This is a genomic window from Promicromonospora citrea, assembly GCF_013004695.1.
Classification (GTDB): domain Bacteria; phylum Actinomycetota; class Actinomycetes; order Actinomycetales; family Cellulomonadaceae; genus Promicromonospora; species Promicromonospora citrea.
This window is the reverse complement of sequence record NZ_JABEMG010000015.1, coordinates 1-52,371: the sequence shown is the minus strand read 5'-3', so window position 1 is coordinate 52,371 and position 52,371 is coordinate 1. Positions and strand designations below refer to the sequence as shown.

Sequence of the window (52,371 nt, the reverse complement as noted above, 5' to 3'; positions counted from 1 at the left end):
CGAAGCTCCTGGTGTGTGAACGACTCGTCTTTGGCGGACAAGTCCTCACCTACCAGGAGCTTCACTACTCCCACCAGCACAAACACAACCTTGACAGCCACACCCAACAACTAACCGAACGGCGTTGAGCCTAGGCCCGGGCCGTAGGCCGCGGGGCTAGGCTGCGGGCGGTCAGGTCCGGCCGGCGGCCGCCTCGAGGGCGTCCAGCACGCGGTCCAGCCCGAACCTCCACGCGTGTGCGGGGCTCGACGGCGCGTTCATGGCCTCGCCCGCGGCCGCGCCGACCCGCTGCGCGACCGGGTGCGCGTCGCCCAGGTACCGCGCGAGCGGTGCGGACCAGCGCGCCCACAGCTCCGGCATCTCGTCGGCGTGCGGGGCGCGGCGGCGGGCACGGGCCGCGCCGCGGACGAAGTCGAGCACGAACGTCAGCGCCGCGTCGCGGGCGACGTCGTCCAGGTCGAGCCCGTCGAGCGCGCGCAGCTCGTGGTCGTACTTCGCGATCGTGCCGGGCCCGAACGCCGTGCGGTCGTCGTCGATCTCCAGCAGCCACGGGTGCTCGACGAGGAGAGCCAGGTTCGCCTCCGCGACGCGCCGTACGCAGGCCCGCCAGCCCCCCGTGTGGTCGGGCAGCGGCATGGCGGCCCAGGCGGCGTCGGCCATCAGGACGAGCAGGTCGTCGCGGCTGTTGACGTGCGTGTAGACCGACATCGTCGAGATGCCCAGCGTCTCGCCGAGGCGCCGGACCGTCACCGCGGGGAGCCCCTCGGCGTCGGCCAGGGCGCTCGCGGCCTCGACGACGGCGCCGGTCGTGACGCGTGAGCGCGGGCCGCGCGTGCCCCCGCGCGGGGCGGCCGGGTGGTCGCGCCAGAGCAGGTCGACGAGCTCGCGGGGCATGGATCTCCAGTTCTGCGGGGGCGGGAACATTCTGCAACCATCTTACGTTGTACGCTGTACAGAGTTCATTCGACGTGAGGAGTCCGATTGAAGATCACCGGTACCGCCCTGTCGCTCAACGTGCCCGACGTCGCCGCCTCGGCCGACTTCGCCACTCGGCACCTCGGGTTCAGCGAGGCCATGTCCGCCGACGGCTTCGTGTCGCTCAGTCACCCCACCGCCGGCGTGAACATCGTGTTCCTCGCGGTGGGCCTGAGCACGTTCAAGCCCGAACGCATCGCGGGGCCCGCGGGTCAGGGCCTGCTGATCGCGTTCGAGGTGGAGGACCTCGACGCCGAGTTCGCCCGGATCTCCGCGGCGGGCGCCGAGGTCGTCACGCCCCCGGAGACCGAGCCGTGGGGTGAGCGCTACTGCCAGTTCACCGACCCGAACGGCATCGTCTGGCAGCTCGTCCAGTGGGTCTGACCTGACCGGCTGACGCGCGCGGCCCTGCTCTCCCGTCGTGGGAGGGCGGGGCCGTCCGCCATGCTGAGGGCATGACGGACGCGCAGGAACCCCGCAGGGCCCGCGAGCTGGGGATCGTCGTCGGCTCGCTGCCCACCGGGCCGCACAACGCCCTCACCGACGTGCCGGGGGTGCGGGTCGGGCACACGACCGTCGCCGACCCGCCGCGCCTGCACACCGGCGTCACCGCGATCGTCCCCGACGCCCTCGGGCCGGGGCGGCGCAGCCTGCCGTGCGGCCTCTTCGTCGGCAACGGGTTCGGCAAGCTGGTCGGCGCCACGCAGCTCGCCGAGCTCGGCGCGATCGAGACGCCCGTGCTGCTCACCGCGACCCTCAGCGCGTTCCGGGCGGCGGACGCCCTGGTCACGCACGTGCTGGCCGGGCCGGGGCACGAGGCGACGCGCACCCTCAACCCGGTCGTCGGCGAGACGAACGACGGCCTGCTCAGCGACGTGCGCGCACGGCCCGTGACCGAGGCGCACGTGTTCGCCGCGCTCGACGGAGCCACGGGCGGGCCCGTGGCCGAGGGATGCGTGGGCGCGGGGACGGGGACGACGGCGCTCGGGTTCAAGGGCGGGATCGGCACCGCGTCGCGGCTCGTCGAGGGCTGGACGGTCGGCGTCCTCGTGCAGTCGAACTTCTCGGGCACGCTGACCGTGCGCGGGGTGCCGATCCCCGCCGACGACGCCGCACCCGTGCCGGAGGGCAACTCGTGCATGATCGTGCTCGCCACCGACGCGCCCCTGGACGCCCGGCAGCTCGGACGGGTCGCGCGGCGTGCGGTGTTCGCGATGGCGCGGGTCGGTTCCGACTTCGCGGGCGGCAGCGGCGACTACGCCCTGGCGTTCGGGGTACCCGGTGGGGCGGGCGACACGCCTCCGCCCGACGACGCCGCTCTCGACCCGGTCTTCCGCGCGACCATGGACGCCGTCGAGGAGGCCCTGCTCAACTCGCTGTTCACGGCGACGACGACGGTGGGCCACCGGGGCACCGCCGTCGCCGTGCCGCACGAGCGGGTGCTGCGTCGCCTGCGCGAGGCGGGCGCGATTCCCCGCTGAGCCGGGCCGTCAGCCCTCGGCGGGGGTACCGGCCTCGTAGTCGGCCGAGAGCGTCACCGACACCTCGATGTCCTGCGGCTGCAGTTCGACCTGCGCCCCGCCCGACTCGGCCATGGCACCGGCGCGCATCGCGTACATCGGCGCGTTGCCCCCGCCGCCCCCGCCGTTGCGCAGGCCGGCCTCGTAGATCGCGACGGGGGCGACCGGGCCGAGACCCAGGGCGTCCGCGTACGACTGCGCGCGGACCGCGGTCTCCTCCGCGGCCTCCACGCGGGCCTCGGCGAGCAGCGCCTTGCGGGTCTCGGACGTGAGGGTCCACGTGAGGCGGTCGATCTCCACGCCGTCGACGTCCATGATCTCCGCGAGCCAGGTCGAGAGCGCCTCGAAGTCGCTGAAGGTGACCGTCAGCCGGGCCGACGCGCGGAACCGCCGGACACGCTGCTTGCCGCCGGACTGCGAGCTGCGGACCCGGTCGTCGTACACGTAGGAGTGGACCGATGCCGACTCCCAGCGCTCCGCCACGCCCGCCTCGACGTGCGCCTTGGCCTGGTCGACGAGGATCGTGTGCGTGCGCGCCACCTGGTCCACCACGTCGTTGCGGAGGGTGCCCGAGAACGTGACGTGCAGGTGGACGGTGCCCCGCTCCGCAGGGTGCGTGCGCGTGGCCTGGCCTTCGACGGCGATGCGAGTCATACCTGGAGTCTGCCGAACGGTCGGTACCGGATGCCACCCGGTCGGGGTGTCGTGCCGGTCAGCCGATCGTGGCCTTGCCGAGCCGGCCTCGGACGACGGTCGGTTCGCGCCCCACGAACCGTCCGTAGCGGGCCGCCTCCTCCTCGAGGGCCGACCACACCGCACGGCTCGGCTCGTCGCGCAGCTCGACGGTGATCTCCACCGTGGCTGATCGCAGGGTGCGCGACCAGCCTCCCGCGATCAGCCCGTCGACGGTCACCAGGCCCGTGAACAGCCAGCGACTCGGCTTGCCGCCGCCCGGGTCGTCCGCTGGTCCGCCGGCCGGCCCGACCGTCAGGGGCGGCCAGCCCGCGAAGTCGTGGCAGAAGAGCTCGTCGTAGACCGACAGCAGGCGCACGGTGCCCGGGGGAGCCGGATCGGGCAGGTCGCCGTCGGTCCACAGGGTCATGCCGTCCACCTCGTGCCGGGTGAGCCCGGCGTCGGCCACCGCCGCGCGGGCGGCGGTCCTGGTCAGCGTGCCCCACCACGCGACGTCCTCGGCGCGGCACGGGCCGTGGCCGCGCACGTAGGCGCGGGCGAGGTGCACGCGAGCCTCGTCCTCGTCCCAGCTCGGCAGGTCCGGCAGCAGCCGGTAGGTGGCCTGCTTGCCGCGCATCGGGCCGCTCGCCACGAGCAGCTCGAGCTCCGCGTGGGCCATCACCTGGCCCAGGTCCCAGGCGTCGACCGGCGCGCCCTCCGCCTCGGCGAGCGTCGCGCCGAGCTCCTTGCGGGTGAGCGGGCCGCCGGCCAGCGCCTGCGCGATCACCTCGTACCGGCGGGGCAGGAGGGCGTGGTCGAACCCGCGTGCCTTCTCCTCCGAGCGCATGGCCTGGCGGATCCGCGGTGCGGTCGCGGCCATGAAGGGGGCCAGATCCTCGGGGACCACGTAGTGCCACGTCGGCCGCAGCACGTGGGTGCGCAGGATCGAGCCGTCGGCCAGCGCCGCCTGCACCTGGGCGTGCGTCGCCGGTCCGGGCAGCCGCTGCGCGACGCCCCACGCGGACGAGTGGAGCTCCTGCGCCTGCACGGCCCCCAGGCGGGCCACCACCCCGGGCACGCCCCCGTCGTCTGCCAGGGCGCCGAGGCCGACCGAGGTGAGCCGGGCGCGCTGGAGAGCCCGGACCTCAGACGTAGTAGCCATCGTCGCCCCCGTGCCCCGCCGCGCGGGCGCGCCGATGCTTGACCAGGCTCCTGACCAGCAGGACCACTCCGATCACGAACAGGATGACGACGGGGATGATCGCGAGCGGGGCCAGCACGGACAGGAAGCCCAGGCCGATGCTCGTCACGTCCTCGGCGGCGCTCACCGCCGGTGCGGCGGTGCCGCCCGAGACGGTGTTGGCCACCACGCGCCCGCCGGCCTTCGCGGCGTGCGTGCCGAGCGCGAGCACGATGCCCGCGACGATCGGGATCCACTGGCCGGACTGCACGAACGCGCCGGGGTCGGTGACCGTCGTGGTCTCCGACATCGAGCCCGCACCGAACGCGATGCCGCCCGCCGTGGGGCGGATGACCGTCTGCACGACGTCGTTGATCGAGTCGAGCACCGGGATCTTGTCCGCCGCGAACTCGAGCACCAGCAGCACCGAGAGGATGGCCAGGACCCAGCCGTTCTCCAACCACGCCCACGTCGCGGGCAGCTCCACGAGATCGGTGAAGCGGGAGAGGGCCCCGAGGAAGATGAGCGGGATCCAGGCGTTGAGGCCCGCCGACAGGGCGAGTCCGGTTCCGGTGGCAAGTTCGAGCATGCCCCGAAGTGTTCCACGGCACACCGACACTGCGGGTGACGAACGAGTCCGGTGTGCCCGATCTGTTACCCGCGGTGCGGGCGTTCTGCCTGGAACATGCAGGTCCGGTCTGCGAGAGTGGCAGACGTTCGCCCGACCTGCTTCTTTCACCCCGGAGGCCCTGATGCTCTGGACCGTCCTCGCCGTCGCCTCCGTGGTGCTGCTGGGGCTCTCGGCCGGCGTGTTCTACGGCTTCTCCTCGTTCGTGGTCCCTGGCCTCGCCCGGGTCGCCGACGACGCGGCGGGCACCGCGATGAACGGCATCAACGAGAGCGCGGTACGGCCCCCGTTCATGGTCGTGTTCTTCGGTGCGCTGCTCGTGCCCGCGGTGACCGGCATCTGGGGCCTCGTCTCGGGCCGGGCGGGCGGCGCGTGGGTGCTGGCGGCGGCGGCCGTCTATCTCGTGGGCACGTTCGTCGTGACCATGGCGGGCAACGTGCCGCTGAACAACAAGCTGCTCGCCGCCCCGGAGAAGGCACCCGTGTGGCGCGCCACATGGCAGCCGTGGGCGCGGTGGAACCACGTGCGGACCGTCGCGGGCGTCGTCGCGACGGTGCTGGCGGCCGTCGGGCTGCGCTGAGCGTTCGGCCCCGCCCGTCCGGGTCGGGGACAATCGACCCCGTGCCCGCCCTCGACTTCCACCGCACCCTGCCCGGATACGCCCCGACCCCCCTGCGCGACGTGGCGGAGCTGGCGGACGAGCTCGGCGTCGGGCGCGTCCTCGTCAAGGAGGAGGCCGGGCGCCTCGGGCTGCAGTCGTTCAAGGTGCTCGGGGCGTCCTACGCGGCCGCCCGCGCCCTCGCGCGCCGGTTCGGCGCGGCGGACCTCACCCTCGACGCGGTCCGCGCCGCCGTCCGCGGGCACGACGTGCGCCTCTACGCCGCGACGGACGGCAACCACGGCCGCGCCGTCGCGCACGTGGCGGGGCTGGTCGGCGCCGCGGCGACGGTGTATCTGCCCCGGGGCGTCACGGCGCAGGCGGTGGCCGCCGTCGCGGGGGAGGGTGCGGCCACGGTCGACGTCGACGGGGACTACGACACCGCGGTGGCCCGCGCGGCGCAGGACGCCGCCGCCGACCCCGCGGCGGTGCTGGTCCAGGACACGGCCTGGCCCGGGTACACCGAGATCCCGCGGTGGGTCGTCGAAGGGTACGGGACGCTCTGCGCCGAGGCCGACGACCAGCTCGCCGCTCTCGGCGTCGCCGCGCCGGACCTCGTGGTCGTGCCGGTCGGCGTCGGCTCGTTCGCCCAGGCCGTGGTCACGCACTACCGCGGCGCGGGACGGGACGCCCCCGCGCTGCTCGCCGTCGAGCCCGACCGGGCCGCGCCGCTGGTGGCCTCCCTGCGCGCCGGCGAACCCGTGGGCGTGACCCCGGGCGAGACGATCATGACCGGTCTGACCTGCGGGACCGTCTCGACGCTCGCCTGGCCGGTGCTGCGGGACGGCCTCGCCGGCGCCGTCACGGTGTCCGACGACCAGGCGGCGGCCGCGGTCGAGGACCTGGCGCGGCTCGGCGTCGACGCGGGTCCGTGCGGGGCCGCGACCCTGGCGGCCGCCCGGCTCGTGCTGGGGCAGGCCGGGTGGCGCCGCGCCATCGGCCTGCCGCGCGACGCCGTCGTGCTGCTCCTGTCGACCGAGGGGCGGGCGGCCAACCCGGTGCCCGACGACCGGGTCTGACCCTCCACACCGTCCTCGCGTCAGGAGACCTCCTCGTGCCCACCTCGTTGCCCGCCGCCCTCGACCTCGTCCTGCCGCTGCTGCGCTGCCCGGCCTGCGCCGCGCCGCTGTCCGCGGCCGACAGGGCCCTGCGCTGCCCGGAGCGGCACAGCTTCGACGTCGCGCGGCACGGCTACGCCGGGCTGCTCACCGGTGCGCGTGCCACGAGCGGCGACGACGGCCCGATGGCGCGAGCACGGCGCGACTTCCTGGCCGCGGGCCGATATGCGCCGGTCCGCGACGCGGTGGCCGAGCTCGCGGTCGAGGCTGTCGGCGGCACCGCTCGGCACGACGGGCGGGACCGCGTCGTCGTGGACGTCGGGTGCGGTACGGGCTACTACCTCGCCGGGGTGCTGGACGCGCTCGCGGCGGACGCGGCCGCTGAGGTGGTCGGCCTCGGCCTGGACACGTCGGCGCACGCGCTGCGCGTCGCGGCGAAGGCACACCCGCGCGCCGCGGCCGCGACGTGGGACGTCTTCCGTCCGTTCCCGGTCGTCTCCGAGGGTGCCGACGTGCTGCTCGACGTCTTCGCGCCGCGCAACCCCGCCGAGTTCCACCGGGTGCTGCGCCCGGGCGGCGCGCTCGTGGTCGTGCGGCCGTTCGGCGGCCACCTCGCCGAGCTGCGCCGCCAGGTCGCCCGTATGGTGGCCGTCGACCCGGACAAGGAACGGCGGCTGCACGCGGCGCTCGACCCGTATCTCGTGGCGGGCCCCACGCGGGAGGTCCGGTACACGACGCCGCTCACGCGGCAGGAGGCGACGGACCTCGTGCTCATGACGCCGAGCGCGCGCCACGTCAGCGCGGCGGAGCTGTCCGCGGACGACCTGCCGGACGAGGTGACCGTGTCGGTGCTGGCCACGGTGTACCGCCGGCGCTGACCGCCGGCCCTCGCTCAGACGAGACCCGCGTCGTGCGCCAGGATCGCGAGCTGGGTGCGGTTCTCGAGGCCGAGCTTGGCCAGGATGTTCGACACGTGCGACTTCACCGTCGTGACGCTCATCGTGAGATCGGCGGCGATGTCGGCGTTGGAGCGTCCGGAGGCCACGGCGAGCGTGACGTCGTGCTCGCGCGGGGTCAGCGCCGCGAGGCTCGCGCGGGCCGTGGCCCAGGTGTCCGTCTGACGCAGCGTGCGGTCCATGAGCGTCCGGAGCACCGCGGGAGACAGGATCGGCTCGCCGGCCGCCGCCCGCGTCACGGCGTCGGCGATCGCGGCCGGCGGCGTGTCCTTGAGCAGGAAGCCGCTGGCGCCCGCGCGCAGAGCCCCGACGATGTTCTCGTCGGTGTCGAACGTGGTCAGCACGACGACCTTCGGCGGTCCGGGCCGGCCGACGAGGCGGCGGGTCGCGGTGATGCCGTCGACGCGCGGCATCCGCAGGTCCATGAGCACGACGTCCGGACGGTGCGCGTCGGCAGCGCTCACCGCCTCGCCGCCGTCGGCCGCCTCGGCGACGACCGTGATGCCGGCGGAGCCGTCGAGCATCATCGTGAGGCCCGCGCGCACGAGGGCGTCGTCGTCGACGACCAGGACGCGGGTCATGGCGGCCATGGTAGCCACGCGCGCAGGCCGAACCGGCCCGCGGCGGCGCCGTGGTCGAGGCGCCCACCGACGAGGCGCACGCGCTCGGTCAGGCCGACGAGCCCCAGGCCCCCGCCGGGCGGCGGTGTCCTCGAGGCCGTCTCCGCCAGGTCGTTGGTGACCGCGATCTCGAGGCCCTCGCCGGGTGTGCCGCGCAGCGAGAGCTCGACCGCCGCGCCGGGGGCGTGCCTGCGCGCGTTCGTCAGGCCTTCCTGCACCACCCGGTAGGCGGCCCGGCCCACCGCGACGGGCGGGGGTGTGTCCGACAGGTCCTCGCGGACCGTCACGCGCTGGTCCGCGCGGCGGGCGTCGTCGAGCAGCGCGGGCACGTCCTCCAGGCCGGGTGGCGCCGTGTCCGCCGGCCCGTCCTCCCGGAGCAGGCCGATCACCTGGCGAAGCTCGTCGAGGGCCTGATGGACCCCCTCCCGGACCACGCCGGCGGCCTGCGCAAGGCGCTCCGGCGGGGCGTCCGGCCGGTACTCCAGGGCCCCGGCGTGCGTGGCGACCAGGGTCAGCCGGTGGGCGAGCACGTCGTGCATCTCGCGGGCGAGCTCGCGCCGCTCGGACGCCCGGGCCTCCGCGACACGCCTGCCCTGCTCGGCCTCGGCCCGGACCGCCCGCTGGTGCAGGGAGACGAGCAGCGCCCTGCGGGACTGGCCGAACGCACCCCAGGCCAGCAGGGCGCCGTAGACCGCGCCGACGAGCAGGGCCCACCAGCGGAACGGGATCGGCGGCGAGGACGCCACGAACCACTGCGCCAGGTGCCCGGCCGCACCCACGCCGGCCACCACGGCGGCCGTGCCGAACCGCTCTCGCCACGCGATCTGCAGGGTGCTGATCGTCGAGGCCGGCGTCGCCACCGAGGAGACGCCGGCCAGCACCCCGGCGGCGATCCCGCCCGGGAGCGGCCACCACAGCTGAGCGATGCCCGCCGACGCCGCGGCGACGGCCACCACGACCGCGAGCGGACCAGGCAGGTCCCGCAGCACGAGGCTCACCGCCGTCATCGCGCACACGACCGTGGCGGTGATGGCGACCTCTGCGGCGTCCGGGCGGGCTGTCACGGAGGCAGGCTATCCAGGACCGGCCGCCGAGGAGCACCTACCAAAGGAGGAGGCGCCACCTCCCCGAGCACGGGTCGACGAGTCCGTCCGGCCGATGTGCGGGTCCGACGCGCCGCCAAGACTGGGCCGCATGAACACACACCTGCGCCGCATCCTCGTCGTTCTCGCCGCCACGGCCGTAGCCGTCGCACTGTGGGTCGCCGCCGTGCCCGTCGCCGGGGTCGACCTGACCGTGGGGGCCACTGCCGTCGGCGTCGTCCCCGTCGTCCTCGCATGCCTCGTGGCGGGGCTCGCCGGGTGGGGCCTGCGCGCGGTGCTCGAGCGCGTCACGGCCCGCGGTGGTCGTGCCTGGGTGGTGATCGCGTGCGTCGTGCTCGCCGTGTCCTGCGCGGGACCGCTGGGCGCCGGTTCCGCCGCTGCGGTGCTGGTCCTGCTCGGCATGCACGTGCTCGTGGGCGGGATCCTCCTGGCCGGGCTGGCGCGCCGATGAGCACCCCGGTCGGCTACCTCGTCGGCCTCGCGGTGCTGGCGCTGCCCGCGCTACGCCCGCCCCGGCTGCCCAGGCCGCTCGGCGCCGCGCTGTTCCTCACGACGCTGGCGATCGGCGAGCTGCCCGTCCTGGCGGCGCTCGCGTTCGGGGCCAGCACGGCCCTGGCGGTGGTCCAGGGTGACCTCGGCTCGCCGGTCGCGGCCGCCGCGGCGGTCCTCGCAGCCGGGTGCCTGGTCCTGACGGCCTGGCGCGGGGCCCGTGCCGGGGCGGTGCTGCGGGGTGCCGTGGCCCCGACCCCGGTGCCGTCCGGCCCGTGGTGGCGCGTGCTCCTCCTGCCGTTCGCCGTGCGTCCTCGCACCGTCGAGCGGGTCTCCGACCTCGTCTACGGCCCTGCGGGCCGGCGACACCGGTTCGACCTGTACCGGCGCAGGGCCGGTGGCACCGGCGCACCCGTGCTGATCCACCTCCACGGCGGCTACTACACCACCGGGCACAAGAGCTCACAGTCCCTGCCGCTGCTGCACCGGCTGGCCGAGCGCGGCTGGGTCTGCCTGAGCGCGAACTACCGGCTGCGGCCCGCCGCGTCGGTCGAGGAGCACGTCGAGGACGTCCGGCGGTTGGTCGCCTGGGTCCGGCGGCACGGCGAGGCCTGGGGCGCCGACCCGGGTCGGATCGTCCTGAGCGGCTCCTCGGCCGGTGCGCACATGTCGGCGCTGGCAGCCTGCGCACCGGAGGGCGAGCGGACGTTCGAGGGCGTGGACACGTCGGTGAGCGCGGTCGTCGGGCTGGGCGGGTACTGGGGTCGGTACTTCGGTCGTGGTCCGGAGACGTCGCCGACGGAGACGGTCGGCGCCGACGCGCCCCCGGTGATGGTCGTGCACGGCGACCACGACTCGGTCGTCCCGGTCGAGAACGCCCGGCTGTTCGCCGGTCGGCTGCGCTCCGTGTCGCATGCCCCGGTGGTGTACGCGGAGCTGCCGGGTGGGCAGCACGGCTTCGACCTCTTCTGGTCGCCGCGGTTTACCGCCGTGGTGAATGCGGTGGAGGCGTTCGCGAACAGGGTGGTGGGGAGGTGAGGGGGCGCGTGGTGCCCTCAGCCCTTCTTCGCCGCAGCCTTCTGCGCCTTCTTGAACGCGCGGACCTCCTGCAGGGCCTCAGCGCTCGTCACGTCGGCGATCGAGCGCCGCGACCCCTCCTCGCCGAACTCGCCCGCCGCCTCGCGCCAGCCCTCGGGCCGGACACCGCGCTGCTTGCCGAGCAGCGCGAGGAAGATCTTGGCCTTGCGCTCGCCGTACCCGGGCAGGGCGTTGAGCCGCCGGAGCACCTCGCGGCCGGTCGGCGCACCGCCGTCGGCGCCGGGCGCCGTCCAGATGCGCGCCGCGTCGCCGTCGTACTCGTCGACGACCGTGCGGGCGAGCTCCAGCACCCGCCCCGCCATGGACCGGCCGTACCGGTGGATCGCCGGGGGAGTGGTCGCCATCGCCACGAACTCCTCGGGATCGGCCTCCGCGATGGCGCGGACGTCGAACGAGCCCATGCGCTCCCGGATCTTGCCCGGTCCGGCGAAGGCGTGCTCCATCGGGAACTGCTGGTCGAGCAGCATGCCCACGAGGAGGGCGAACGGGTCGTCGCTCAGCAGCGCGTCCGTGTCGGGGTCGCCGGTGATCCAGAGCCTGGAGGTCATGCCTCCATCCTGACGGGCTCGGGCCCGCCTGGCCAGCGGCCCGGGCCGACGCCCGCCCGGCCGGCGCCCCGCGGCCGCCGACCGGGACGCGCCCTCGCTGCTCTGAGCAGAACCGCGCGCCGTCGCCGGTGCCCCGCCCTACGCTCGGGCGCATGGCCGAGACAGCACCCGCACCGGTCCGCACCCCGGCGAGCGACGGACGTCCCCGTGACGGCGACGCCCCGCGCCCGGCGGCGCGCGAGCCGCTGTGGCGGCACCTGGTCGGCGAGCGCCTGCGCGACGTGCGTCATCAGCGCGAGGAGACGCTGGACCAGACGGCCCGCCGTGCCGGCATCTCGCCGCAGTACCTGTCGGAGATCGAGCGCGGGGTCAAGGAGCCCTCGAGCGAGATGATCGCCGCGGTCACGGGTGCGCTGGGCATCACGTTGGTCGACCTGGTCAGCGCCGTCGCCGACCGCCTGGGTGCCGTGCGAGGGGCTGCCCGACAGCCGACGTGCCGGGCAGCCTTCGCGCTGGCGGCGTAGCCGCGCGGCTCACCGCTCCTCGATCACCTGGTCCAGCAGGCCGTACTCCTGCGCGGCGCGTGCGGTGAAGATGCGGTCCCTGTCGGTGTCGGCGCGCAGGGTCTCCACGCTCTGGCCGGTGTGCCGGGCCAGGACGGACTCCATGTCGGCCCGGACGCGGACCACCTCGTCGGCCTGCAGGATCAGGTCGGGGATGGGCCCGCGACCCTGCGCGGCCGGCTGGTGCAGCACCACGCGGGCGTGCGGCAGGGCCGACCGCCGGCCCTCGGCCCCCGCGGCCAGGAGCACCGCCCCGATCGCGACGGCCTGTCCGACGCACGTCGTCGCGACGGGCGAACGGATGTACCGCATCGTGTCGTAGACGGCCATGCCGGCGCCCGGGTCCCCGCCCTCGCAGTTGATGTAGAGCTGGATGTCGCTGTCCGGGCTTGCCGACTCCAGGTGGATCAGCTGGGCGATGAGGGCGTTCGCGACGCCCGCGTCGATGCCCGTGCCGAGATAGATGATCCGCTCGCTGAGCAGCTGCGAGTAGACGTCCATGATGCGTTCGCCGCGCGGGTGCGCCGCGATGACGTTCGGGATGGTGTAGGTGCTCATCGGGCGCCTCCCTCGGCGGCGGCGAAGCCGGTGCGGGCGCGCTCGCGCGGCCGGATGTCCCCGAAGCCCTCCACGATCGCGTCGATGAACCCGAACTCGCGCGCCTCCTGCGCGGTGTACCAGTGATCGTGCAGCGACTCCTCGAACACGCGGTCCACCGGCTGCCCGGTGTCCTCCGCGACGAGGCGCAGCACGGTGTCGCGCGTGTGGCGCAGGTCGTCGGCCTGCAGCTCGATGTCCACGGCGGTCCCGGCGATGCCCGCGGAGCCCTGGTGCATGAGCACCCGGGAGCTCGGCAGCGCTCGGCGCTTGCCGTGCGTGCCCGCGGAGAGCAGGAACTGCCCGGCGCTGTAGGCGATGCCCAGGACGAGCGTCGAGACGTCGTTGGGGATGGTGCGCATGAGGTCGCGGATGGCCAGCATCGCGGGCACGGAGCCGCCCGGCGAGTGGATCCACAGGTCGATGTCCGCGGCCGGGTCCTCCGTGGCCAGCGAGATGAGCTGCGTCATGAGCAGCGTGCCGTTGTCGTCGTCGAGGGGTCCGTCGAGGACCAGGACGCGGCGCTCGTACAGGGTGCGCCGCGTCCGGTCGTCGAACTGCGGTGGGGTGGGTGCATCGGTCATGCGTCCACCGTGCCCCCGCCGTGGGGTGCGAGGCAGCCGGATCTGCCCTCGGCAGCACTGCTCAGAGCAGGGACGCCTGCGTGGTCAGGGGATCAGCCGGTCCGCGATCTCGATCGTGTCGGTGAGGAAGTGCCCGTCGTCGCGCACGACGAGCGTCCCGCCCAGGCGGTCGAACATCGCACGGCCCTGCTCGACGTCGCAGCCCGCCTCGTCGGTCACGGAGTTGAGGAACACGATGTCGCGCACGTGCGACCGGATCTTCTCCCAGTCGTAGGAGTCCTGCAGCACCGGCTCGGGCCCGGGGTTGGGGTTGGTCGAGTACCCGCCCACGAGCACCGCCTGCGCCACGGTCACGTCGAGGTGCTCGAGGATCGCGAGCAGCAGCGCCGCGCCGCCGGAGTGCCCCACGAGCACCGTGTCCTCGTCGAACGTGTGCGCGTCGAGCACGCCCGGCAGGAACGTCTCGATCGGCTCCACGTTGAGGCCCGGGTGGTGCGGCGTCTCGACGTCGTACCCGCGCGCCCGCAGGCGGTCGGCGAGCCAGGGGTACCAGATCCACCCGGGCTGCGCGCGCGTCCCGTGGAAGATGATCGCCCTGCGTCCCATCAGCGTGTCCCCCGTGTCGTGGTGTCGGTCGAGCGCACGATACCCAGCGTGACCTGGTCCAGCACCGGCTCGAACCCGATCGCGGCATACGTGCGGTGGGACACCGGGTTGTCCCGGTCGGTGTAGAGGCAGACGCGGTGCCCGGCGTCGAGCACCCGGCCGGCCAGGTGGGCCACCAGAGCGCGGGCGTAGCCGTGCCCGCGGTGCTCGGGCGGGGTGTAGACCGGCCCGATCCGGACCACGCCGAAGGACGGCGGACGCGCGGCCGTGAGCTGGACCGCCTCGCCGTCGACCTCCCACAGCCACACGTCGCCGTCCGCGACGGAGCGGTGAGCGCCCTGGACGCGCACCGGCTCGACGGCGGGCGGGCGCCCGGCCTGCGCGTCGGCGTCGGCGTGGAAGACGTCGAACCACGTCTCGACCAGGGGCAGGTCGCTCGCGACCGCGCGCCGCGCGCGCCCCGCCGGGGCGGGGTCGGGCGGCACCACCCGGCGTGCCTCCCAGAGGCGTTCGGGCCGGTCCTCGCGCACGGTCCCGCCGGAGGCACGCACCACCTCGTCGGCGAACGCCGTGACGGCGGACCGCGGTCCGTTCGCGGAGACGAGGGGCGGCTCGTCCGCCCGCGCGGTGTGCTCCAGCGCGGCACGGGCCAGCAGCCGCGCCGCGTCGTCGGGCAGGGCGGGTACCCACACGGTGTGCGGGGCGCGCGGCATGGTGCGCATCGCCACGCCGACGACGGCGCCGCGCGCCTCCCGCACCACGGCCCACCACGTCGGGTGGGGCGGCCGGGGCGCTCCGGGCGTGAACGTGCGTGCGCTGTGGTGCGTCACGGACGCGACGACGCTCCAGACGACGGGGTCGGCGGCCAGCAGGTCGCCCGCAGCGGCGAGCACCGCGGCGGGATCGGTGTGCAGCTCGATCGCGTACGCCTCGCTCATGGCACGATCCTGGCACGTCGAGCACGGCCGACGGACCCGCCTGCCCAGGTCAGCGCACCAGGCGGACCTCGAGCACCCCCGTGTCCGGGTCGGTCTCCGTCACACCGTCGGGCAGGAAGCCCGCGCGCTGGAAGAACTTGCGGGCGCGCGGGTTGGACGCGTAGGTCCACAGCTGCGCGGCGGTGCCGGGCGGCAGGATGTTCTCCAGCAGGGCGTGGCCGACGTTGGTCCCGTGGTAGGCCGGGTCGACGTAGAGCTCGTGCAGCTCGACCGCCCGCGCGGGCGGGTGGCCCAGGTGCGGCCCGGAGGGGTTCTTCATCGCGAAGCCGACGATCTTGTCGCCCATCTCGGCGACCAGTGCCTTGTTCCCCGCGGCCAGGATGCGCATCCAGCCCTCGGTCCGGGTGCCGAGCGTCTCGGTCTCCCAGTGCGCGGGCGGCAGGAGCTCGCCGAACGCCGCCCGTCGCGTGGTCCAGTGCACCGCGGCGATGCCGACGGCGTCGTCGGGGGTCGAGGCGCGGACGTGGAAATCAGACATGGCGGAACCGTAACCCGACTACCGGACCATTCGAATCTCGGCCAGGTCGGCCATGGTCGTGTCGACCACGCGGGCACCTTCGACCACGAAGCCGTTGCGCTCGTAGAACCGGCGGGCGCGCGGGTTGTCCTCGGCGACCCAGAGCTGGGCGGGCGTGCCGGGCGGCAGCGTGGCGTCCAGCAGGGCCTGCCCGACGCCGGTCCCGTGCTGCTCCGCGAGGACGTACAGGAGGTAGAGCTGTGCGTCGCGCACCGGCGGGATGTCCTCCTGCTCGACGGCCTCGCCGGCCATCGCGACGCCGACCACGACGCCGTCGACCTCGGCGACGAGCGGGGCGGCACCGTTGGCGAGCCAGCGCCGCCACGTCGCGACACGGCGCTCGAGCGTGGCGGTGGCCCAGAACTCGGGCGGGAGGATCGCCCCGTACGTCGTGACCCAGGTGGTGTGGTGCACCTGGGCGACCGCGGCGGCGTCGGGCAGCGAGGCTGTGCGCACGTTCACGGCGCGCAACATACCCCTGTGCCGGTGCCCGGGGCGACGCCCCGGTCGCCGGGCGGTGTCAGGCGCGGTGCAGCGTCCCGACCAGGCACTCCTCGACACCGACCGCCGACATGAGCTTCGCGGGGACGGGGGCCAGCCAGCCGACCGCCTCGTGCGCGGGGACCAGCCGTACGTCCCGCACCTCGAACTCGTGGCCACCGCGCGTCACCCGCACGGTGCCGGAGCTCATGGTGTTGCGCGCCCAGTCGGTCCCGGAGCCCCACGGCAGCGGCAGCACGGCCACGACGTGCTCCCCGGGCCGGGCGGCGAACGCGACCAGCGGCGTCGTGTACTCCTTGCCGGAGCGGCGGCCGACGTGGTGCAGCGCCACCCACGGCGGCACGTGCCCCGCGACGCGGAGCATCCACGGGTTGAGGACCTTGCCTGCCTGGACGACGAACTCGGGTGCGGCCATGACCTCCATCATGGTTCAGGAGGGCGGATCCGTCAGGTCGAAGGACAGCACGGGGCGGCCTGTGCGCGGGTGCGTGAGCACGTCGACCCGCACGCCGTAGATCGGCTCGAGGACCTCGGGCACCAGCACGTCGGCGACGGGCCCGGCGGCCACGACGCGGCCGCTCGCCAGCAGCACGACGTGGTCGCAGGTCGCCGCGGCCAGGTTGAGGTCGTGCAGGGCGGTGACGACGGTGACGCCGTCGGCCGCGAGCTCCCGCAGCACGCGCATCGCGCCGAGCTGTGCGGCGACGTCGAGGTGGTTGGTCGGCTCGTCGAGCAGCAGCAGACGCGGCTCCTGGGCGAGCGCCCTGGCGAGGTGCACCCGCTGACGCTCGCCGCCCGACAGCGTGCCGACCTCACGGTCGGCGAGCTCGTGCGCCCCTGCGGTGGCCAGCGCCGTGCGCGCGACGGCGCGGTCCGCGTCGGAGTCGCCTGCGAGCAGGGCACGGTGCGGGATGCGTCCGAGCAGGACGGCGTCGAGGACGGTCAGCGGCAGGTCCGTGGTCGCGTCCTGCTCGACGAGCGCCAGCACCCGGGCGCGCTGCCTGCGCGGGAGGGCTGCGAGGTCGGCTCCGCCGAAGGTCGTCCGGGCGGCGTCGCCGGCGGCCCCGCCCGCCTGCTGCACCCCGGCGAGCACGCGCAGCAGCGTCGACTTGCCGGAGCCGTTCGGGCCGAGCAGCCCCGTGACGCCGGCGGCCGGGGCGAGCAGCCCGACGCCGTCGAGCACCAGGCGGCCGTCGATGCCCCACGAGACGCCCGTCGCCGTCAACCCCGGCCCCGCGTCCTGCGGGTGGGTCCGGTACCCGGTCGGCACCGTCTGCACCGTCGAGGATCCCGCACTCATCGGTTGCCCTTCCACAGGAGGAACGCGAAGACGGGGGCGCCGATGGCCGCCGTCACGATGCCGACGGGCAGCTCGCGTGGCTCGAACACCGTCCGTGCCAGAGTGTCCGCCCAGACGAGGAACGACGCGCCCGTCAGCGCCGACAGCGGCAGCAGCAGCCGGTGCCGCGCACCCGTCAGCAGACGCACCGCGTGCGGCAGCACGAGGCCGACGAACCCGATCGACCCGCTCTGCGAGACGAGCGCGCCGGTCAGCAGCGCGACCCCGACGAGCAGCACCCAGCGGGTCCGGTTCACGGGCATGCCCAGGGCGCCCGCCGCGGTGTCGCCGAACGTGAAGGCGTCGAGCACCGAGCCGCTCAGGGCGAGCGGCACGCCCAGCAGCACGACGGCGCCCGCTGCGATCACGACCGACGTCCAGGTCGCCGATGCCACCGAGCCCATGAGCCAGGACAGGACCTCGCGGAACGCGTCGCCCGTGGCCGACCAGAAGATGACGAACGACACGGCCGCCGCGCAGAGCTGGCTGATCGCCAGCCCCGCCAGGACGGTGCGGGTGGGCGTGACGACGCCGAGCGCGCCGGCGAGCGTGAGGGCCAGCGCCAGTGCCCCCACGGCGCCCGCGAACGCCGCGACGGGCAGCAGCAGCGGCACCCCGGCCAGCAGCACCAGCACGGCGCCGAGCGACGCGCCGGACGACAGGCCCAGCAGGTACGGGTCGGCGAGCGGGTTGCGCGTCAGCGACTGCATGACGGCACCGCACAGGGCGAGCCCCGCGCCGACGGCGGCCGCCGTGAGGATCCTCGGCATGCGCAGCTGCCACACCATGCCGTCGCGCAGGGCGCTCAGCGGCTCGGTCCCGAGCAGCCCGCCGACCCCCAGGTGCGTCGCGAGCGAGCGGGCCACCTCGGTCAGGGCGAGGTCGGCGGGGCCGATCGTCACCGCGACGCCGACGCTCAGCACGAGCACGGCGGCCGCGACCGGCAGGGCGAGCCAGGGGCGCGGACCGGGCCGGGCGGCCGGTCGCGGCCTCGGGCGGCCCCCCGCGCGGACGGCGACGGGCCCGGTGCGGGTGCTCACCGGTGCGCTCACAGGTCCAGGTCCGCCAGCTGGTCGACGACGGAGGCCACGGCGTCGACGTTGCGTACCCCCGCCTCGGTGGCGGGGAACGGGACGACGACGTAGCGGTCGTGCCGCACGGCCGACATCTCCCGCGTGGCAGGGTCGGACTCGAGGGTGTCGATCTTGGCGTCGGCGGGGTTCCACGCGGCGTCGACCAGCACGACGACGTCGGGGTCCGCCTCGACGACGCTCTCCCAGCCGAGCGAGGTCCATGTGTCGTGGACGTCGGCCGCGACGTTGGTCAGGCCCGCCGCCTCCATGATCATCTGCGGCGCCCCGATGCCGGCCCCCACGTACGGGGTGTCGTCCCCGGACGACCACCACAGGGCCGTCAGCCCGCGGTCGTCGGGCTCGATCGCCTCGAGCGCGGCGCGCTGCTCCTCGACGAGCGCCGCGGCCGCGTCCTGCGCGCCGAACAGCGACCCGACCTCGGTGATCTCGTCGAAGACCGTGTCGAACGTGAGCGGGTCGGGCATGTACCCCTCGGCCTTGCAGGCGGCGGGCGAGACGTAGGTGGCGACACCGAGCGACGCCAGGGTCGCGCGGTCGCCCGCCGTCTCGGCGGTGAGGTTGGACTCCCAGCCCGCGTAGACGAGGTCGGGCTCGAGCGCGAGGGTCGCCTCCGAGCCGGGCGCCTGGTCGGCGAACGGCTCCTCCACCGCCGGCACGGTCGCCAGGTCGTCGGGCACGGGGCCGTCCAGGAACGCCGAGCCGACGATGCGGTCGCCCAGCCCGAGCGCGAGCAGCATCTCCGTCGTGGACGACTTGACGGTCACCACTCGCTCGGGCGGGGCGTCGATCGTGGTCTCGAACCCGCAGTTGTCGAGGGTCACGGGGAAGCCGGCCGACGGCGCGGCCGACGTGGCCGGGTCACCGGACGCAGGCGCCGAGCAGGCGGCGAGGACGGCGACGAGGCCGGCCGACAGCACAACGGGCAGGACGACGGGCAGCGCGGCTCGGCGCGCACGGCGGGAGGACGGGTGCGTGGGGACGCGGGTCACGGAGGACTCCAGGGGTCGGCGAGCAGCCCCCGGCGTACGAGCCGGGGGATGAGCAGCGACGCGCCATCTCGCGTCCGGGCGGGAGAGCGGCCCACAGGACGAGCCGCGTTCCGCGGGCCAGATGAGGACCCACGACCCTCCGTCACGATACACCTGCGCAGATGCCGGATCGAGGCCCTGCCCGTCACCCGGTCGCAGCCCCGTGCCCCGTCCCCGCGCGACCGGGGAGCGTCCGTGCCTACGGTGGTCGCAACCGCCGAACGGGAGGCCACCATGACCTACGACCCGGACCACCCCGCACCCCACCCCGACCCCGAGCCCGACGGCCGGACGATGCCGACCAGCGGCAACCTGCAGCCGGGGGAGACACCGCCCGAGTCCGCCCAGACGGCCGGCCCGCAGGGACACGAGGAGCACGGACCGCCGGCCTGGGTGCCGCGCGTCTGGCTCATCGCCATCCTGGTGGTGGCAGGCCTCGTGGTCGCGCTGTTCGCCGGGTACGCCGCCGGGCTGCTCCGCTGACCGTCCGCCCCTGAGCGCGGCCCCGGCCGGGACTACAGTGCGCCCATGACCGACAGCACCGCACCCGCCCCGACCACCCCCGAGCCCACGCCGACCGGTCGGCCGGCCCGCCGCGCCCTGGTGACCGGGGCGTCGTCGGGCATCGGCGCCGCGACGGTGCGCAGACTGCGCGCCGACGGCTGGGACGTGGTGGCGGTCGCGCGGCGCGCCGACCGTCTGGAGGCGCTCGCGGCCGAGACCGGCTGTGAGCCGTACCCCGCCGACCTCACCGACGACGCGGGGGTCGCTGCCCTCGCCGAGCACCTCGCCGCGACCGGCGGGCTGGACGCCGTCGTCAACAACGCGGGCGGCGCCCTCGGCCTGGACCGCGTGGAGGACGCGGACGTCGACGGCTGGCGGCGGATGTACGAGGTCAACGTGCTCGGCACGCTGCGCGTGACCAAGGCCGTGCTGCCCCTGCTGCGGGCCGCCGGCGCGGCCAGGGGCGTCGCCGACGTCGTGAACGTCACGTCGACCGCGGCACAGGGCGCGTACGAGGGCGGCGCCGGCTACACCGGCGCCAAGCACGCCGAGCACATGCTCTCCCAGACGCTGCGCTGGGAGATCGCGGGCGAGCCCGTCCGCGTCATCGAGATCGCGCCCGGCGCCGTCGCCACGGAGGAGTTCTCGCTGGTGCGCTTCGACGGCGACGCCGAGCGGGCCGCCGCGGTCTACGAGGGCTACACGCCGCTGGTCGCCGACGACGTCGCCGACACCATCGCCTGGACCCTCAGCCGTCCTGACCACGTCAACATCGACCTGGTGACGATCAGGCCGCGCGCGCAGGCGCACAACTCCAAGATCGTGCGCGGCGCGGGGGTATGACGGCACGCTGCCTTACGGCAGCATGACGGTCCGCCCCGGACGCTGCCCGTGCGACCCCGGGCGTGTCACGCTGGGAGCATGACCCAGCTCTCCGAGAGGCCCGCGGCGGCGCAGGCCGAGCGCACGCCGAACGACGCCGCCCTCGCCGCGATCGCGGGTGTCGTCGCGGGTGCCTTCGGTCTGGCGGTGGCCGAGCTCGTCGCGGCCCTCGTCGCACCCGGATCGAGCACGTTGTTCGCGGGCGGCGCCGCTGTCGTCGACGCGGTGCCGGGCTGGTTGAAGGACCTCGCGGTCGCCTGGTTCGGCACCGCCGACAAGGCCGTGCTCCTCGGCACGATGGGCGTGGTGCTCGCAGCGGGCGCGGCGCTCGCGGGGTGGGCCGAGCTGCGCCGCCCGCCGCTGGGCTCGCAGCTCGTGGGGGGCGTCGGCGTGATCGGCGCCATCGTCGCGGTCCTCCGCCCGGAGGCGACGCCCCTGTGGGCGCTGCCGAGCCTGGTCGGCATCGCGGGCGGGGTGGTCGCGCTGCGGGCCGCCGTGGCACGGCTGCGGCCCGAGCCCGACCTGCGGACGGCGTCGGGCACCGTCGTGGACCGCCGCAGGTTCCTGGTGGCGACGGGCGTCACGGCGGGGCTCGCGGTGCTGGCCCTGGCGGGTTCACGCGTCGTGTCGGCGGGGTCCGCGGCGGTGAGCGCCGTCCGCGAGAAGCTCCGCCTGCCCACCCCGCAGCACGCGGCCGACCCCGTGCCGGCCGGTGCCGACCTCGGTCTCGAGGACCTGACGCCGTACGTCACGCCCAACCGCGACTTCTACCGCATCGACACGGCCCTGCGGGTGCCGCAGATCGACCCGTCGAGCTGGTCGCTCGAGGTGCGTGGTCTCGTGGACGAGCCGTTCACGATCACCTGGGAGGAGCTGCTCGCGCTGCCGCTCGAGGAGCACCACGTGACGCTCGCGTGCGTGAGCAACACGGTGGGCGGCGACCTCATCGGCAACGCGCTCTGGCTCGGGTACCCGATCCGTGCCCTGCTCGAGCGGGCGAAGCCGCAGGCGGGTGCCGACATGGTGCTCTCGCGCAGCGACGACGGGTTCACGGCGGGCACCCCGCTCGAGGTGCTGCTCGACCCCGACCGCGACAGCCTCCTCGCGGTCGGCATGAACGGCGAGCCGCTGCCGGTGGAGCACGGGTTCCCCGCTCGCCTCGTCGTGCCCGGCCTCTACGGGTATGTCTCGGCCACCAAGTGGGTCACCTCGCTCGAGGTGACGACGTTCGCCGCGGACCAGGGCTACTGGACACCTCGCGGCTGGTCGGCGCTGGGGCCGGTGAAGGTGCAGTCACGCATCGACGTGCCGCGCGGCTCCGCCGCCCCCGGCCCGGTCACGGTCGCGGGCGTCGCCTGGGCGCAGCACACGGGCGTCGGCGCGGTCGAGGTCCGGGCCGACGACGGCGAATGGGTCCAGGCCGAGCTGGCCGACACGGTCGGGCCCGACACCTGGCGCCAGTGGCACGTCACCATCGACCTGGCCGCCGGCGACCACACGCTGTCGGTGCGCGCCACGGACGCCGACGGGTTGGTGCAGACGGACGCGGAGGCCCCGCCCGCGCCCGACGGGGCAACCGGCTGGCACACGGTCGGCGTCTCGGTCGGCTGACCGGCTCGCGGCCGGGCGCCGCCGCATCGCTGAGATCTGGTGTTCGCGTCGAGATCTGGTGGTGCACGGCCAGATCTCGACTCGAGGACCAGATCTCACGGGGGCAGCATCGCACCGGGGCACCTCACCGGGCAGCCGCCGGGCCGGTCAGCAGATCCGCGCCGAGGCGGCCGCCGTGGCCGCCGTGAGCAGCTCGTGCAGCTGCTCGCGCTGCGCGGGGTCGAGCGCGGCGAACACCTCGTCCTCCACGGCGGCGAGCGCCGACTCCGCGCGGCACAGCAGCGCGACGCCGTCGTCGGTGAGGGAGACGACGTGCCTGCGGCGGTCCTCGGCCGACCTGCGCCGCTCGGCGAGGCCGCGGCTCTCCAGCTCGTTCAGGAGGCCGACGACGTTGGTCCCGTCCAGGACGAGCTCCCGGGCGAGGTCCTGCTGCGTGATCGCGCCCCGCTCGCGCAGGACGGTGAGGGCGACGAGGTGCCGGGATCGCAGGCCGAGAGGGCCCAGGGCGGACTCGGAGCGGCGGCGCAGGTGACGGGCGAGGTAGTCGACGAGCGCGCCCGACCGGCGTACGGACCGCTCCACGACCTGCTCCTCCACGGCATCTCCCTCGTCGTCGCGCCCCCGCGTCACCACTCTACGGCGGCACGGGGGCGTGACGTGGGCATTTACGCGGTGAGCGTGCTCAGGCTCCCGCGAGCGCGGGGGCCCAGAGGCTGTCGATCTCGGCCTCGGCCTGCCGGCGGCTCTCCTCGGCCAGCGGCACGAGGTCGGACATGCCCGGGTCGACGGTGGCGAGGGTGAGCTCGGCCGTGATGAACCGGGGCTCGATGCCGACGAGCGAGAGGCCGTGCGGGAGCCAGGCGGACGCGTGGTCCCAGCCGTGCCGCGGCGTGCCCTCCGCGTACCCGCCGCCGCGCGAGACCAGGACGATGAACTCGCAGGTGCCGAGGAGGCCCTGCCGGTTCGCCGGGTCGAAGCCGAGGCCGGGCGCGACGAGGTGGTCCAGCCAGGCCTTGACGGTGCTCGGTGCACCGAAGTTGTAGATGGGCAGGCCGAGCAGCACGGTGTCGGCGGCGGCGATCTCGCTGGTGAGCTCTTCCATGCGGGCCCAGGACCGGGCCTGCTCGGGCGTGTGCTGGTCCTGCGGCACTCCGCGGCTGAGGTGGGCGGCGGCGTCGAAGTGCGGCAGCGGGTCGGCGGCCAGGTCGCGGTAGACGACCGTCCCGCCCGGGTGGGCGGCGCGCCAGGCGGCGGCGGCCCGCGCCGTCAGCTGCCTGCTGACCGAGCTGTCGCCCTGGATGCTCGCGTCGAGGTGCAGCAGTGTTGCCATGGTGGGAGTCCTCCTGGGATGGGAGTCGAGGTGTGTCCGCGGATGAAAAAACGGACTCCCACGTCAATCATTGGTCCAGCACAAACCATCCCGCCCCGTGCTGTGAGGTGGATCACCCTCGTGCCCGGCGACCTGGGCGGTCGCCGGGCACGGGGCCAGGTCACTCCACCACGAACGTCTCCCGGATCTCGTCGGCCAGGTCCTCGTCGTCCGTGTTGATCGACAGGTACCAGGCGCCGGGGCCGTCGTCGGGCTCGATGGCGAAGATCGTCGCGCCCTTCGGTGCGTCCGGGACCTCGGTCCCCTGCGGCAGCCCCATGACGAGCGCGGACGAGTCGATGGCGATGGCGCGCTTCGCGCCGGGCAGGTCGAACTCCTCGCCGTCCAGGTCGGCGACCCCGGGCAGCTCGCCGTCGGCGTGGTACGCCATGTACAGGAACGGCGGGGCGTCGGGGTCGGTGCGGCTGTGCCACATCTGCGAGGTCACGCCCGGCTCGTCCGACACGGGCCCGCTGGTGACGATGTCCGGCGGGAGCGCGTACGACAGGCCCTCCAGGTCGTGGGCGTGCCAGCCGTCCGGGAGGTCGGTGACGAGGCCCCGCGCCGGGTCGGTGCCATCGGCAGGCGCCGAGGCGGCGACCGGGGCCGCACCGGGCAGCAGCGTCCCCATGGCCGGGGTGCTCAGCGCGAACGCCGTCGCGGCGACCGCCGCGACCGTCGCGAGGCCCCCGCCCGTGGCAAGAGCCGTGCGCCGCAGCCGGGTGCGCCGTACGGCGACGCGGGAGAGCGCGTGCGGGTCGACGGCCGTCGGCGGCACGACGCCGTCCGACACCTCGCGCAGGTGCGCGAGCCAGCGCTCGTCCTGGGGCGCCTCGTGGGGTGCGTGTCCTGTCGTCATGCGTCCTGTCCTTCCGAGAGCAGCGAGCGCAGGCGGGCGAGTCCCCGCGCGCCCTGGGACTTCACGTTGCCGATGCTGGTGCCCAGCTCGGCGGCGACCTCGGCCTCCGAGCGGTCGAGCAGGTGCCGCAGCACCACGACGCGGCGCTGGCCCGGGCCGAGCCGGCGCAGTGCCCGCACGAGGCGTTCGCGTTCGACCACGGTCGCGACGTCGTCGCCCACCGCTGGGCCGGCCTCCTGCGCCACGGCGACGTCCTCGGGTGACCGCAGCACCTCGCGCCGCGTGCGCCGCCACCCGTCGATGCGCGAGGTGGCCAGCACGCGGCGGGCGTAGGCGAACGGGTTGCCGTCCTTGACGCGGGACCAGCGCCGGTAGGTCTTCTCCAGCGCGATCTGGGTGAGGTCGTGGGCCCGGTGGTCGTCGCCGCACAGCAGGTAGGCGATGCGGTGCAGGGCGGCGGTGCTCTCGACGGCGAAGAGCCGGAACTGCTCCTCGGCCGAGATGCCCGTGCGGACGACGGCGAACGGGGCCGCGGGAGCGGCCGAGGGCTCGGAGGCCCGCGGGGAGACCGGTGGTGCGACCGGTGGGCCGGTCGCTTCGCTGAGTGCGCTCATACCCCCAGGACGCGCCGGGCGTGCCGCGAGGTTGCACGGTGCTGTTTCCGGTTGCCCGCGCCCGGTAGGATCGACCCACAGGCATCGACCCGGCCATCACCGGTGAGCCTCCGGAAGAACAGGCCGCCGCGGCGGCCCCAGTAGAACCGGACGGGTAGGCCCGTCACAGCCGTCAACGAGCGGGCGTTCGCCGCAGGCGGGCGTCAAGCGGGGTGGTACCGCGGCGCACCCAGGTGCGGCGTCCTCGCAGCAGAGCACGACCGACCTTCCCTGCTGCCGAACCGCTGAACCCGCCAGGAGCCACCGTCATGGCCTATCCGCTGCACCGCCCCGCCGACGCGGAGGGCGCCGTCCCCGCCTCGCCGAACCTGCCCGACCTCGAGCGCGACGTGCTCGCCTACTGGGACGAGGACGACACGTTCCGTGCGTCCGTCGAGGCTCGCCCGGCCGGGGAGAACGGCAGCAACGAGTTCGTCTTCTACGACGGCCCGCCGTTCGCCAACGGCCTGCCCCACTACGGCCACCTGCTGACCGGGTACGCCAAGGACGTCGTGCCGCGCTACCGCACGATGAAGGGGCAGCGCGTCGAGCGGCGCTTCGGCTGGGACACGCACGGCCTGCCCGCCGAGCTCGAGGCGATGAGCCAGCTCGGCATCAAGACCAAGGACGAGATCGTCGAGCTGGGCATCGACCGGTTCAACGAGGCCTGCCGCTCCAGCGTGCTCAAGTACACCGACGAGTGGCGCACGTACGTGACGCGCCAGGCGCGCTGGGTGGACTTCGAGAACGACTACAAGACCCTGAACCCGACGTTCATGGAGAGCGTCCTCTGGGCGTTCAAGTCGCTGTTCGACAAGGGCCTGATCTACGAGGGCTTCCGCGTGCTGCCCTACTGCTGGAACGACCAGACGCCGCTGAGCAACCACGAGCTGCGCATGGACGACGACGTGTACCAGCAGCGCCAGGACCCGGCCGTGACGGTCGGCTTCGCGGTGACGGACGTCCCGGCCGCGGCCGGCGACCTCGCCGTGGGTGACCACCTGCTCATCTGGACGACGACGCCCTGGACCCTGCCGTCCAACCTGCTCGTCATGGTCGGGCCGGACGTCGACTACGTCGTCGTCGAGTCGTCGTTCACGGGTGCTCCGGAGCGCTACGTGCTGGCCGAGGCCCGCCTGGACGCCTACGCCCGCGAGCTCACCGACGAGGGGGCCGAGGCGCCGACCGTCGTCGGCCGCCTGAAGGGCAGCGACCTCGTGGGCGCCGCCTACGAGCCGCCGTTCTCGTACTACGCGGGCCACGAGGGTGCGCACCGGGTGGTCGAGGCCGACTTCGTCACCACCACCGACGGCACCGGCCTCGTGCACAACGCCGGCGCGTTCGGTGAGGAGGACAAGCAGGTCAGCGACCGCGAGGGCGTCGCGCCCGTCATCCCGGTGGGGGCCGACGGCCGGTTCACCTTCCCGGTCGAGGAGTACGCGGGCCTGCAGGTCTTCGACGCGAACGCGTCGATCATCGACCACCTCAAGGCGCGCACGCGTGGTGCGGCCGACGACGAGGCCGGGCGGACGACGTCGGGCACCGTGCTGCTGCGCCGCGAGCAGTACGCCCACTCCTACCCGCACTGCTGGCGCTGCCGTCAGCCGCTGATCTACATGGGCGTGTCCTCGTGGTTCGTCGAGGTGACGAAGTTCAAGGACCGCATGGTCGAGCTCAACGAGCAGATCACCTGGGTGCCGGACCACATCAAGCAGGGGCAGTTCGGCAAGTGGCTCGAGAACGCACGCGACTGGTCGATCACGCGCAACCGCTTCTGGGGCTCGCCCGTGCCCGTGTGGAAGAGCGACGACCCGGCCTACCCGCGGATCGACGTCTACGGGTCGTTCGAGGAGCTCGAGCGCGACTTCGGGCGGCTCCCGCGTGACAAGGACGGCAACCCGGACCTGCACCGGCCGTTCGTCGACGAGCTGACCCGGCCCAACCCGGACGACCCGACCGGGCGGTCCACGATGCGCCGCGTCGAGGACGTCCTGGACGTCTGGTTCGACTCGGGCTCGATGCCGTACGCCCAGGTGCACTACCCGTTCGAGAACGCCGACTGGTTCGAGCACCACTACCCGGGCGACTTCATCGTCGAGTACATCGGGCAGACGCGCGGCTGGTTCTACACGCTGCACGTGCTGGCCACGGCTCTGCTGGATCGTCCGGCGTTCCGGACGGCGCTGTCGCACGGCATCGTGCTGGGCTCCGACGGCCGCAAGATGTCGAAGTCGCTGCGCAACTACCCGGACGTCAACGAGGTCTTCGACCGCGACGGGTCCGACGCCATGCGGTGGTTCCTCATGGCCTCGCCGATCCTGCGCGGCGGCAACCTCGTCGTCACCGAGGAGGGCATCCGCGACGCCGTCCGCCAGGTGCTGCTGCCGCTGTGGAGCACGTACTACTTCTTCACGCTCTACGCCAACGCCGCCTCGGACGGCGCGGGCTACACGGCGCAGCCGCTGACGGCGGAGCGCGCGGCCGGCCTGCCCGTGATGGACCGCTACCTGCTGGCCCGCACCCGCCGGCTGGTCACGGACGTGACCGAGCAGCTCGACGGCTACGACATCGCCGGTGCGTGCGAGTCGGTGCGCCAGTACCTCGACGCGCTGACCAACTGGTACGTGCGCACGCAGCGCGACCGCTTCTGGGCCGAGGACGCCGACGCGTTCGACACCCTGCACACCGCCCTGGAGACCCTCACCCGCGTGATGGCGCCGCTCGCGCCGCTGCTCACGGAGGAGGTCTGGCGCGGTCTGACCGGCGGGCGCTCGGTGCACCTCGCGGACTTCCCGACGGCGGAGGGCAGCGCCCTGCTCGCCGACGACGACCTCGTGGCCGCCGTCGACTCCGCGCGGGCCGTCGTGTCGCAGACCCTCGCGCTGCGCAAGGCGAACAAGCTGCGCGTGCGCCAGCCGCTGCGCTCGCTCGTCGTGGCCGTCGCCGACCCGGCGGGCGTCGCGCCGTTCACCGGCCTGCTGGAGTCCGAGCTCAACGTCAAGGAGGTGCGCCTCGTCGAGTTCTCGCCGGAGGTCGCCGCGTCCTACGGCGTGACGGAGCGGCTCGCGGTCAATGCCCGGGCCGCCGGGCCGCGTCTGGGCCGCGGCGTGCAGGCCGTGATCAAGGCGGCGAAGGCCGGCGACTGGTCGGTGTCCGGCACGGGCGCCGTCGTCGTCGCGACCGCTGACGGCGACGTCGAGCTGCAGGACGGCGAGTACGAGCTGACGACCGTGGTCGGCGGCTCGGCCGCTGACGCCGGGGAGGTCGCGGCCGCCGTCCTGGGCGGCGGCGGGTTCGTGGTGCTCGACCTCGCGCTGGACGACGCGCTGCGTGCCGAGGGTTACGCCCGCGACGTCGTCCGCGACGTCCAGGACGCGCGCAAGGCCGCGGGGCTCCAGGTCGCCGACCGCATCACGCTGGACCTGACCGTCCCGGCCGAGTGGGTCGCGGCCGTCGAGGAGCACCGGGAGCTCGTCTCGCGCGAGACGCTCGCGACGTCCCTCACGGTCACGGCGGGCGAGACCCGGACCGTGGCGGTCGCCAAGGCCTGACCGGGGCCGTGCTCTGCTCGGCTCTCACCCCCGACGTCTCTCGGCTCTGACTCGCTGCAAAGCCGAGAAACGTCGGGGTGAGAGCCGAGCGGAGGTGCGGACGACGTCCCTCACATGTCGAGACGGGCGTCCCAGTGCTCGAGGATGTCGACCATCGGGATGCCGTACACGTACGAGAAGCACTGGGTCGGCAGCGACGTGCTGCCGCAGCTGCGGCGGTCCGAGCCGCCGTCGATCATGCCGCGTGCGTACGCCTTGCCGTCGATGACCACGTACATCGGCCCGCCGCTGTCGCCCCCGCCGACGACGACCCCGCCGTCGTCCCGGCTCGCCCTGAACCCGTGGCAGGTCTCGTCGCCGCAGGTCCACGCGAGGTTGGTCGCGCGGATCGTCGCGCAGTGCTCGCCGGTGACCGCCCCCGAGCTGCAGATGTGCTGCCCGACGGCGGGGAGCTGCACCCCCGCGACCGGGTACCGGTAGCGAGGGTGGTCCCGGTCGGCGTCCCACGGGCCGCCGAACACGGACGGTGCGGTCTTCGGGCTGCCGACCGGGTCGATGAGCTGGGCGTCGAGCTGGGGCGCCCGGGCGGCGACGGTGCCGAGGCGCTGACCGGCGCCGTCGCGCACGACGTCGCCCACCCGAGCGTTGCAGTGCGCCGCGGTGACGAGACGGCGTGCGCCCTCGCCCGTGACGATCGCGAAGCCCGTCGTGCAGTAGTCGCTGCCGTCCGCCGTGGCGATCGCGCCGCCGCCGTGCCACGGCGCACGGTCGTCGCGGCGGTCGGCCGCCGTGGACTCGACGCCGGAGCCGACGTCCGGACCGGCACCGTCCGGGACAGGTGTGACGCGCACGGGGACCTGCGCCGCGCGCTCGAGATACCGCGTGAGGTCCTGGCGCGTGAGGTCCTGGTGCGGCGCGACGCCGGGGGAGCCGGCGACCTCGGCGACGAGCCCGGAGTGGTCCGGCGTCGGATACGCCGCGAGGACGACGTCCGGGCCGTGCTCCGCCCGCGCGCCGTCGAGCAGGCGGGTGCTCGCGGCGCGCAGCTCGGCCTCGCTGAACGCGGCACGCCGCACCGTGACGGTCACGCCGCGCGGCGCGGCCCCCTGGAGGCGGAGCGCCGCCGTGGGCGTCGGGCCCTTCCACGAGAGCGTCACGGTCGCGGTGGGGTAGTCGACGGCGACGCCGGCGTAGCCGGGCATGCGGGCAAGCTCTGTCGCCGTCCCGGCGACCTGGTCGACGGCGGACCGCACGGGGTCGGCGTCGGTCGCGGCGGCCGCCTCGACCACGGCGGGTGACGCGCTGCCCATGCCCACCTCGCTCGCGGGACCGGTGCCCCCTGTCGCCGCGGCGGGCACCGCGAGCGCCGCCCCCAGTGCCATCGCGCCGAGCGCGACCACGCGCCGGACCGTGCTGTTCCGCCTCATTGCTGTCGTCCCCCCGAGCGACACCGCGCAGCGCCGACCGACGCCGCCGTGTCATCGTTGGACACGGGGTGAAATGCTGCAACACACAGTCTGTGATGTGGAGTGGCAGGTCAGTGGGTTATGAAGAGACGCGACCCCGGGATCACCTCAGAACGGGCCTGTATGCCACGTCCGTCTCCACCTCGAGGACGTCGAGCGCGATCCCGACGAAGGACTGGGTGCCGAGTGCCAGCAGCCCGGTTCCGGTGGCGCGAGCAGCGTCACGGCCGTGGGCCATCGCAGATCGTGCATCCAGGACATGTCCGTGCAGGGACCCCGCGGTGGAGAACGAGAGGTACTCGTCGGCGCGGGCTGCGATCACGGTGTCGGCACCGCGAAGCTCGGCGAAGCACTCGGCGACGGACTTCGTGTCGGGAAAGCTCGCCACGACCGTCGTGAGGGGCCCGACGGACCGGCGGTACTCCGCGACGGCTGCGGCAACGCCCTCGGGGGAGATCGCGCCGTCGACCATCACGGGGATGTCGTCCCACGTGTGACGACTCATCCGACCCGGGACGTACACGCGGGAGAGGGCGTCGGCCAGTCGATCGGCATCCAGGGTCCAGCCAAGGGCCTTGGCCATCACTCGGGCGGCAGTCACGCCCGTCGTCGCGTTCAGGCGAGTGAACGGTGGCAGGTCCGTGGGCGCGGCACTCGACGACGGCGTCTCCACGGTGAGGAGCCGGCAGCCGAATCGCGCGGCGACCTCCTCGAGGACGGCGGTCACGACGGCGTCCTGCTCGACCGTGACGATGGTCCGGGTGGCCGGGCCGACGACACCGAGCAGGTCACGTGCCACGTCCTCCAGGGTCGGTCCGAGCAGGTCACCGTGCTCGTAGAACACGGAGGTCACGGCGACCACGCGCGGATCGAACAGGCTCACCTCGTCCGACCGCCCGCCGAGGCCTTCCTCGAGCACCAGGACCTCGGCACCCTGCCAGGCTGTCCAGGCCGCACCGGCGATCGTGAAGGCCCCGGTGGGAGACAGGTATCCCCCGGCAGGAGAGCCGACCGCGCCTCGTGCGTCGGCGAGTGCCGCGGCGAGGCGTTCATAGCCCTCAGGCGAGATCGCTTGGCCGTCGATGCGGACACGCTCGCGATTGGTCCGCAGTCCCGGCGACGAGACGAGCCCGACCCGGGCCGCCCGACCGGCCGGTGCCGTGGCAGCGGACAGAGCGGCTGCCGCGTGGATCGCTGCCGTGCCCTTTCCCTTGGACCCGACCACGGTGAGAACCGGGGGTGTGTCTTCCCATGTGCCGAGCGCAGCGCCCACCGCACGCGCCCGGTCGAGAGAGCGCCGCGTTCCGGGACGTCTGTCACGCCACTCCGCGAAGAAGGACTCGTCGCCGGGAAGGTGCTGGGCGGTCACCCGCCTACCTTCTCACCTCTCACGTCGGTGTCGTGGCCCGCCATCTCCTCGACCCACCGCTTGTCGACCCTGGCGCCGCGACGGGGCTGCGGGATCCGCAGACGCGCCAGTGCGAACACCGACATGAGCGCGGTGCCGAGCCCGAGGGTGGGCCAGTGCGGGTCGGGCAGCGCCGCGCCTGCCAGCACCAGGCTCGCCAGGGGGACTACCAGCGAGTTGAGGTTGCGGATGAGGACCGGCCGCAGACGGCGCCGGACCGTCACGACGGTCGCGACCGGGGCACCCAGGTCCCGGCGAAGTTGTGCCGACATCCGGACGACGACGTGCGGAGACATGCCCTCGGGGAGGTGGGGCCACAGGCGGTTGACACGCTGCACCCGCTTGATCGACTCGGGCGGAGCACCGGATTCCGGAGGATCGTGGTCCGCGACAGCGAGTGCGGCCACCTCGCGACCGCCCCAGCGCACGAGGACCTGCTGACCGGGCTCGAGCCCGATGCGGTCGAAGACGGCCGGGTGCAGGCTGACGACAGCCGCGCCGTCGTCGCCCGCGTGCGCCTGCATGATCCGAGCAGCGAACTCGGGTGCACGGAAGAGCGCGCGCCACAAGCGCTCGGCCATCGTGTCGGCTGCGGCACCGGTCCGTCCGACCCAGCTCTCCCGACGCCGCCGCCGTGTGACGGCGGCCGGAGCCGCCACCAACGCCACGTCGCCGTCCGTCGTACCGTCCGACGCGATGAGGAGCCGGAGCTGGTAGCCCAGGCGGATCTGGCCCGGCGGCACGTGGCTGCGGGGGACCGCGCGGACCCACGCGGTGACTCCGTCGTGCACGAGGAGGTAGATGCCGGACGCCAGGTCGTCGGGGCTGACGTGCACCTCGTCGGCCGCCGGGAGGTCACGGGCGAGGGCAGCCCGCGTTCGTAACGGCACGATCTGCGGAACGTGCAGGGAGACCGCAGAGGCATCGCCCAACTTCTCCCGCAGGCGGCGACCTACCCCGATCTCGGCGGGGGAGATTTCACGCGATTCCTCGGGGATCCCTGGGGCAGCGGCGCTCCAGGCCCATGCGACCTCCGACCGCTCACCTGTCGTGACAGCGACGGGGACCGGCCCGCGGAGCCCTCTGATCGTGTCGGGGTGGACGACGGCCAGTGGCAGGCCCGAGGCGATCGCCACCGGGACGGTCGCGAGGGTGAGTGACGATCGAGTGGTTGTCATGCCCGCGATCGCATCGATCAAGGCATTCAGCAGACGGGAGAGATCCTCGGGCGCACCCGACGGCGGCCTGAACCGGGCGGAGATCTCCACCTGGACGGCCGGCACGTCGCGGGCCTGGGCGAACGAGGTCACCGTGGTAGGGCGCATGGCGGCGAAGAGGGCGTTGGTCGTGACGCGGAGCTCGGACCGTCGCAGCGTCGCGACGAACTCGGCCGGGACGGAGCCGTCGCCGGTGCCGAGATCGATGTCGGACTCCGGTCGGCTCCGCATACCGTGCAGGTCGAGGACCGCGGCAGGGCGTAGCTCGGCGAGGCGCCGCTTGAGGGGATGGTCGTCGTCGTGGTTGGCGTCGCCGGACGTCCTGGCGGCGACGAGGGCTGTGCACCCTGTCAGCTCCGCGATCAGAAGTGCCAGGCCACCGGTCCCGCGGTCTGCCACCTTGGCGGAGCCGTCTCGGACATGATTCGTGGCATGCGTCGCGGTCACGACGATGTGCGCTCGCGACGTGCCCGGCAGCTCGAGCAGACCGGGTGTCGCCTCGACCACATCCCGCGGCAGACGCTTGAGCGGGACCGGACTCTCCCCGTCGTACCCGTTCCGGCTGAAAACCCGCTCGAAAACCTGCCAGCGGACCGCGAGCTCGCCGCCCGTGGGCGAGGCCAGCTCCTCCTCCGACACCTGCTGCGCCCCCACACGAGATCGGCAACGTTGATGGCGGAACCCTATCCTCGTCCCGTGGACGCAGCCTTCGAAGCAGTGCGTCGCGAACTCGCGACCCGAGCCCCCGAATTCGACATCGACCCCACCATGGCGCGCGTGCAGCGGGTCCTGGAGCTCCTGGGCGACCCTCACCGTGCCTATCGGGCCGTCCACGTCACCGGGACCAACGGCAAGTCCTCGACGGCGCGCATAGTCGAGCGCCTGGTGCGGGAGCACGGTCTGCGCACGGGCCTGTTCACGTCGCCCCACATGACCAGCTTCGCGGAGCGCATCGCCGTCGACGGCGAGCCCCTCACCGAAGAACGCTTCGTCGAGGTCTTCGAGGACGTCGCCCCCTACATCGGCGTCGCCGACCGCGAGTCGCAGGAGGCCGGCGGCCCGCGCCTGAGCTTCTTCGAGGTGCTCACCGTCATGGCGTTCGCCGCGTTCGCGGACGCGCCCGTCGACGTCGCGATCGTCGAGGTCGGCATGGGCGGTACGTGGGACTCCACGAACGTCGTCGACGCGGAGGTCTCGGTGATCACGCCCGTCGCCCTCGACCACGAGCGCTGGCTCGGCTCGACCGTCGAGGAGATCGCCACCGAGAAGGCGGGCATCATCAAGGACGGCGCCACCACCGTCCTCGCCGAGCAGTCCGACGCCGCGCTCGAGCCGATCCTGGCGCGGGCCGAGGCGGTCGGGGCGCACCTCGTGCGCGAGGGCATCGACCTCGAGGTCGTCGACCGGCGGGTCGCCGTCGGCGGTCAGCTCGTCGACCTGCGGACACCCGCGGGCGTCTACACCGAGATCTTCGTGCCGCTGCACGGCGCCCACCAGGCGCACAACGCGCTGCTGGCGCTCGCGGCGACCGAGGCGCTGATCAGCGGCGGCCGCGCGCTCGGCGCGCAGATCGTCGAGGCAGGGTTCGCCGGCGTGGAGGTGCCCGGCCGCCTCGAGCTGGTGCGCACCAGCCCGACGGTCCTCGTCGACGTGGCGCACAACCCCGCGGGCGCGGAGGCGCTGGTCGGCGCCCTGGAGGAGTCGTTCAGCCTGCGCCACGTGGTCGCCGTCGTCGCCGTCATGGCGGACAAGGACGCCGAAGGGCTGCTCAGCGTGCTGGAGCCTGCGGTGGCCGAGATCGTCGTCACGCGGAACTCCTCGAGCCGGTCGGCCGAGCCGGAAGACCTGGCGGAGGTCGCGCGCGAGGTCTTCGGCGAGGAGCGCGTGCACGTCACGGACCGCCTCGACGAGGCGCTCCAGGTGGCCGCCGACCTCGCGGAGTCGGGCGACGACCAGGGCGTCGGCGTGGGCACCGGCGTGCTCGTCACGGGCTCCGTGGTGACGGTGGCGGACGCCCGGATCCTCATGCGCCGCCCCTGACCTGTACGCCCGGCGTGTCCGTGGTGTTACATGAAGCCATGGGACGCGTTCGCCGGCCCGGCGCCGTCGCCGGGTCGCGCAGCCCACGAGGAGGTCGCCGTGAAGAAGCTGCTGAACGATCCCGCTGACGCGGTCGCCGACTCCCTGGCCGGCTTCGCGCTCGCGCACGCCGACCTGGTGCAGGTCAGCTCGTCGCCCGTGTTCGTCAGCCGCGCAGGCGGAGCCGTGACCGGCAAGGTCGGGCTCGTCAGCGGCGGCGGCTCCGGCCACGAGCCCCTGCACGCGGGGTTCGTCGGCGCGGGCATGCTCGACGCCGCCGTGCCGGGCGCCGTGTTCACGTCGCCGACGCCGGACCAGATCCTGCCCGCCGTCCAGGCGGCGGACGGCGGCGCGGGCGTGCTCGCGATCGTCAAGAACTACACGGGCGACGTGCTCAACTTCGAGACGGCGGTCGAGCTCGCCGAGGCGGAGGGCGTCGAGGTCGCGACCGTGCTCGTGAACGACGACGTCGCGGTCGAGGACTCGCTCTACACCGCGGGTCGCCGTGGCGTGGCCGGCACGCTCGCCGTGGAGAAGATCGCCGGCGCGGCGGCCGACCGGGGCGCCGACCTGGGCACGGTGACCGCCGTCGCCCAGCGCGTCGTGGCGAACGTGCGCTCCATGGGTGTCGCCCTGGCCGCGCCCGTCGTGCCGCACGTCGGCCGGCCCAGCTTCGACCTGGGCGACGACGAGATCGAGGTCGGCATCGGCATCCACGGCGAGCCGGGCCGCCGCCGCGTCCCCGCGGCGAGCGCCGACGAGGTCACCGAGATGCTCCTCGCGCCGGTGGCGGACGACCTGGGCCTGACCGGCGGCGACCGAGTGTTGCTGTTCGTCAACGGAATGGGGGGCACTCCGCTGTCCGAGCTCTACGTGGTCTATGGTCGAGCGCGGCGCCTGCTCGAGGAGCGGGGCGTGACGGTCTCCCGGTCGCTGGTGGGCAACTACGTGACGTCCCTCGAGATGCAGGGAGCGTCGGTCACGGTGCTCCGGCTGGACGACGAGCTGGAAGCCCTCTGGGACGCGCCGGTGACCACTGCGGCACTTCGGTGGTGAGACAGGAAAGGCTGGCGGACATGGCGTTGGACGCGGACTGGGCGGAACGTTGGGTCCGCCGCACGGCTCAGGCCGTGGCGGACGCGAAGGACGAGCTCACCGAGCTCGACCGGCAGATCGGCGACGGCGACCACGGCGAGAACCTGCACCGCGGCTTCCAGGCCGTGGTGGCACGGCTCGACGACACGGCGGCGCAGCCCGCCGCGGACGAGGAGCGGACGGTCGGTGACGTGCTCAAGCTCGTCGCGACCACCCTGATGTCGACGGTGGGCGGTGCGTCGGGGCCCCTGTACGGGACCGCGTACCTCCGGGCCGCGAAGGTGTCGGGGCGCTCGCAGATCGACCCGCCCGCCGTGGTGGCGGTGCTGGAGGCCGCCCTCGAGGGCGTCGCCTCGCGGGGCAAGGCGACGGTGGGGGAGAAGACGATGGTGGACGCGTGGCAGGCGGCCGTCGACGCGGCGGAGGCCGCCGCGGACGACGGCGGTTCCGAGGTGGACGTGCTGCGGGCGGCGGCAGAGGCGGCGGACACGGCGTCGACGGGCACGATCCCGCTCGTCGCGACCAAGGGGCGCGCCTCCTACCTGGGTGAGCGCAGCGCGGGTCACGAGGACCCGGGCGCGCGCTCCACCGCGCTCGTGCTCGGCGCCGCGATGGCGGCGGCCGTGTCCGGCCCGACCGGCCCGGAGTCCGACCCCGCCGACCCCCGCAGCGCCGCATGACGGCGCGGGTGGCCCTCCTGCTCGTCTCCCACTCCGCCGACCTGGCCCGCGGCGCCGCGGAGCTGGCCGGCCAGATGGCGCCCGACGTGCTGGTCCGTGGCGTGGGCGGCGGGCCCGACGGCGGGCTGGGCACGTCGCTCGACGCCGTCCAGAAGGAGCTGGGCGACATCCTGGAGCGCCTCGGCGAGGGCGGGCCGGCGGACCTGCCGGCCGACGCCGAGGGCGGCGGCGTCGTGGTGCTCGGCGACCTGGGGTCGTCGGTGCTCACGGTCGAGGCCGTGCTGGAGCTGGACGACTCCCTCGCCGAGCGGGTGGTCCTGGCGCGTGCCCCGTTCGTCGAGGGTGCCGTGGCCGCGGCGGTGACCGCGCACGGCGGTGCCGACCTGGCGGCGGTGCTCGAGTCGGCGAACGCGTCGGTGGCGATGTACCAGCCCGCGGAGGGCGCGACCGCGGCGGCGGGGGCCCCGGCCGAGGACGGCGCGACGTCACGCACCGTGACCGTGCGCAACCCGCTCGGCCTGCACGCGCGCCCGGCCGCACTGGTGTCGCGCAAGGTCGCCGAGCTGGGCGCCGCGGTGACGATCGACGGCGTCGACGCCTCGAGCGTGCTGCAGCTCATGGCGCTCGGCGCGACGCAGGGCCGCGAGCTGCGCGTCGAGGCGACGGGGGAGCGGGCGGCCGAGGCCGTCGAGACGGTGGTCGAGATGATCGACGGAGGCTTCGGCGAGGTGTGACGCCCGTCTCAACTTTTTGCAGTTGATGCATTTTTGCGCGGGGTGCAAGAATTGACGCATGGCACCCACCACCCCGCGTGAGACGGACGCGCCGGCGCTCGGCCTGCGCGAGCTCGCGGACGCCCTCGAGGGCACCCCGGCCGAGCGTGGGCTGCGCGAGCGCAAGAAGCGGTCGCGCCGCCTCGCCCTGATCGACGCCGCTCAGGAGCTCGTCGCCGAGCACGGCCTCGACGCCGTGACCGTCGAGATGATCAGCGCTCAGGCCGGTGTCTCGCCGCGCACGTTCTTCAACTACTTCGAGTCCAAGGACGATGCCGTGCTCGGCGCGGAGGACGCGGGCCTGCCCGACGACGTGGTGGGTACGTTCGTCGACGGCGGCCCCACCGGCCGGCTGCTCTCCGACGTGCAGGTGCTGGTCGCCGCCCTTCTCGCCACCGCCGACGAGGGCCACGACCGGGTCCGACGCGCCGTCGACCTCGTGCAGCAGGAGCCGCGCCTCCTGCAGCGGCACATGGCCTGGCTGGATCGGCACCAGAAGCGGCTCGGCGAGATCTTCGAGGCCCGCCGCGCCGCGCACCCGTTCTCGACCGACACCGAGCTGCTCAACCTGCTCGTCCTGATGCTGCTGCGCACCTCGCTCGCTGCCTGGGAGCGTGCGGGCTGCACCGGCCGCGCGGCCGACCACCTGCCCTCGGCCGTCTCCCAGCTCCTCGACCTCGCCGCCGGCGACGTCGCTCCCTGAGCTCCCCCCGACCCTTCCCCGGAAAGGCACCCCACCCATGAGTCACGCCGTCTCCACGGCGCCGGACAAGCCGCTGGTCGTCCTCAACCAGCGCACGATCTGGCTGATCTTCGGGGCCCTCATGGCCTCGATGTTCCTGTCCTCCCTCGACCAGACCATCGTCGGCACCGCGATGCCCACGATCGTCGGCGAGCTGCACGGCGTCGAGCACCAGGGCTGGGTCATCACCGCGTACATCCTCGCGATCGCGATCGCGATGCCGCTGTACGGCAAGTTCGGTGACCTCTACGGCCGGCGCTGGCCGTTCCTCGTGGCCGTCGGCCTGTTCGTGGTCGCCTCGCTCGGCGGCGGCATGGCGCAGTCCTTCGAGGCGCTCGTGGCCTGGCGCGCCGTGCAGGGTCTGGGCGGCGGCGGCCTGATGATCCTGTCGCAGGCGATCATCGCCGACATCATCCCCGCGTCCGACCGCGGCAAGTACATGGGCCCGATGGGCGCCCTGTTCGGCATCTCCGCCGTCGCGGGCCCGCTGCTCGGCGGCTGGCTGACCGACGGCCCCGGCTGGCGCTGGACGTTCTGGATCAACGTGCCGATCGGCATCGCGGCCTGGGTCATCGCCTACGTCGCGCTCAAGCTGCCCTCGCACCGTTCGAACCGGCCCACCGACTGGGGCGGCATCCTCACCATGGCGTTCGGCACCACCGGCATCGTGCTGCTCACGAGCTGGGAGTCGCTCGGCAACGACGGCTACGACTGGTCGGACCCCACCCTCATGACCCTGCTCCTCGGCACGGTCGTCGCCGTCGGCCTCTTCGTGCTGATCGAGAACCGGGTGGCCGAGCCGCTGATCCCGCTGCGGCTGTTCAAGAACCCCACGTTCACCATCACCACGCTGATCGGGCTCGTGCTCGGCATGGGCATGTTCTCCGCCATGTCGATGCTGCCGACGTTCCTGCAGATGTCGGCCGGCGCGGGCGTCACCGAGTCGGGCCTGCTGATGCTGCCGATGATGGCGGGCGTCATGCTCACCTCGATCCTCTCCGGCTTCGCGATCGCGAAGACCGGCCGGTACAAGATGTACCCGGTCGCGGGCCTGGTCATCACGATCCTCGGCATGGTCTGGCTGACCCGGCTCGAGGGCGGCATGTCCCTGTGGCTGTTCGGCGCCATGATCTTCGTGCTCGGTGCCGGCATGGGCCTCATCATGCAGACCATCGTGCTCGCCGTGCAGAACGCGGTGGACCCGCACGAGCTGGGCACCGCGACGTCGTCCAACAACTTCTTCCGCGAGATCGGCGCGGCCGTCGGTACGGCGGCCTTCACCACGGTGTTCACCTCGCGGCTCGGCGACAACCTCGAGGGCGTGTTCAGCGGCTTCCCGCAGGGCGCCGTGCCCGAGGGCGGCGGGTCGGGCCTGACCCCGCAGATCGTCGAGCAGCTGCCCGAGCCGCTGCGCACCGGCGTGGTCGACGCGTTCGCCGACGCCCTGGCGCCCGCGTTCTGGTACCTCGTGCCGCTCGTGGTCGTCGGCCTGGTGCTGGCGCTGTTCCTCAAGGAGGTCAAGCTCTCGAACGAGGCGGGGATGGTCGCCCGCGGCGAGGCCGTCGTGGAGGGCGCTGCGGCGCCGACGGCCGGAGCCGCGCCGGCCGACGACGAGGCCGGGGCCTGCGCCGAGCACGGGCCCGCGGCCGGGGACCGGACGGATATCCTGGACCGGTGAGCAAGGACCGACCCGCCCCCGGCGACCGCATCAAGCCCAAGAAGTCCGCGCTGGTGCAGTTCACGTCCACCACGCTGATGCTCGAGGTGTTCCTCGTGCTGTTCGCCACGCTGGCGGTGTGGGGGCTGCGCGACTCGGAGTTCGGGCGCGGTCCGCTGCGGCTCGAGTCCGGTCCCGTGATCTGGACGCTGGGCGGCGTGCTCGCCGTCGTGCTGCTCGTGCTCTCCCGTGCGCAGGGTTCGCAGGCCGGCCGCGCCGCCGGGACGGTCGCCCAGGTCCCCGTGCTGGCGATGGGCCTCCTGGTGCCGATGATGTTCCTGGTCGGCGGCGTCTTCGTCGTCCTGTGGTTCTACGCGCTGCGCCTGGGTGCGCGCGTCGACCGTGAACGCGCGGAGTACGACGCGGCCCACCCGGAGACGGCGCCCAACACGCCCTGACCGCCCGCCCGACCCCTGCTGACGCCCAGGCCACCGCCGGTGACCTGGGCGTCAGGCGTGTCAGGGAGCCGATACGCTACGTCCCATGACCGACGTCGCAGAGAAGACCCTGCCCGCGGAGGCCTCGGCACAGCCCGTGGCCGAGCGCACCCTCGTCCTCGTCAAGCCGGACGGCGTCCGCCGCGGCCTGTCCGGAGAGGTGCTGCGCCGCATCGAGACCAAGGGCTACACCCTGCGCGCCGTGGAGCTGAAGCACGCCACCGAGGAGCTGCTGGCAGCCCACTACGCCGAGCACCAGGGCAAGCCGTTCTACGGTCCGCTGGTCGAGTTCATGATGTCCGGACCGGTCCTGGCCGTCGTGGCCGAGGGCGAGGGCGTCATCCCGGGCTTCCGCTCGCTCGCGGGCGCGACGAACCCGACGGAGGCCGCGCCGGGCACGATCCGCGGCGACCTCGGGCGCGACTGGGGCACGGCCGTCCAGCAGAACCTGGTGCACGGCTCCGACTCCGCGGAGTCGGCGGCCCGTGAGATCTCCCTCTGGTTCCCCACCCTCCCCTGACCCCCGCCCGCCGAGGTAGTCACGTGGCGAGGTAGTCAGTTGGCGAGGTAGTCATCCAGCGCGGACCGGATGACTACCTCGCTGCACGACTACCTCGCCACGTGACTACCTCGCCAGATGACTACCTCGGCGTGGATCGGACGTCGGTCCGAGGAATCGACCGTTCTCACCGTTAGGCTCGAGCCCGTGCACCTGAAGACGCTCACGCTCCGAGGATTCAAGTCCTTCGCGTCGGCGACCACCCTCGAGCTGGAGCCGGGCATCACCTGCGTGGTGGGGCCCAACGGTTCCGGCAAGTCGAACGTGGTCGACGCCCTGGCCTGGGTCATGGGCGAGCAGGGTGCCAAGTCGCTGCGCGGCGGCAAGATGGACGACGTCATCTTCGCGGGCACCTCCGGCCGCGCCCCGCTCGGACGCGCCGAGGTGTCGCTGACGATCGACAACACCGACGGCGCGCTGCCGATCGACTACACCGAGGTGACGATCTCGCGCACGCTGTTCCGCAGCGGCGGGTCCGAGTACGCCATCAACGGCAACGCCTGCCGCCTGCTCGACATCCAGGAGCTGCTCAGCGACTCCGGCATCGGGCGCGAGATGCACGTCGTGGTCGGCCAGGGCCAGCTCGACGCCGTCCTGCGCGCCACGCCGGAGGAGCGCCGCGGTTTCATCGAGGAGGCCGCAGGCGTCCTCAAGCACCGCAAGCGCAAGGAGAAGGCGCTGCGCAAGCTCGACGCGATGCAGGGCAACCTGGCGCGCCTGGGCGACCTCACCGCGGAGCTGCGCCGCCAGCTCGGACCGCTCGGCAGGCAGGCCGAGGCGGCGCGCAAGGCGCAGACCGTGCAGCGCGACCTGCGTGACGCGAAGTCGCGTCTGCTCGCGGACGACCTCGCGCAGCTCACGGCCCAGCTCGAGCAGGAGCGCGCCGACGAGCGCTCGCTGCGGCAGCGCCAGGCGGAGACCGAGGCCGCGCTGTCCGAGGCCCGTGCCACGCTGGCCCGGCTCGAGGCCGAGACGTCGGCGGAGTCGCAGCAGGTGAGCCAGGCGGGCGACACCGTCTTCGCCCTCTCCCAGACGCGCGAGCGGCTGCGCAGCCTCCAGTCGCTGGCGGCCGAGCGCGCCCGGCTGCTCGGCACGGCCGAGCCAGCGCACCAGGGGCAGGACCCGGACGACCTCGAGGCGCAGGCGGCCAGGGCCCGCGCCAGCGAGGAGGAGCTGCTCACCGAGGTCGAGATGGCTCGCGAGGTCGTCGAGTCCGCCGTCGACGCGCGTGCCGAGGCCGAGGCGGCGGCGCAGGCCGCCGAGCGGTCGCACGCCGCGCTGCTGCGCGCCGCCGCGGACCGGCGTGAGGGCCTGGCGCGCCTGGCCGGTCAGGTGGCCGCGCGGCGCAGCCGCGTCGAGGCGGCCCAGTCGGAGCTGGACCGCCTCCGCGACGCGCTGCTCGAGGCCGAGCAGCGTGTCGAGGAGACGTCGCGCGAGCTCGGCGCCCTCGAGGCCGAGGTCGGCGGCGGCGAGGAGGGCACGGAGTCGCTCGAGGTCGCGCACGAGGCGGCCTCGGAGGTGCTCGAGCTCGCCAAGGCGGAGGTGCGGCACCTCCAGGAGCAAGTGACGACGGCGCAGCGCGACCGCAGCGCCGCGGAGGCGAAGGTCGAGGCGCTCGAGCTGAGCCTCGACCGCAAGGACGGCGCGGGCACGCTGCTCGCCGCCGACCAGGCAGGCGTGCTGGGCTCGGTGGCCGCACTGCTCGGCATCGAGCCCGGGTTCGAGGACGCCGTGGCCGCCGCGCTCGGCCCGGTGGCCGACGCCGTGGCCGTCGCGGGGATCGACGAGGCCGTCGACGCGCTGCGCCTGCTGCGCGACCAGGACGCCGGCCGCGCCAGCCTCGTGGTGGGCGGCGACGGCCCGGGGGCGGGGGCCGACCGTCCTGCGGTCGACCTCCCCGCCGGTGCCCGGTGGGCCACCGACGTGGTCCGCGCGGCGGGCCCGGCGTCGGGCGCGCTGCTGACGATCCTGCGTGACGTCGTCGTGGTGGACGACCTCGCGCGTGCCCGGGCGCTCGTGCGCGACCAGCCGGTCGTCGCCGTCACGCGCGCGGGCGACCTGCTCGGTGCCACCCGCGCGTGGGGCGGCTCGGCGGCGGCGCCGAGCGTGCTGCACCTGCAGTCGGCGCTCGACGAGGCGAAGGCGGCGCGGGACGAGGCCGTCGCGCCGCCAGGTGTGCTGCTCGTGCCCGGCTTCGACGAGACCGTGCTCGGCTACCAGGACCGCGACCTGATCGCGGACGCGGACACGATGCGGCTCGTCGTGCCGTTCACGAACGGCATCTTCCGGCCTGCCGTGCTGCTGGACGGGCGGCTGGTCGGCACGTGGCGCCGCGCGCCGAGGAAGGGCGAGCCCGCGTACGAGCTGGTGCCGTCGGCGCCGGACGAGGTCCGCACGGCGGTCGACGACGCGATTGCCGCCTGGCCGCACGACTGACCTCCTGCGGGCGCCGGGCACGCGCGTCAAGATGGACCATGCTGCTCGCAGAGGTCGCCGCCACGTCCGACGCCGTCGCCGCCACACGCTCGCGCCTCGCCAAGCGCGCCGCGATCGCCGACCTCCTGCGCCGTACGGCCACGGGCACCGCGCCTGGGCATGACCGGGCCGACGACCTCGAGATCGTCGTCGCCTACCTCGCCGGGTCGCTCCGCCAGCGCCGCACCGGTCTGGGGTACGCCGCGCTGCGCGACCTGCCCCCGCCCGCCGACGAGCCCGGCCTCACGGTGCGCGAGGTCGACGCGGCGTTCGCCGCGATGGCCGCGTTCGAGGGACCGGGGTCGGCACAGGCACGGTCGACGGCGACCGGCGAGCTGTTCGGCTCCGCGACCGAGCGCGAGCAGGCGCTGCTGCGCGGCCTCGTCTCCGGCGAGCTGCGGCAGGGCGCGCTCGACTCCGTCATGGTCGACGCCGTCGCGGAGGCAGCGGAGGTGCCCGCCGACGCCGTCCGCCGCGCGGTCATGATGCGCGGCGCGACCGGCCCGGTCGCAAGCGCCGTCCTGCTCGCCGACGACCCGATCGCCGCGCTGGCGTCGTTCACGCTCGAGGTCGGACGGCCGGTGCGGCCGATGCTCGCGCAGTCCGCCCCGGACATCGCGGCGGCGTTCGAGAAGCTCGCTCCCGACGGCGACGCCGGGCTGTGCGTCGACGTCAAGCTCGACGGCATCCGCATCCAGGTGCACCGCGACGGTGACGACGTGCTCGTGGTGACCCGCTCGCTGGACGACATCACGGCCCGCGTGCCCGAGATCGTCGAGGTGGTGCGTGCGCTGCCCACGCGACGGCTGGTGCTCGACGGCGAGGCGCTGGCGGTCGACGAGGACGGCGTGCCGCGGCCGTTCCAGGAGACGGCGGCCCGTTCGGCGACGCGCGAGTCCGGCCGGGGACGGGGCGCACCGGCGGAGGCGGAGCTGGCCGAACAGCTACGGCTGACGCCGTTCTTCTTCGACGTGCTGCACGCCGACGGGCGCGACCTCGTCGACGACCCGCTGCGCGACCGCCTCGCCGTCCTCGACGAGGTCGCGGCGCCGCACACGGTGCGCCGCCTGGTCACGGCGGACGCCGACGCGGCCGCGGAGTTCTTCGCCGGCGCGCTGCGCGAGGGTCAGGAGGGCGTGGTGGTCAAGACCCTCGACGCCCCCTACGCGGCCGGACGCCGGGGCGCCGGCTGGGTCAAGGTCAAGCCGCGCCAGACGCTCGACCTCGTGGTGCTCGCCGTCGAGCGCGGCTCGGGGCGGCGGGAGGGCTGGCTGTCGAACATCCACCTCGGCGCGCGCAACCCGCAGGGCGGCTTCACGATGCTCGGCAAGACGTTCAAGGGCATGACCGACGAGACGCTCGCGTGGCAGACGCGCCGGTTCCGCGAGCTCGAGGTCGAGGACGACGGCTGGGTCGTCACCGTCCGCCCCGAGCAGGTCGTCGAGATCGCCTTCGACGGGCTGCAGCGCTCGACCCGCTACCCGGGCGGGCTCGCGCTGCGGTTCGCGCGCGTGCTGCGCTACCGCGACGACAAGAGCGCCGCCGAGGCCGACACCATCGACACGGTGCGGCTGCTCGCGGGGTTCTGAGCGAGGTCCGCCCCACACCGCGCGAGTCGTTCGCGGGAGACTCGGCAACGGGCGGGTCGGTCCGCGAGCCCAGGACGCGCACCTAGAGCCCGGCCGCCTCCCGCAGCCGCCGGGCGTACGGGTGCTGCGGGTCCTCCAGCACCGTCGACGCCGGCCCGTGCTCGACCACCCGGCCGTGCTGCAGCACCGCGAGGTCGTCGCTCATGTGCAGCGCGACGCCGAGGTCGTGCGTGATCAGCAGGTACGCGAGGTTGCGCTCGCGCTGGAGCCGGTCCAGGAGGTCGAGCACCTGGGCCTGGACCGAGACGTCGAGGGCCGAGACCGGCTCGTCGAGGATCAGCACGCGGGGGTCCGCCGCGAGCGCCCGCGCGATCGAGACCCGCTGCCGCTGCCCGCCGGACAGGTGCAGCGGACGGCGCGCCGCGACGTCGGCATCGAGGCCGACCGTGCCCAGCAGGGCCGTGATCTCGGCGCGGACAGGTCCGGGGCGCAGCGACCGGCCGCGGGTGACGGCGTCGGCGAGGACGGTGCCGACGGTCCAGCGGGGGTCGAACGAGCTGAGCGCGTCCTGGAACACGGCGCCGACCAGGGGCCTGCGGGCGCGGCGCGCGCTCTCCGGGCCGGGGCTCCAGGGCTCGCCGAGCAGGGTGACCTCGCCGGCGTCGGGCTGCTCGAGGCCGAGCAGGAGGCGCGCGGTGGTCGACTTGCCGGAGCCCGACTCGCCCACCAGCCCGAGGGTGCGGCCTGCCCGGAGGGTGAGCGAGACGTCGTCGGCGGCCACGATGTCCCGCCCGGCGACGTGGAACACCCGCCGCACCCCGCTGACGGACATCAGGACGTCCGAGCCGTCGAGCGGAGGAGTTGTCGGCTCATGAGCTCCGGTGCGCCGACTGTTCCTCCGTCCGCCGGAGTCGGCGTCCGCAGCCGCAGCGTCCAGGAGCGGGACCCCGCGGGGGCGGCCCGCCGGGACCGCGGCGACCAGCGCCTTCGTGTACGGGTGGCGCGGGTGGCCGAGGACCTCGGCGGGCGTGCCCTCCTCGACCAGCGCCCCGTCGGTCATGACGAGCACCCGGTCGGCGACGCCGCGCACCACCGCGAGGTCGTGGCTGATGAGCAGCACACCGGTGCCCTCGTCGCGCAGCTGCCCCAGCAGCCGCAGCACACCCGCCTGGACGGGCTGGTCGAGGGCCGTGGTGGGCTCGTCGGCGATGACGAGCGCGGGGTCGGCGGCGATGCCCGCCGCGATGAGCGCGCGCTGCCGCTGCCCGCCGGAGAGCTGGCCGGGGCGTTGCCGGGCGCGCAGCTCGGGGTCGTCGAGGCCGACGCGGCGCAGCAGCTCGAGCGTGCGCTCGCGCCGGGCTGCGGCGTCGAGGTCGGTGTGCAGGGCGAGGGTGTCGGCGATCTCGCGGCCGACGGGCCGCAGGGGGTCGAGCGAGACGAGCGCGTCCTGCGCGATGAACCCCACGGTGCCGCCGCGCAGCCGGCGCAGGCGCCGCCCGGACAGGCCGAGCACCGCCTCCCCCGCGACGGTCAGCGCGGCGGCCGTCACCCGGGCGCCGTCGCCCGCGAGGCCGAGGACGCTGCGTGCGGTGACGCTCTTGCCCGAGCCGGACTCGCCGACGATCGCCACGCACTCGCCCGCCGCCACCTCGAAGCTCACGCCGTCGACGACCCGGCGCCCGCCGAAGCTGACCGCCAGGTCGTCGACGCGAAGCACTGCCCCGCTCATGCCGCGCTCCTGTTCCGCTTCTGGATCCCCCGGCCCAGCACCGTGGCCGCCGCGGCGCTCGCCACGATGGCCAGCCCGGGGAAGAACGTCATCCACCAGAAGTTCGCGATGTAGGTGCGGCCCGCGGCCAGCATCGCGCCCCACTCGGCGGCGGGCGGCACGGCGCCCAGGCCGAGGTAGCTCAGGGACGACACCCAGATGACCGCCTGCCCGAGCCCGAGGGTGGCCAGCACGAACAGCGCGGCCGTGACGTTCGGCAGCACGTGCCGGGTCACGATCCAGAACCGGCCGCGCCCGAGCACGCGCGCGGCCTCGACGAACTCGGCGGACGCCGTCCGGCGCACCTGGGAGCGGATGATCCGGGCGTAGCCGGGCGCGGTCGCGAGCCCGACGGCGACCGTCGAGCTCACCACGCCCGGCCCGGTGACCACGATGAACAGCAGCGCGAGCAGCAGGCCGGGGAACGCGAACAGCACCTCGACGAACCGGGTGGTGCCGAAGTCGAGCCACCGCGGCCCCAGTCCGGCGACGAGCCCGAGCACCGTGGCCAGGCCGATGCCGATCGCGGTGGCGAGCACGCCGATCCGCAGCGACTCGGCGGCGCCGTGCACCACGCGCGTGTAGATGTCGCGCCCGGACTCGTCGGTGCCGAACAGGTGCGCGAGCGAGGGCGGCTGGAACGCCTCGGTGCGCGAGACCGCGAGCGGGTCGCCGGGCGCGAGCAGCCCGGGCCAGAACGCCGCGACGAGCAGCAGCACGAGCACCACGCCCGCGAGCGCCTCCGCCACGGTCGGGCGGAACCCGCGCGCGCTCACCGCGGCACCGTCCGGGTGCGCGGGTCGACGAGGCGGTCGGCGACGTCGGTGAGCAGCGTCATCAGCGTGTAGGCGAGCGCGACGACGAGCACGATGCCGGTCACGAGCGTGACGTCGCGCAGCTGCACGGCGGACAGCAGGCTGCGCCCGAGCCCCTGCCGCGCGAAGACCGCCTCGACGACGACGGCGCCGCTGATCAGCGAGCCGAAGGCCCACCCGGACAGCCCCACGGCGGGGATGGCCGCGTGCCGCAGCGTGTGCCGCCAGAAGATGCGCACCTCGCTCTCGCCGCGGGCCCGCGCCGTCGTGACGAACGGCGACTCCATGGCGCTCAGCAGCGACTCCCGCATCACCTGCCCGAGAAACCCGGCGAGCGGGACCGCGAGGGTCAGCGCGGGCAGGACCACGCCGAGCGGGCCCGGCACGCTGACCGGCGGCAGCACGCCGAGCGTCGTCGAGAAGAACAGGATGAGCACCGTCGCGAGCCAGAAGTGCGGCACGGCCGCTGCCACCAGCTCGAGGCCCGAGCCGACGGCCCAGGCGACGCGCCCGCCGCGCACGCTCCACGCCGCGAGCGCGCACGCCAGTGCCCAGGCCAGCACGAGCGCGGACACCGCGAGCGTCAGCGTGGCGCCGAGCTGCTCCCCGATCGCCGAGGCGACCGGCTCGCGCAGCGAGTACGACTGCCCCAGGTCGCCGGCGAGCAGGCGCCCGAGGTAGGCGAGGTACTGCACGACGAGCGGCCGGTCGAGGCCGTACTCGCGGCGCACCTGCTCGAGCGCCTCGGGCCCGGCCTGCGACCCGGGCCCGCCGAGGATCGCCTCGGCGGGGTCGCCGGGGATCAGCCGCAGCGCGAAGAACGTGACCGTCGCCGCCGCCCACAGCACGAACACCACGCCGCCCGCGCGCAGCAGCAGCCAGCGCCGGGCACCCGGCACCGGCCGTCTGCGGGCCCCTGTGGTGGGGACGGGGAGGGTCAAGACGCCAGCCAGGCCTCGGCGAACGTCGGCGTGGACACGGTGGGCATGGCCCGCAGCCCGCGCACGGACGACGAGTGCAGGAAGTGGTTCTGCTGGTCGTACAGCGGCAGGATGTGGTAGCCCTCGAGGATGATCCGCTGCGCCTGCTCGTAGAGGCTGGCGCGCTCGTCGTCCCGGCTGGTCGAGGCCGCGCGGGCGAGCAGGTCGTCGAGCTCCGGGTCGTCCACCTGGGCCAGGTTCGCGAAGTAGCCGCTGGGCGCCGGCTCGATGCTCGCCGAGTGGTACAGGATCCGCAGCACGTCCGGCCCGACCTTGGTGTACGGGGCGCTCACGAGGTCGTAGTCGTTCTGCGCGAGCGTCTCGTACCAGCTCGACAGGTCCAGCGGGTGCAGCCGCACCTCGAAGCCCGCCGTGCGCGCGTCGGCCTGGATCTGCTCGAACAGCGACTGCTCGGCCGGGATGGACTGGTTGGTGCTCACCGGGAAGTCGAGGGTGAGGCGCTCGCCGTCCTTGGTGCGGTAGCCCTCGGCGTCGCGCTCGGTCCAGCCCGCCTCGTCGAGCAGCCGCGCCGCGGCGTCGGTGTCGACGCTGAACAGGTCGGGCTCGCTCAGGCCGAGCGGCTCGACGGACGACAGCGGCGAGTACGAGCGCTCCGCGGTGCCGAAGAACAGGCTCTCGATGCCCGCCTCGACGTCGACGGAGCGGATGAACGCCTCGCGGACGCGCTCGTCGTCGAAGGGGGCCTTGCCCGCGTTGAGCTCGATGCGGTTGGCCGCGCCGGGGCGCGGGGCGTCGAGCTCCTCGAGCGCGGGGTCCTCCTCGGCGGAGACGATGGTGTCGGGCTGGGCGTTGTCGATGACCTGCACCTCGCCGGACTGCAGCGCCGCGTACCGGCTCGCGGAGTCGGGGATGAACCGCCACACGATGGTGTCGAGGTACGGCAGCGCACCGCCGTCGGGCACCTCGACGTCTCCGGGCGGGGAGACGTAGTCCTCGTTGCGCACGAGCGTCACCGACTCCTGCCGGTCCCACTCGTCGACGACGAACGGCCCGGTGCCCACCGGCGCGGCGCAGTTCTCCTCCTGGCTGCGCTCCAGGGCCTTCGGCGACTCCATGGCCACCCACACCTGCGACAGCGACTCCAGCAGGGCGCTGTCGGGCTCGCTCAGCTCGAGGCGCACGAGGTGGTCCTCGACGGCCACGACGTCCTGCACCTTGGCGAGCGCCAGGTACCCGGTCGACGACGCCGTGGCCGGGTCCTGCACGTGCGCGATGTTGGCGGCGACGGCCTCGGCGTCGAACGGCGTGCCGTCGGTGAAGGTGACGTCGTCGCGCAGGCGCAGCTCCCAGGCCATGCCGTCGTCGCTCTCGCTCCACTCGGTGGCCAGCCACGGCACGACCTCGCCGTCGTCGGAGAGCGAGACGAGGGACTCGAGGTACTGGGTGGCGACGAGCGCCTGCGGGTAGTTGCCGCCGACGTGCGGGTCGAGGCACGACGGCTCGGCGTCGCCGGAGGCGTAGGTCAGGGTGCCGCCGGCGACGGGTTCACCCGACTCCTGGTCGGGCGAGGTGCCACCGGAGGTGCAGGCGGCGAGGAACAGCGCGGCGGCCGCGACGACGACGGCGGCGGCACGCGGGCGGGTGGACCGGCGCAGGGGCATGGCTTGGTGCACATCCTGTCTGGAGGTTGTCCGACGACTGCGTTCATGCTCCCAAACCCCACCCCGCAGCGACCCTATTCCGCCCGCACGAGGCCTGTGGGACGCACCACAGCGACGCCGGTGGAAACTTCCGCGCCGCCCGGCTCGTTCTCACCTCCTACGCAGGCGTTTTCCTCCCGGCGGGCAGCACGGCCCGCATATACTCGCCGGGTTCGGACGCCCTATCGCAAGGAGCACCGATGACCGAGCCGACGCCGCTTCAACCACCGGCACCTGCCGAGCCGCTCGTGCTCACGGCGCCCGACCCCGTGCAGCCCGTCGCCGGCACGCAGGCGCCCGCCATGGCGCCCAAGGTGGACCCCGCCGTCGCGCCGGCCCTCGACCGCAAGGTGTCCACCTACCTCGATGGCCTGCTGTCCACGGACACGAAGAGCCCCGAGTTCGCCCGCCGCGCCGACGACGTGCGCACCATGGGCGACCAGGACATCCGTCAGGCCGCCGACGCGAGCAACCGCCTCCTGGCCACGCCCGTCCGCGCGCTCAAGGAGGGCGGGCTGTCGGACGGCTCGACAGTGGGCCGGACGCTGCTGGAGCTGCGCCGCACGGTCGAGGACCTCGACCCGTCCGAGGCGAGCGTGGGCCGCAAGATCCTGGGCATCATCCCGTTCGGCGACAAGCTGCAGGACTACTTCCGCCGGTACGAGTCCGCCCAGGGCCAGCTGAACGCCATCATCCAGGCGCTCTACAACGGGCAGGACGAGCTGCGCAAGGACAACGCCGCGCTCAACCTGGAGAAGCAGAGCCTCTGGGACACGATGACGCGGCTCAACCAGTACATCTACGTGGCCGAGCGGCTCGACGCCCAGCTCTCCGCGAAGATCGCCGAGCTCCGGGCCGCCGACCCGGACCGCGCCACGGCGCTGTCGGAGGACGTGCTGTTCTACGTGCGCCAGAAGCACCAGGACCTGCTCACGCAGCTCGCCGTCTCGATCCAGGGCTACCTCGCGATCGACATCATCATCAAGAACAACATCGAGCTCACCAAGGGCGTCGACCGCGCGACGACGACGACGGTCTCCGCGCTGCGCACCGCCGTCATCGTGGCGCAGGCGCTGGCGAACCAGAAGCTGGTCCTGGACCAGATCGGCGCGCTCAACAGCACGACGTCGGCCATGATCGCCTCGACCTCGAAGATGCTCGCCGACCAGTCCGCGACCATCCAGGAGCAGGCCGCGAGCTCGACCGTCGGGATCGAGCAGCTCCAGTCGGCGTTCGCGAACATCTACGCGACGATGGACTCGATCAGCGACTTCAAGACCCGGGCGCTCGACTCGATGGCGCAGACCGTCGGCGTGCTGCAGACCGAGACCGCCAAGGCCGCCGAGTACGTCGAGCGGGCGCGGCGCACGGACACCGACGGCGTGGCGAGCGGCTCCCTCGACCTCGACGCCCGGTGACGGCGTACGGGCAGGACGCGAGGCAGGCGACGAGGCGGGGTACGAGGTGACTGGCATGAGCTGGTGGCGGCGGCTGCTCGGCGGCGGCCGCCCCGAGCCCGCGCAGCTGCCTGCCGTGCCCGCGCCGCCCACCACGGAGCAGATCGTCACGTCCGTCGACGCCGTCGTGGCTCGCGCCACCGGCCGTGCACCCGCCGCCGTGACGGCCCGGGTGCAGCGTGTGGCCGAGACGGTGCACGAGATGGCGCCACGCCTGGACCGGCTCGGCGCCGGCTCGCAGCAGGCGCACACCGTGGTGGCCACGGCCACCAGCTACCTGCCCGAGGCCGTCGACGCCTACCTGCGCCTGCCCCGGGACTTCGCCGACCGGCGCGTCGTGGACCGCGGCAAGACGTCGCTCATGATCCTGTGCGACCAGCTCGACCTGCTCGGCGCGACGCTCGACAAGATCTCCGACGCCGTCTCGCGCGCCGACGCCGTGGCCCTCGTGGCCCACGGCCGGTTCCTCGAGGAGAAGTTCGGCACCTCGTCGGGGCTCACGCTGCCCGGCCAGCGATCGGGACAGGGGTCGGGACAGGGCACGGCCCCGGGGCCCGCTCCGCTGGAGGCACCGTGAGCGGCGGCACGCGGAGCGGAGGCGCCGCGCTCACCGACGCGCTCGACGCCCTCGCGGCCACCGGCAGCGCCGCGGGCCTCGCCGCCGCGGCGGCTCGCGGCGAGGGCGAGCGGCT

General features: G+C 74.1%; 52 protein-coding genes. 24 read left to right on the top strand and 28 right to left on the bottom strand.

Features of this window, described 5'->3' with window-relative positions; translation table 11 throughout:
* Positions 1–171: 171 nt before the first annotated feature.
* Complete coding sequence (locus tag HLB15_RS05155; RefSeq protein ID WP_229785238.1) at positions 172–924, bottom strand: TetR/AcrR family transcriptional regulator; 753 nt, start codon at positions 922–924, stop codon at positions 172–174.
* A gap of 57 nt (positions 925–981) precedes the next feature.
* Here HLB15_RS05155 and HLB15_RS05150 point away from each other — a divergent pair, with 57 nt between their 5' ends.
* A complete protein-coding gene (locus tag HLB15_RS05150; protein WP_171104229.1) occupies positions 982–1,359 on the top strand; it encodes a VOC family protein in 378 nt (125 codons plus the stop codon).
* Between the two features lie 71 nt (positions 1,360–1,430).
* Positions 1,431–2,456, top strand: a complete 1,026-nt coding sequence (locus HLB15_RS05145) for a P1 family peptidase (RefSeq protein WP_171104228.1) — start codon at positions 1,431–1,433, stop codon at positions 2,454–2,456.
* 9 nt (positions 2,457–2,465) lie between these two features.
* Here HLB15_RS05145 and HLB15_RS05140 read toward each other — a convergent pair whose 3' ends face one another.
* Genes HLB15_RS05140 through HLB15_RS05130 form a run of 3 tightly spaced genes read right to left on the bottom strand, consistent with a single transcriptional unit; the run spans position 2,466 to position 4,936 of the window.
* Positions 2,466–3,149, bottom strand: a complete 684-nt coding sequence (locus tag HLB15_RS05140) for an SIMPL domain-containing protein (protein WP_171104227.1) — start codon at positions 3,147–3,149, stop codon at positions 2,466–2,468.
* Between the two features lie 58 nt (positions 3,150–3,207).
* A complete protein-coding gene (locus HLB15_RS05135; protein ID WP_171104226.1) occupies positions 3,208–4,329 on the bottom strand; it encodes a winged helix DNA-binding domain-containing protein in 1,122 nt (373 codons plus the stop codon).
* A complete protein-coding gene (locus HLB15_RS05130; protein ID WP_171104225.1) occupies positions 4,313–4,936 on the bottom strand; it encodes a DUF4126 domain-containing protein in 624 nt (207 codons plus the stop codon). Before HLB15_RS05130 ends, HLB15_RS05135 begins: the two co-directional genes overlap by 17 nt.
* Positions 4,937–5,099: 163 nt before the next feature.
* On the opposite strand from HLB15_RS05130, the gene HLB15_RS05125 reads away from it, so the two are divergent.
* The 3 genes from HLB15_RS05125 to HLB15_RS05115 are packed head-to-tail and all read left to right on the top strand — an operon-like array spanning position 5,100 to position 7,569.
* The gene (locus HLB15_RS05125) at positions 5,100–5,555 is read left to right on the top strand and encodes an anthrone oxygenase family protein (RefSeq protein ID WP_171104224.1); all 456 of its coding nucleotides are present in this window, start codon (positions 5,100–5,102) and stop codon (positions 5,553–5,555) included.
* A 41-nt stretch (positions 5,556–5,596) separates the two neighbouring features.
* Positions 5,597–6,652: a diaminopropionate ammonia-lyase gene (locus HLB15_RS05120; protein ID WP_229785236.1), complete on the top strand. Its 1,056-nt coding sequence runs from the start codon at positions 5,597–5,599 to the stop codon at positions 6,650–6,652.
* A 35-nt stretch (positions 6,653–6,687) separates the two neighbouring features.
* Positions 6,688–7,569, top strand: a complete 882-nt coding sequence (locus HLB15_RS05115; protein WP_171104223.1) for a putative RNA methyltransferase — start codon at positions 6,688–6,690, stop codon at positions 7,567–7,569.
* Between the two features lie 14 nt (positions 7,570–7,583).
* On the opposite strand, the gene HLB15_RS05110 is transcribed toward HLB15_RS05115, so the two are convergent.
* On the bottom strand, positions 7,584–8,228 hold the full coding sequence (locus HLB15_RS05110) for a response regulator (RefSeq protein ID WP_229785234.1): 645 nt from the start codon (positions 8,226–8,228) through the stop codon (positions 7,584–7,586).
* Positions 8,225–9,331: a sensor histidine kinase gene (locus HLB15_RS24475; protein WP_171104221.1), complete on the bottom strand. Its 1,107-nt coding sequence runs from the start codon at positions 9,329–9,331 to the stop codon at positions 8,225–8,227. Before HLB15_RS24475 ends, HLB15_RS05110 begins: the two co-directional genes overlap by 4 nt.
* Positions 9,332–9,461: 130 nt before the next feature.
* Here HLB15_RS24475 and HLB15_RS05100 point away from each other — a divergent pair, with 130 nt between their 5' ends.
* A complete protein-coding gene (locus HLB15_RS05100) occupies positions 9,462–9,821 on the top strand; it encodes a DUF6069 family protein (protein WP_171104220.1) in 360 nt (119 codons plus the stop codon).
* A complete protein-coding gene (locus HLB15_RS05095; RefSeq protein ID WP_171104219.1) occupies positions 9,818–10,897 on the top strand; it encodes an alpha/beta hydrolase in 1,080 nt (359 codons plus the stop codon). The genes HLB15_RS05100 and HLB15_RS05095 overlap by 4 nt, the downstream gene beginning before the upstream one ends.
* A gap of 17 nt (positions 10,898–10,914) precedes the next feature.
* Here the strand turns inward: HLB15_RS05095 and HLB15_RS05090 are convergent, their stop codons facing one another.
* The gene (locus tag HLB15_RS05090; protein WP_171104218.1) at positions 10,915–11,505 is read right to left on the bottom strand and encodes an HhH-GPD-type base excision DNA repair protein; all 591 of its coding nucleotides are present in this window, start codon (positions 11,503–11,505) and stop codon (positions 10,915–10,917) included.
* Positions 11,506–11,657: 152 nt separating this feature from the next.
* Here HLB15_RS05090 and HLB15_RS05085 point away from each other — a divergent pair, with 152 nt between their 5' ends.
* Positions 11,658–12,029, top strand: a complete 372-nt coding sequence (locus HLB15_RS05085) for a helix-turn-helix domain-containing protein (RefSeq protein ID WP_171104217.1) — start codon at positions 11,658–11,660, stop codon at positions 12,027–12,029.
* Between the two features lie 9 nt (positions 12,030–12,038).
* Here HLB15_RS05085 and HLB15_RS05080 read toward each other — a convergent pair whose 3' ends face one another.
* The 10 genes from HLB15_RS05080 to HLB15_RS05035 form a co-directional block, all read right to left on the bottom strand.
* Positions 12,039–12,626, bottom strand: a complete 588-nt coding sequence (locus HLB15_RS05080) for a ClpP family protease (RefSeq protein ID WP_171104216.1) — start codon at positions 12,624–12,626, stop codon at positions 12,039–12,041.
* Positions 12,623–13,249, bottom strand: coding sequence for a ClpP family protease (locus HLB15_RS05075; protein WP_171104215.1), 627 nt, complete (start codon positions 13,247–13,249; stop codon positions 12,623–12,625). Before HLB15_RS05075 ends, HLB15_RS05080 begins: the two co-directional genes overlap by 4 nt.
* Positions 13,250–13,333: 84 nt before the next feature.
* Entirely contained in the window at positions 13,334–13,855 is a 522-nt protein-coding gene (locus HLB15_RS05070; protein WP_171104214.1) for an RBBP9/YdeN family alpha/beta hydrolase, read from the bottom strand.
* The gene (locus HLB15_RS05065; RefSeq protein WP_171104213.1) at positions 13,855–14,793 is read right to left on the bottom strand and encodes a GNAT family N-acetyltransferase; all 939 of its coding nucleotides are present in this window, start codon (positions 14,791–14,793) and stop codon (positions 13,855–13,857) included. The genes HLB15_RS05070 and HLB15_RS05065 overlap by 1 nt, the downstream gene beginning before the upstream one ends.
* Before the next feature lie 49 nt (positions 14,794–14,842).
* Positions 14,843–15,331: a GNAT family N-acetyltransferase gene (locus HLB15_RS05060; RefSeq protein ID WP_171104212.1), complete on the bottom strand. Its 489-nt coding sequence runs from the start codon at positions 15,329–15,331 to the stop codon at positions 14,843–14,845.
* 18 nt (positions 15,332–15,349) lie between these two features.
* The gene (locus tag HLB15_RS05055) at positions 15,350–15,832 is read right to left on the bottom strand and encodes a GNAT family N-acetyltransferase (protein WP_229785233.1); all 483 of its coding nucleotides are present in this window, start codon (positions 15,830–15,832) and stop codon (positions 15,350–15,352) included.
* Positions 15,833–15,890: 58 nt separating this feature from the next.
* Positions 15,891–16,286, bottom strand: coding sequence for a nitroreductase family deazaflavin-dependent oxidoreductase (locus tag HLB15_RS05050; RefSeq protein WP_171104210.1), 396 nt, complete (start codon positions 16,284–16,286; stop codon positions 15,891–15,893).
* Positions 16,287–16,301: 15 nt separating this feature from the next.
* Positions 16,302–17,171, bottom strand: coding sequence for an ABC transporter ATP-binding protein (locus HLB15_RS05045; RefSeq protein ID WP_171104209.1), 870 nt, complete (start codon positions 17,169–17,171; stop codon positions 16,302–16,304).
* Positions 17,168–18,250: a putative F420-0 ABC transporter permease subunit gene (locus tag HLB15_RS05040; RefSeq protein ID WP_373291083.1), complete on the bottom strand. Its 1,083-nt coding sequence runs from the start codon at positions 18,248–18,250 to the stop codon at positions 17,168–17,170. The genes HLB15_RS05045 and HLB15_RS05040 overlap by 4 nt, the downstream gene beginning before the upstream one ends.
* Before the next feature lie 8 nt (positions 18,251–18,258).
* Positions 18,259–19,293 (bottom strand): putative F420-0 ABC transporter substrate-binding protein, encoded by a 1,035-nt coding sequence (locus tag HLB15_RS05035; RefSeq protein ID WP_373291082.1) that lies wholly within the window; start codon positions 19,291–19,293, stop codon positions 18,259–18,261.
* Positions 19,294–19,566: 273 nt separating this feature from the next.
* On the opposite strand from HLB15_RS05035, the gene HLB15_RS05030 reads away from it, so the two are divergent.
* The 3 genes from HLB15_RS05030 to HLB15_RS05020 all read left to right on the top strand — a co-directional run bounded on the left by HLB15_RS05030 (position 19,567) and on the right by HLB15_RS05020 (position 22,329).
* Entirely contained in the window at positions 19,567–19,815 is a 249-nt protein-coding gene (locus tag HLB15_RS05030) for a DUF6480 family protein (RefSeq protein ID WP_229785231.1), read from the top strand.
* A gap of 45 nt (positions 19,816–19,860) precedes the next feature.
* On the top strand, positions 19,861–20,679 hold the full coding sequence (locus HLB15_RS05025; RefSeq protein WP_171104208.1) for an SDR family oxidoreductase: 819 nt from the start codon (positions 19,861–19,863) through the stop codon (positions 20,677–20,679).
* A gap of 78 nt (positions 20,680–20,757) precedes the next feature.
* Positions 20,758–22,329 (top strand): molybdopterin-dependent oxidoreductase, encoded by a 1,572-nt coding sequence (locus HLB15_RS05020; RefSeq protein ID WP_171104207.1) that lies wholly within the window; start codon positions 20,758–20,760, stop codon positions 22,327–22,329.
* Between the two features lie 147 nt (positions 22,330–22,476).
* Here the strand turns inward: HLB15_RS05020 and HLB15_RS05015 are convergent, their stop codons facing one another.
* The 4 genes from HLB15_RS05015 to HLB15_RS05000 form a co-directional block, all read right to left on the bottom strand.
* Positions 22,477–22,911, bottom strand: a complete 435-nt coding sequence (locus HLB15_RS05015) for a MarR family winged helix-turn-helix transcriptional regulator (RefSeq protein ID WP_311979558.1) — start codon at positions 22,909–22,911, stop codon at positions 22,477–22,479.
* 100 nt (positions 22,912–23,011) lie between these two features.
* Complete coding sequence (locus HLB15_RS05010) at positions 23,012–23,659, bottom strand: FMN-dependent NADH-azoreductase (RefSeq protein WP_171104205.1); 648 nt, start codon at positions 23,657–23,659, stop codon at positions 23,012–23,014.
* A gap of 160 nt (positions 23,660–23,819) precedes the next feature.
* Entirely contained in the window at positions 23,820–24,557 is a 738-nt protein-coding gene (locus HLB15_RS05005) for a hypothetical protein (protein ID WP_171104204.1), read from the bottom strand.
* On the bottom strand, positions 24,554–25,171 hold the full coding sequence (locus HLB15_RS05000) for a SigE family RNA polymerase sigma factor (protein WP_171104203.1): 618 nt from the start codon (positions 25,169–25,171) through the stop codon (positions 24,554–24,556). Before HLB15_RS05000 ends, HLB15_RS05005 begins: the two co-directional genes overlap by 4 nt.
* Positions 25,172–25,479: 308 nt before the next feature.
* Between HLB15_RS05000 and ileS the strand changes: the two genes are divergently transcribed.
* A complete protein-coding gene (ileS, locus tag HLB15_RS04995) occupies positions 25,480–28,761 on the top strand; it encodes an isoleucine--tRNA ligase (protein ID WP_171104202.1) in 3,282 nt (1,093 codons plus the stop codon).
* 110 nt (positions 28,762–28,871) lie between these two features.
* Here the strand turns inward: ileS and HLB15_RS04990 are convergent, their stop codons facing one another.
* The 3 genes from HLB15_RS04990 to HLB15_RS04980 all read right to left on the bottom strand — a co-directional run bounded on the left by HLB15_RS04990 (position 28,872) and on the right by HLB15_RS04980 (position 33,506).
* Complete coding sequence (locus HLB15_RS04990; RefSeq protein ID WP_171104201.1) at positions 28,872–30,188, bottom strand: hypothetical protein; 1,317 nt, start codon at positions 30,186–30,188, stop codon at positions 28,872–28,874.
* A gap of 142 nt (positions 30,189–30,330) precedes the next feature.
* Entirely contained in the window at positions 30,331–31,596 is a 1,266-nt protein-coding gene (locus tag HLB15_RS04985) for a folylpolyglutamate synthase family protein (protein WP_171104200.1), read from the bottom strand.
* Positions 31,593–33,506: an N-formylglutamate amidohydrolase gene (locus HLB15_RS04980; RefSeq protein WP_171104199.1), complete on the bottom strand. Its 1,914-nt coding sequence runs from the start codon at positions 33,504–33,506 to the stop codon at positions 31,593–31,595. The genes HLB15_RS04985 and HLB15_RS04980 overlap by 4 nt, the downstream gene beginning before the upstream one ends.
* 18 nt (positions 33,507–33,524) lie before the next feature.
* On the opposite strand from HLB15_RS04980, the gene HLB15_RS04975 reads away from it, so the two are divergent.
* The 10 genes from HLB15_RS04975 (at position 33,525) to HLB15_RS04930 (ending at position 44,998) form a co-directional block, all read left to right on the top strand.
* Positions 33,525–34,892, top strand: a complete 1,368-nt coding sequence (locus tag HLB15_RS04975; protein WP_171104198.1) for a bifunctional folylpolyglutamate synthase/dihydrofolate synthase — start codon at positions 33,525–33,527, stop codon at positions 34,890–34,892.
* A gap of 99 nt (positions 34,893–34,991) precedes the next feature.
* On the top strand, positions 34,992–35,987 hold the full coding sequence (gene dhaK / locus HLB15_RS04970) for a dihydroxyacetone kinase subunit DhaK (RefSeq protein ID WP_171104197.1): 996 nt from the start codon (positions 34,992–34,994) through the stop codon (positions 35,985–35,987).
* A 20-nt stretch (positions 35,988–36,007) separates the two neighbouring features.
* Entirely contained in the window at positions 36,008–36,706 is a 699-nt protein-coding gene (dhaL, locus tag HLB15_RS04965) for a dihydroxyacetone kinase subunit DhaL (protein WP_171104196.1), read from the top strand.
* Positions 36,703–37,440, top strand: coding sequence for an HPr family phosphocarrier protein (locus tag HLB15_RS04960; protein ID WP_171104195.1), 738 nt, complete (start codon positions 36,703–36,705; stop codon positions 37,438–37,440). The genes dhaL and HLB15_RS04960 overlap by 4 nt, the downstream gene beginning before the upstream one ends.
* A 58-nt stretch (positions 37,441–37,498) precedes the next feature.
* The gene (locus HLB15_RS04955; RefSeq protein WP_171104194.1) at positions 37,499–38,182 is read left to right on the top strand and encodes a TetR/AcrR family transcriptional regulator; all 684 of its coding nucleotides are present in this window, start codon (positions 37,499–37,501) and stop codon (positions 38,180–38,182) included.
* A gap of 37 nt (positions 38,183–38,219) precedes the next feature.
* A complete protein-coding gene (locus tag HLB15_RS04950) occupies positions 38,220–39,899 on the top strand; it encodes an MDR family MFS transporter (RefSeq protein ID WP_229785229.1) in 1,680 nt (559 codons plus the stop codon).
* Positions 39,896–40,336 (top strand): DUF4233 domain-containing protein, encoded by a 441-nt coding sequence (locus HLB15_RS04945; RefSeq protein WP_171104193.1) that lies wholly within the window; start codon positions 39,896–39,898, stop codon positions 40,334–40,336. Before HLB15_RS04950 ends, HLB15_RS04945 begins: the two co-directional genes overlap by 4 nt.
* 85 nt (positions 40,337–40,421) lie before the next feature.
* The gene (ndk, locus tag HLB15_RS04940; RefSeq protein ID WP_171104192.1) at positions 40,422–40,895 is read left to right on the top strand and encodes a nucleoside-diphosphate kinase; all 474 of its coding nucleotides are present in this window, start codon (positions 40,422–40,424) and stop codon (positions 40,893–40,895) included.
* A 186-nt stretch (positions 40,896–41,081) separates the two neighbouring features.
* On the top strand, positions 41,082–43,370 hold the full coding sequence (locus HLB15_RS04935) for a DNA glycosylase AlkZ-like family protein (RefSeq protein ID WP_311979556.1): 2,289 nt from the start codon (positions 41,082–41,084) through the stop codon (positions 43,368–43,370).
* Between the two features lie 38 nt (positions 43,371–43,408).
* Positions 43,409–44,998, top strand: coding sequence for an ATP-dependent DNA ligase (locus tag HLB15_RS04930; protein ID WP_171104191.1), 1,590 nt, complete (start codon positions 43,409–43,411; stop codon positions 44,996–44,998).
* A gap of 82 nt (positions 44,999–45,080) precedes the next feature.
* Here the strand turns inward: HLB15_RS04930 and HLB15_RS04925 are convergent, their stop codons facing one another.
* From HLB15_RS04925 to HLB15_RS04910, 4 genes are read right to left on the bottom strand one after another with little or no spacing between them, the layout of a single operon-like run.
* Complete coding sequence (locus HLB15_RS04925; protein WP_171104190.1) at positions 45,081–46,727, bottom strand: dipeptide ABC transporter ATP-binding protein; 1,647 nt, start codon at positions 46,725–46,727, stop codon at positions 45,081–45,083.
* The gene (locus tag HLB15_RS04920; RefSeq protein ID WP_171104189.1) at positions 46,724–47,542 is read right to left on the bottom strand and encodes an ABC transporter permease; all 819 of its coding nucleotides are present in this window, start codon (positions 47,540–47,542) and stop codon (positions 46,724–46,726) included. The genes HLB15_RS04925 and HLB15_RS04920 overlap by 4 nt, the downstream gene beginning before the upstream one ends.
* Positions 47,539–48,522 (bottom strand): ABC transporter permease, encoded by a 984-nt coding sequence (locus tag HLB15_RS04915; RefSeq protein ID WP_212759523.1) that lies wholly within the window; start codon positions 48,520–48,522, stop codon positions 47,539–47,541. The genes HLB15_RS04920 and HLB15_RS04915 overlap by 4 nt, the downstream gene beginning before the upstream one ends.
* Positions 48,519–50,183, bottom strand: coding sequence for an ABC transporter substrate-binding protein (locus tag HLB15_RS04910; RefSeq protein ID WP_171104188.1), 1,665 nt, complete (start codon positions 50,181–50,183; stop codon positions 48,519–48,521). Before HLB15_RS04910 ends, HLB15_RS04915 begins: the two co-directional genes overlap by 4 nt.
* Positions 50,184–50,422: 239 nt before the next feature.
* On the opposite strand from HLB15_RS04910, the gene HLB15_RS04905 reads away from it, so the two are divergent.
* On the top strand, positions 50,423–51,640 hold the full coding sequence (locus HLB15_RS04905; protein ID WP_171104187.1) for a toxic anion resistance protein: 1,218 nt from the start codon (positions 50,423–50,425) through the stop codon (positions 51,638–51,640).
* 55 nt (positions 51,641–51,695) lie between these two features.
* Positions 51,696–52,256, top strand: a complete 561-nt coding sequence (locus HLB15_RS04900) for a hypothetical protein (protein ID WP_171104186.1) — start codon at positions 51,696–51,698, stop codon at positions 52,254–52,256.
* The last annotated feature ends 115 nt before the right edge of the window (positions 52,257–52,371 follow it).

Excerpts from the sequence above, each read along its gene's own strand:
- HLB15_RS05135 (WP_171104226.1), bottom strand. The coding sequence starts at position 4,329 with ATGGCTACTACGTCTGAGGTCCGGGCTCTCCAGCGCGCCCGGCTCACC.
- HLB15_RS05100 (WP_171104220.1), top strand. The coding sequence starts at position 9,462 with ATGAACACACACCTGCGCCGCATCCTCGTCGTTCTCGCCGCCACGGCC.
- HLB15_RS05155 (WP_229785238.1), bottom strand. The coding sequence starts at position 924 with ATGTTCCCGCCCCCGCAGAACTGGAGATCCATGCCCCGCGAGCTCGTC.
- HLB15_RS04975 (WP_171104198.1), top strand. The coding sequence starts at position 33,525 with ATGGCGGAACCCTATCCTCGTCCCGTGGACGCAGCCTTCGAAGCAGTG.
- dhaL (WP_171104196.1), top strand. The coding sequence starts at position 36,008 with ATGGCGTTGGACGCGGACTGGGCGGAACGTTGGGTCCGCCGCACGGCT.
- HLB15_RS05030 (WP_229785231.1), top strand. The coding sequence starts at position 19,567 with ATGACCTACGACCCGGACCACCCCGCACCCCACCCCGACCCCGAGCCC.
- HLB15_RS05025 (WP_171104208.1), top strand. The coding sequence starts at position 19,861 with ATGACCGACAGCACCGCACCCGCCCCGACCACCCCCGAGCCCACGCCG.
- HLB15_RS04990 (WP_171104201.1), bottom strand. The coding sequence starts at position 30,188 with ATGAGGCGGAACAGCACGGTCCGGCGCGTGGTCGCGCTCGGCGCGATG.
- HLB15_RS04925 (WP_171104190.1), bottom strand. The coding sequence starts at position 46,727 with ATGAGCGGGGCAGTGCTTCGCGTCGACGACCTGGCGGTCAGCTTCGGC.
- HLB15_RS05020 (WP_171104207.1), top strand. The coding sequence starts at position 20,758 with ATGACCCAGCTCTCCGAGAGGCCCGCGGCGGCGCAGGCCGAGCGCACG.
- HLB15_RS05085 (WP_171104217.1), top strand. The coding sequence starts at position 11,658 with ATGGCCGAGACAGCACCCGCACCGGTCCGCACCCCGGCGAGCGACGGA.
- HLB15_RS04930 (WP_171104191.1), top strand. The coding sequence starts at position 43,409 with ATGCTGCTCGCAGAGGTCGCCGCCACGTCCGACGCCGTCGCCGCCACA.
- HLB15_RS05060 (WP_171104212.1), bottom strand. The coding sequence starts at position 15,331 with ATGTCTGATTTCCACGTCCGCGCCTCGACCCCCGACGACGCCGTCGGC.
- HLB15_RS05130 (WP_171104225.1), bottom strand. The coding sequence starts at position 4,936 with ATGCTCGAACTTGCCACCGGAACCGGACTCGCCCTGTCGGCGGGCCTC.
- HLB15_RS05095 (WP_171104219.1), top strand. The coding sequence starts at position 9,818 with ATGAGCACCCCGGTCGGCTACCTCGTCGGCCTCGCGGTGCTGGCGCTG.
- HLB15_RS05075 (WP_171104215.1), bottom strand. The coding sequence starts at position 13,249 with ATGACCGATGCACCCACCCCACCGCAGTTCGACGACCGGACGCGGCGC.
- HLB15_RS05065 (WP_171104213.1), bottom strand. The coding sequence starts at position 14,793 with ATGAGCGAGGCGTACGCGATCGAGCTGCACACCGATCCCGCCGCGGTG.
- HLB15_RS05000 (WP_171104203.1), bottom strand. The coding sequence starts at position 25,171 with ATGAGCGCACTCAGCGAAGCGACCGGCCCACCGGTCGCACCACCGGTC.
- HLB15_RS05070 (WP_171104214.1), bottom strand. The coding sequence starts at position 13,855 with ATGGGACGCAGGGCGATCATCTTCCACGGGACGCGCGCGCAGCCCGGG.
- HLB15_RS05110 (WP_229785234.1), bottom strand. The coding sequence starts at position 8,228 with ATGACCCGCGTCCTGGTCGTCGACGACGACGCCCTCGTGCGCGCGGGC.
- HLB15_RS05140 (WP_171104227.1), bottom strand. The coding sequence starts at position 3,149 with ATGACTCGCATCGCCGTCGAAGGCCAGGCCACGCGCACGCACCCTGCG.
- HLB15_RS05045 (WP_171104209.1), bottom strand. The coding sequence starts at position 17,171 with ATGAGTGCGGGATCCTCGACGGTGCAGACGGTGCCGACCGGGTACCGG.
- HLB15_RS05050 (WP_171104210.1), bottom strand. The coding sequence starts at position 16,286 with ATGGCCGCACCCGAGTTCGTCGTCCAGGCAGGCAAGGTCCTCAACCCG.
- HLB15_RS05145 (WP_171104228.1), top strand. The coding sequence starts at position 1,431 with ATGACGGACGCGCAGGAACCCCGCAGGGCCCGCGAGCTGGGGATCGTC.
- ndk (WP_171104192.1), top strand. The coding sequence starts at position 40,422 with ATGACCGACGTCGCAGAGAAGACCCTGCCCGCGGAGGCCTCGGCACAG.
- HLB15_RS04910 (WP_171104188.1), bottom strand. The coding sequence starts at position 50,183 with ATGCCCCTGCGCCGGTCCACCCGCCCGCGTGCCGCCGCCGTCGTCGTC.
- HLB15_RS04960 (WP_171104195.1), top strand. The coding sequence starts at position 36,703 with ATGACGGCGCGGGTGGCCCTCCTGCTCGTCTCCCACTCCGCCGACCTG.
- ileS (WP_171104202.1), top strand. The coding sequence starts at position 25,480 with ATGGCCTATCCGCTGCACCGCCCCGCCGACGCGGAGGGCGCCGTCCCC.
- HLB15_RS04950 (WP_229785229.1), top strand. The coding sequence starts at position 38,220 with ATGAGTCACGCCGTCTCCACGGCGCCGGACAAGCCGCTGGTCGTCCTC.
- HLB15_RS04955 (WP_171104194.1), top strand. The coding sequence starts at position 37,499 with ATGGCACCCACCACCCCGCGTGAGACGGACGCGCCGGCGCTCGGCCTG.
- HLB15_RS05125 (WP_171104224.1), top strand. The coding sequence starts at position 5,100 with ATGCTCTGGACCGTCCTCGCCGTCGCCTCCGTGGTGCTGCTGGGGCTC.
- HLB15_RS04900 (WP_171104186.1), top strand. The coding sequence starts at position 51,696 with ATGAGCTGGTGGCGGCGGCTGCTCGGCGGCGGCCGCCCCGAGCCCGCG.
- HLB15_RS05090 (WP_171104218.1), bottom strand. The coding sequence starts at position 11,505 with ATGACCTCCAGGCTCTGGATCACCGGCGACCCCGACACGGACGCGCTG.
- HLB15_RS05010 (WP_171104205.1), bottom strand. The coding sequence starts at position 23,659 with ATGGCAACACTGCTGCACCTCGACGCGAGCATCCAGGGCGACAGCTCG.
- HLB15_RS05080 (WP_171104216.1), bottom strand. The coding sequence starts at position 12,626 with ATGAGCACCTACACCATCCCGAACGTCATCGCGGCGCACCCGCGCGGC.
- HLB15_RS04905 (WP_171104187.1), top strand. The coding sequence starts at position 50,423 with ATGACCGAGCCGACGCCGCTTCAACCACCGGCACCTGCCGAGCCGCTC.
- HLB15_RS05005 (WP_171104204.1), bottom strand. The coding sequence starts at position 24,557 with ATGACGACAGGACACGCACCCCACGAGGCGCCCCAGGACGAGCGCTGG.